Annotated in this window: 47 protein-coding genes (2 of these 47 cut by a window edge); 18 read left to right on the forward strand and 29 right to left on the reverse strand. The window is 45.2% G+C overall.

Going from position 1 to position 57,671, the window contains the following annotated elements; genetic code table 11:
- Together glpX and ACYFDN_RS11140 are read right to left on the reverse strand one after the other, a co-directional pair.
- Positions 1-961 carry the 5' portion of a class II fructose-bisphosphatase gene (gene glpX, locus ACYFDN_RS11135; RefSeq protein WP_483511145.1) on the reverse strand. Its footprint begins 47 nt before the window's first position, so the window shows 961 of its 1,008 coding nt (coding positions 1-961); it begins with the start codon at positions 959-961; the stop codon falls past the left edge of the window.
- 71 nt (positions 962-1,032) lie between these two features.
- A complete protein-coding gene (locus tag ACYFDN_RS11140) occupies positions 1,033-1,638 on the reverse strand; it encodes a DUF4202 domain-containing protein (RefSeq protein WP_483511146.1) in 606 nt (201 codons plus the stop codon).
- A gap of 169 nt (positions 1,639-1,807) precedes the next feature.
- Between ACYFDN_RS11140 and ald the strand changes: the two genes are divergently transcribed.
- Complete coding sequence (gene ald / locus ACYFDN_RS11145) at positions 1,808-2,923, forward strand: alanine dehydrogenase (protein WP_483511147.1); 1,116 nt, start codon at positions 1,808-1,810, stop codon at positions 2,921-2,923.
- A 256-nt stretch (positions 2,924-3,179) separates the two neighbouring features.
- On the opposite strand, the gene ACYFDN_RS11150 is transcribed toward ald, so the two are convergent.
- Together ACYFDN_RS11150 and rpoH are read right to left on the reverse strand one after the other, a co-directional pair.
- Complete coding sequence (locus ACYFDN_RS11150) at positions 3,180-3,662, reverse strand: DUF4357 domain-containing protein (protein ID WP_016402263.1); 483 nt, start codon at positions 3,660-3,662, stop codon at positions 3,180-3,182.
- A gap of 98 nt (positions 3,663-3,760) precedes the next feature.
- Positions 3,761-4,609, reverse strand: coding sequence for an RNA polymerase sigma factor RpoH (rpoH, locus tag ACYFDN_RS11155; protein ID WP_221077420.1), 849 nt, complete (start codon positions 4,607-4,609; stop codon positions 3,761-3,763).
- 345 nt (positions 4,610-4,954) lie between these two features.
- Here rpoH and cobA point away from each other — a divergent pair, with 345 nt between their 5' ends.
- The 6 genes from cobA (at position 4,955) to ACYFDN_RS11185 (ending at position 13,579) form a co-directional block, all read left to right on the forward strand.
- On the forward strand, positions 4,955-5,803 hold the full coding sequence (cobA, locus tag ACYFDN_RS11160; protein ID WP_338622363.1) for a uroporphyrinogen-III C-methyltransferase: 849 nt from the start codon (positions 4,955-4,957) through the stop codon (positions 5,801-5,803).
- Positions 5,804-5,813: 10 nt separating this feature from the next.
- Positions 5,814-8,363 (forward strand): nitrite reductase large subunit NirB, encoded by a 2,550-nt coding sequence (gene nirB, locus ACYFDN_RS11165; RefSeq protein WP_016402266.1) that lies wholly within the window; start codon positions 5,814-5,816, stop codon positions 8,361-8,363.
- 11 nt (positions 8,364-8,374) lie between these two features.
- Positions 8,375-8,719, forward strand: coding sequence for a nitrite reductase small subunit NirD (gene nirD / locus ACYFDN_RS11170; protein WP_016402267.1), 345 nt, complete (start codon positions 8,375-8,377; stop codon positions 8,717-8,719).
- A gap of 85 nt (positions 8,720-8,804) precedes the next feature.
- The gene (locus ACYFDN_RS11175; protein WP_040307297.1) at positions 8,805-10,271 is read left to right on the forward strand and encodes a NarK family nitrate/nitrite MFS transporter; all 1,467 of its coding nucleotides are present in this window, start codon (positions 8,805-8,807) and stop codon (positions 10,269-10,271) included.
- A gap of 65 nt (positions 10,272-10,336) precedes the next feature.
- Positions 10,337-12,139 (forward strand): bifunctional protein-serine/threonine kinase/phosphatase, encoded by a 1,803-nt coding sequence (locus ACYFDN_RS11180; protein ID WP_483511150.1) that lies wholly within the window; start codon positions 10,337-10,339, stop codon positions 12,137-12,139.
- A 90-nt stretch (positions 12,140-12,229) separates the two neighbouring features.
- On the forward strand, positions 12,230-13,579 hold the full coding sequence (locus ACYFDN_RS11185) for an MATE family efflux transporter (RefSeq protein WP_483511152.1): 1,350 nt from the start codon (positions 12,230-12,232) through the stop codon (positions 13,577-13,579).
- 261 nt (positions 13,580-13,840) lie between these two features.
- Here ACYFDN_RS11185 and ACYFDN_RS11190 read toward each other — a convergent pair whose 3' ends face one another.
- From ACYFDN_RS11190 to ftsY, 4 genes are all read right to left on the reverse strand, one after another.
- On the reverse strand, positions 13,841-15,058 hold the full coding sequence (locus ACYFDN_RS11190) for a hypothetical protein (RefSeq protein WP_483511154.1): 1,218 nt from the start codon (positions 15,056-15,058) through the stop codon (positions 13,841-13,843).
- Between the two features lie 786 nt (positions 15,059-15,844).
- Entirely contained in the window at positions 15,845-16,804 is a 960-nt protein-coding gene (ftsX, locus tag ACYFDN_RS11195; RefSeq protein ID WP_472589326.1) for a permease-like cell division protein FtsX, read from the reverse strand.
- Positions 16,804-17,481: a cell division ATP-binding protein FtsE gene (ftsE, locus tag ACYFDN_RS11200; protein WP_016402274.1), complete on the reverse strand. Its 678-nt coding sequence runs from the start codon at positions 17,479-17,481 to the stop codon at positions 16,804-16,806. The genes ftsX and ftsE overlap by 1 nt, the downstream gene beginning before the upstream one ends.
- A gap of 35 nt (positions 17,482-17,516) precedes the next feature.
- A complete protein-coding gene (gene ftsY / locus ACYFDN_RS11205) occupies positions 17,517-18,962 on the reverse strand; it encodes a signal recognition particle-docking protein FtsY (protein WP_483511156.1) in 1,446 nt (481 codons plus the stop codon).
- A gap of 104 nt (positions 18,963-19,066) precedes the next feature.
- On the opposite strand from ftsY, the gene rsmD reads away from it, so the two are divergent.
- Genes rsmD through ACYFDN_RS11220 form a run of 3 tightly spaced genes read left to right on the forward strand, consistent with a single transcriptional unit; the run spans position 19,067 to position 21,248 of the window.
- On the forward strand, positions 19,067-19,681 hold the full coding sequence (gene rsmD, locus ACYFDN_RS11210; protein ID WP_483511157.1) for a 16S rRNA (guanine(966)-N(2))-methyltransferase RsmD: 615 nt from the start codon (positions 19,067-19,069) through the stop codon (positions 19,679-19,681).
- A gap of 11 nt (positions 19,682-19,692) precedes the next feature.
- The gene (locus ACYFDN_RS11215; protein ID WP_483511159.1) at positions 19,693-19,959 is read left to right on the forward strand and encodes a DUF1145 domain-containing protein; all 267 of its coding nucleotides are present in this window, start codon (positions 19,693-19,695) and stop codon (positions 19,957-19,959) included.
- Complete coding sequence (locus tag ACYFDN_RS11220; protein ID WP_483511160.1) at positions 19,956-21,248, forward strand: BamA/TamA family outer membrane protein; 1,293 nt, start codon at positions 19,956-19,958, stop codon at positions 21,246-21,248. The genes ACYFDN_RS11215 and ACYFDN_RS11220 overlap by 4 nt, the downstream gene beginning before the upstream one ends.
- Positions 21,249-21,353: 105 nt before the next feature.
- Here the strand turns inward: ACYFDN_RS11220 and ACYFDN_RS11225 are convergent, their stop codons facing one another.
- The 7 genes from ACYFDN_RS11225 to ACYFDN_RS11255 all read right to left on the reverse strand — a co-directional run bounded on the left by ACYFDN_RS11225 (position 21,354) and on the right by ACYFDN_RS11255 (position 27,063).
- Positions 21,354-21,944, reverse strand: a complete 591-nt coding sequence (locus ACYFDN_RS11225; protein WP_016402279.1) for a YhgN family NAAT transporter — start codon at positions 21,942-21,944, stop codon at positions 21,354-21,356.
- A gap of 90 nt (positions 21,945-22,034) precedes the next feature.
- On the reverse strand, positions 22,035-22,445 hold the full coding sequence (locus tag ACYFDN_RS11230) for a hypothetical protein (protein ID WP_016402280.1): 411 nt from the start codon (positions 22,443-22,445) through the stop codon (positions 22,035-22,037).
- A gap of 8 nt (positions 22,446-22,453) precedes the next feature.
- Positions 22,454-23,662: a hypothetical protein gene (locus ACYFDN_RS11235; protein WP_338622372.1), complete on the reverse strand. Its 1,209-nt coding sequence runs from the start codon at positions 23,660-23,662 to the stop codon at positions 22,454-22,456.
- Positions 23,663-23,694: 32 nt separating this feature from the next.
- Positions 23,695-25,314, reverse strand: a complete 1,620-nt coding sequence (locus ACYFDN_RS11240) for a methyl-accepting chemotaxis protein (protein WP_338622373.1) — start codon at positions 25,312-25,314, stop codon at positions 23,695-23,697.
- Positions 25,315-25,655: 341 nt separating this feature from the next.
- Entirely contained in the window at positions 25,656-25,901 is a 246-nt protein-coding gene (locus ACYFDN_RS11245; RefSeq protein WP_016402283.1) for a YecH family metal-binding protein, read from the reverse strand.
- 70 nt (positions 25,902-25,971) lie between these two features.
- Positions 25,972-26,652, reverse strand: coding sequence for a flagellin (locus ACYFDN_RS11250; RefSeq protein ID WP_483511162.1), 681 nt, complete (start codon positions 26,650-26,652; stop codon positions 25,972-25,974).
- A 96-nt stretch (positions 26,653-26,748) separates the two neighbouring features.
- Positions 26,749-27,063, reverse strand: coding sequence for a putative signal transducing protein (locus ACYFDN_RS11255; protein WP_406609680.1), 315 nt, complete (start codon positions 27,061-27,063; stop codon positions 26,749-26,751).
- Positions 27,064-27,496: 433 nt separating this feature from the next.
- Between ACYFDN_RS11255 and ACYFDN_RS11260 the strand changes: the two genes are divergently transcribed.
- Positions 27,497-28,699, forward strand: coding sequence for an ammonium transporter (locus ACYFDN_RS11260; protein WP_016402286.1), 1,203 nt, complete (start codon positions 27,497-27,499; stop codon positions 28,697-28,699).
- A gap of 81 nt (positions 28,700-28,780) precedes the next feature.
- Here ACYFDN_RS11260 and ACYFDN_RS11265 read toward each other — a convergent pair whose 3' ends face one another.
- Together ACYFDN_RS11265 and ACYFDN_RS11270 are read right to left on the reverse strand one after the other, a co-directional pair.
- The gene (locus ACYFDN_RS11265) at positions 28,781-30,286 is read right to left on the reverse strand and encodes a Ppx/GppA phosphatase family protein (protein ID WP_152783335.1); all 1,506 of its coding nucleotides are present in this window, start codon (positions 30,284-30,286) and stop codon (positions 28,781-28,783) included.
- Positions 30,287-30,339: 53 nt separating this feature from the next.
- Entirely contained in the window at positions 30,340-32,367 is a 2,028-nt protein-coding gene (locus tag ACYFDN_RS11270; protein ID WP_016402288.1) for a methyl-accepting chemotaxis protein, read from the reverse strand.
- 233 nt (positions 32,368-32,600) lie between these two features.
- On the opposite strand from ACYFDN_RS11270, the gene ACYFDN_RS11275 reads away from it, so the two are divergent.
- The 3 genes from ACYFDN_RS11275 to ACYFDN_RS11285 all read left to right on the forward strand — a co-directional run bounded on the left by ACYFDN_RS11275 (position 32,601) and on the right by ACYFDN_RS11285 (position 36,519).
- Positions 32,601-33,866, forward strand: coding sequence for an esterase-like activity of phytase family protein (locus ACYFDN_RS11275; protein ID WP_483511164.1), 1,266 nt, complete (start codon positions 32,601-32,603; stop codon positions 33,864-33,866).
- Positions 33,867-34,019: 153 nt separating this feature from the next.
- Positions 34,020-35,183, forward strand: coding sequence for a GGDEF domain-containing protein (locus tag ACYFDN_RS11280; protein ID WP_194164153.1), 1,164 nt, complete (start codon positions 34,020-34,022; stop codon positions 35,181-35,183).
- Between the two features lie 121 nt (positions 35,184-35,304).
- The gene (locus ACYFDN_RS11285; protein WP_483511165.1) at positions 35,305-36,519 is read left to right on the forward strand and encodes a M24 family metallopeptidase; all 1,215 of its coding nucleotides are present in this window, start codon (positions 35,305-35,307) and stop codon (positions 36,517-36,519) included.
- Positions 36,520-36,550: 31 nt separating this feature from the next.
- Here ACYFDN_RS11285 and ACYFDN_RS11290 read toward each other — a convergent pair whose 3' ends face one another.
- On the reverse strand, positions 36,551-38,170 hold the full coding sequence (locus tag ACYFDN_RS11290) for an HD domain-containing phosphohydrolase (protein WP_483511166.1): 1,620 nt from the start codon (positions 38,168-38,170) through the stop codon (positions 36,551-36,553).
- 153 nt (positions 38,171-38,323) lie between these two features.
- Here ACYFDN_RS11290 and ACYFDN_RS11295 point away from each other — a divergent pair, with 153 nt between their 5' ends.
- On the forward strand, positions 38,324-38,854 hold the full coding sequence (locus tag ACYFDN_RS11295; RefSeq protein ID WP_483511168.1) for an NUDIX hydrolase: 531 nt from the start codon (positions 38,324-38,326) through the stop codon (positions 38,852-38,854).
- On the opposite strand, the gene ACYFDN_RS11300 is transcribed toward ACYFDN_RS11295, so the two are convergent.
- Entirely contained in the window at positions 38,851-39,288 is a 438-nt protein-coding gene (locus ACYFDN_RS11300) for a PACE efflux transporter (protein ID WP_483511169.1), read from the reverse strand. The two genes, ACYFDN_RS11295 and ACYFDN_RS11300, sit on opposite strands and share 4 nt — an antisense overlap.
- A gap of 98 nt (positions 39,289-39,386) precedes the next feature.
- On the opposite strand from ACYFDN_RS11300, the gene ACYFDN_RS11305 reads away from it, so the two are divergent.
- Positions 39,387-39,815, forward strand: coding sequence for an XRE family transcriptional regulator (locus ACYFDN_RS11305; protein ID WP_483511171.1), 429 nt, complete (start codon positions 39,387-39,389; stop codon positions 39,813-39,815).
- A gap of 43 nt (positions 39,816-39,858) precedes the next feature.
- Here the strand turns inward: ACYFDN_RS11305 and recD are convergent, their stop codons facing one another.
- From recD to ACYFDN_RS11340, 7 genes are all read right to left on the reverse strand, one after another.
- Complete coding sequence (recD, locus tag ACYFDN_RS11310) at positions 39,859-41,916, reverse strand: exodeoxyribonuclease V subunit alpha (RefSeq protein ID WP_483511172.1); 2,058 nt, start codon at positions 41,914-41,916, stop codon at positions 39,859-39,861.
- Positions 41,909-45,625 carry an exodeoxyribonuclease V subunit beta gene (gene recB, locus ACYFDN_RS11315; RefSeq protein WP_483511174.1) on the reverse strand — a complete coding sequence of 1,239 codons (3,717 nt, stop codon included), beginning with the start codon at positions 45,623-45,625 and terminating at the stop codon, positions 41,909-41,911. Before recB ends, recD begins: the two co-directional genes overlap by 8 nt.
- Positions 45,618-48,980 (reverse strand): exodeoxyribonuclease V subunit gamma, encoded by a 3,363-nt coding sequence (gene recC, locus ACYFDN_RS11320; RefSeq protein ID WP_483511175.1) that lies wholly within the window; start codon positions 48,978-48,980, stop codon positions 45,618-45,620. Before recC ends, recB begins: the two co-directional genes overlap by 8 nt.
- Positions 48,981-49,090: 110 nt before the next feature.
- Positions 49,091-49,486, reverse strand: coding sequence for a hypothetical protein (locus ACYFDN_RS11325; protein ID WP_016402299.1), 396 nt, complete (start codon positions 49,484-49,486; stop codon positions 49,091-49,093).
- A gap of 462 nt (positions 49,487-49,948) precedes the next feature.
- Positions 49,949-51,463, reverse strand: coding sequence for a YifB family Mg chelatase-like AAA ATPase (locus ACYFDN_RS11330; protein WP_483511176.1), 1,515 nt, complete (start codon positions 51,461-51,463; stop codon positions 49,949-49,951).
- An 81-nt stretch (positions 51,464-51,544) separates the two neighbouring features.
- Positions 51,545-51,958, reverse strand: coding sequence for a CBS domain-containing protein (locus ACYFDN_RS11335; RefSeq protein ID WP_152783284.1), 414 nt, complete (start codon positions 51,956-51,958; stop codon positions 51,545-51,547).
- Positions 51,959-52,112: 154 nt separating this feature from the next.
- Positions 52,113-53,483 carry an aminotransferase family protein gene (locus ACYFDN_RS11340; RefSeq protein WP_483511177.1) on the reverse strand — a complete coding sequence of 457 codons (1,371 nt, stop codon included), beginning with the start codon at positions 53,481-53,483 and terminating at the stop codon, positions 52,113-52,115.
- A gap of 223 nt (positions 53,484-53,706) precedes the next feature.
- Here ACYFDN_RS11340 and ACYFDN_RS11345 point away from each other — a divergent pair, with 223 nt between their 5' ends.
- Positions 53,707-54,444 carry a sulfite exporter TauE/SafE family protein gene (locus tag ACYFDN_RS11345; RefSeq protein WP_483511178.1) on the forward strand — a complete coding sequence of 246 codons (738 nt, stop codon included), beginning with the start codon at positions 53,707-53,709 and terminating at the stop codon, positions 54,442-54,444.
- A gap of 145 nt (positions 54,445-54,589) precedes the next feature.
- Positions 54,590-55,153: a hypothetical protein gene (locus tag ACYFDN_RS11350; protein ID WP_483511179.1), complete on the forward strand. Its 564-nt coding sequence runs from the start codon at positions 54,590-54,592 to the stop codon at positions 55,151-55,153.
- 83 nt (positions 55,154-55,236) lie between these two features.
- Here the strand turns inward: ACYFDN_RS11350 and ACYFDN_RS11355 are convergent, their stop codons facing one another.
- The 3 genes in view from ACYFDN_RS11355 to tauA are tightly spaced (at most 32 nt apart) and all read right to left on the reverse strand, a layout consistent with a single transcriptional unit that may run on beyond the window.
- Entirely contained in the window at positions 55,237-56,184 is a 948-nt protein-coding gene (locus tag ACYFDN_RS11355; protein WP_483511180.1) for an ABC transporter permease subunit, read from the reverse strand.
- A gap of 9 nt (positions 56,185-56,193) precedes the next feature.
- A complete protein-coding gene (locus ACYFDN_RS11360; protein ID WP_152783274.1) occupies positions 56,194-57,033 on the reverse strand; it encodes a taurine ABC transporter ATP-binding protein in 840 nt (279 codons plus the stop codon).
- Positions 57,034-57,065: 32 nt separating this feature from the next.
- On the reverse strand, positions 57,066-57,671 hold the 3' portion of the coding sequence (tauA, locus tag ACYFDN_RS11365) for a taurine ABC transporter substrate-binding protein (RefSeq protein WP_194164149.1). Its footprint extends 402 nt past the window's final position; the window shows 606 of its 1,008 coding nt (coding positions 403-1,008); the start codon falls outside the window, past its right edge; its stop codon occupies positions 57,066-57,068.

Raw genomic sequence — 57,671 nt, forward strand, 5'->3', positions numbered from 1 at the left:
GGGTTGATTGTATTTTACGAATAGTACGCGTTTTACCACGAACCAATAGCGTTTCGGTGGTGGCAATATTACCTTGGCGATTAATGCCTTCCAGTAAATCACCCTTGGTAATGCCCGTCGCCGAAAATATAACATTGTCGTTTTTGGCTAAGTCATTCAACTGCAATACGCTATTTACTTGAATATCTTCAGCTTCACAGCGACGAATCTCTTCTTCACCAATTGCGCGATTCTCCGGGGTATCTTCTTTTACCTGATGGCGTGGAATTAAACGGCCTTGCATATCACCGCCTAAAGCGCGAATTACCGCCGCCGAAATCACCCCTTCTGGCGCTCCGCCTACACAGTACATCATGTCAACTTCGCTAAGCGGCATACACGATAAAATCGATGCAGCTACATCCCCATCAGGAATCGCAAATACTCGAACACCTAGCTTTTGCATCTCAGCAATCACTTGGTCATGACGAGGCTTAGCCAAGGTAATCACTGTCATATCGCTCAGCTCTTTGCCCAAGACCGACGCAACCGTTTTAATGTTGTGCTCAAGTGGTTGGTTTAAATCGATGCAGCCTTTGGCTTCCGGTCCAACTACCAACTTTTCCATGTACATATCTGGTGCACGTAAGAATGCGCCTTTTTCGCCTACAGCAAGCACGGCAACAGCATTGTTTTGACCCATTGCGGTCATGCGGGTGCCTTCAATAGGATCTACCGCAATATCTACACCTTCGCCACCGGTACCAACATGCTCGCCAATGTAAAGCATCGGTGCATCATCAATCTCGCCTTCGCCAATAACCACTTCGCCATCAATGTCGATGTCATTGAGCATGATACGCATAGCTTCAACAGCTGCGTTATCAGCAATATTTTTATCCCCACGCCCCAACCACTTGTAACCAGCTAAAGCTGCGGCTTCGGTCACGCGGGAAAAACGAAATGCCAGATCTCTTCTCATCAGATACGCCTAATCAACTAAAAATCGTGACGAATACTAGCACAAGATTATGTTTTATTCAGCTTGAAAAGCTAAGCTAAGGCCTGCTTTACCAAGCTTAGAGCTTCGTCAGACAAATCTAGTGCAAGTGCTGCTTGCTGGCCTTGTTCAGACATTTTTGCCCAGGTTTTTTGCACAATGCTAATCACTTTCTCTTGAGCATGTTTATTAGCAAATTCAACAAAGTAGTACTTTAAGAATACTAAACAAATAACATCTTCAAGGGCTTGAGTAAGCGGATTTCGTTTTAGCTTTTCTTTACGTAATAAACTGGCAGTAGCATCAATGAGGGTTTCATCTAAATTGTGCTTACGCATTATTTCTGCACACAACTCAGCATGCTTTTTACCTAAATCGCTGCGCCATTTTAAATAGCCAGCTCGACCTTCTGGGTAATCACTTCGTAGTGATAGCCAACGGCCAATGTGCTGAGCTCGGGCAGCAATTTGTAATTCAGCTGGAGGCGCTAACATAAAATCATGTAAGCTATTAGACATGCGCTTACCGTACAAAAATTCTTTGGCATGCTCGGTTCCTAACTCATCTATCTCCTTATTTGGGTCATTTAAGTTAAATTGATCGATATCGTTTAAAACCTGATTCAGAATATTTTGCTGCATGATTTGCGGTTTTCCCATAACTTTGTTTTATCCTTTAACAAGGGCACAACATATCCTACCGAAAAGCCAAAAACAACACAGACAGTTACACCAAAAAACAATTGCATTATCAGCGCATTTAACTATATGTTAATAACTAGAGCGGCATATATGACCAACATATATATCTAAAAAGGAGTTAATCGCTATGCTGATTGGTGTACCTAAGGAAATAAAAAATCACGAATATCGTGTGGGAATGACACCCGCCAGTGTGAATGAGTTAATTCAACATGGCCATCAAGTCATTGTTGAGACTCAGGCCGGCGCAGGTATTGGCTTCAGTGATGCTGATTACCAAGCGGTCGGCGCGAACATTTCAAACACTGCCGCGGAAGTATTTGCCGCAGCCGAAATGATTGTGAAAGTAAAAGAACCACAAGCGGTTGAACGTGCAATGTTGCGTGAAGACCAGCTATTGTTCACTTACTTGCATCTTGCTCCCGACCCAGAACAAACTTATGATTTAATAAAATCTGGCGCAGTTTGTGTGGCTTATGAAACAGTAACTAGCCCACGTGGTGGCCTTCCTTTGCTGGCACCAATGTCAGAGGTTGCGGGCAGAATGGCGATCCAAGCAGGCGCACTTGCCTTAGAAAAATCTAAAGGTGGTCGCGGGGTCTTGCTAGGTGGCGTGCCAGGGGTAGAACCTGCCAAAGTTACCGTAATTGGCGGCGGCATGGTTGGTCGTAATGCTGCACAAATGGCTGTAGGAATGGGTGCGGATGTCACCATACTCGATCGCAGCATTGATGTACTTCGCAGTGTTGATGCTGAATACCATGGCCAACTTAAAACGGTTTACTCAACGACCAGCAGTATTGAGCAGCATGTATTAGAGGCTGATTTGGTGATTGGTGGTGTATTGTTACCAGGTGCCGCTGCGCCCAAGCTTATCACTAAGGATTTGGTTAAACGCATGAAGGCTGGCAGCGCTATTGTTGATGTTGCCATCGATCAAGGTGGTTGTGCCGAGACCTCAAAGGCTACCACCCATCAAGATCCTATTTATATCGTGGATGATGTGGTGCACTACTGCGTTGCAAATATGCCAGGCGGCGTGGCTCGTACCTCTACCATGGCACTTAATAATGCAACTTTGCCTTACATCATCACCCTCGCGAACAAGGGATATAAGCAAGCGCTGCTAGATGATGAACACCTACGCAATGGCTTAAACGTAATGCATGGCAAGTTAACTTGCGCCGAGGTAGGCGAAGCCCTAGGCATTGAAACGGTCGAGCCTTTAGAGCTACTCGCCTAAGTCACAAAAAAAGAGCGCTTAGGCGCTCTTTTTTATATCTGTCTAGTTAACCTGAACTCGAGATAAGGAACTGGCGATAACTCCGCAAACCAGTACTTAATCTAATTTCATGTTTCTGGCGAGATAGTTTTGCTTAGTTCAAGGAGAAGCTGCGCGTCAATAGCTAGCCTATTGCAAGTGGCTTCAACACCGAAATAAGTAAAAATAGTCGTTGGAAACCGGTTTATTGTCCCGAGCTCAGATTAATTATTAAGCCTTAGCGCTTTTTGCCATACCCGCGGTCTTTAAGGCTACGTCCCCATTTATCTAGCCAAGCATCTAAACCACTGCGAGCATTACCGGCAATTAAGCAAGCGGCTGAGCTGGGGCTAGAAAATTGATAGTCACGCATAAACTCGTAACCATCGCCTTGACGGCAAAGAACGGTATCTTCAAGTAACTGCTCACGTAGTGCCAACACTGCCGGGCGTAACGACTCCGCCCCACCACCATTGGCAGTTGAACCTTTCACTACAGTAAAGCCGGGTTTGTTTTTAGCGCCAGTAGGGTAACCATGCGCAACCGCTTGCTTAACGCTGAACGAATACTCAGCAGATATGGTGTGCTGGCTGCTCTCAACCACCAGCTCACGTAAAGACAATAGCTGCTGATACAGTTCAATAGGTAAAATTGCAGCGGTTTTGCGGCCATCACCGTCAATAACAAAATTAACTTTAGAAAGTTCGAATGGACCGTCCATGTCAGACCATGTATTAGAAAGTTTGTGCAAATTTAACACAGGCAAGCGGCAGATTTGAATATAAAAAAACCTCGCTAGGCGAGGTTTTTAATAAGTTTTTATTCCATGGCTGCTTTGAGCTTCTTCATGGCATTTTTTTCTAGCTGCCTAATCCGCTCTGCAGAAACTTGGTAATGATCTGCTAATTCTTGCAAAGTGGCTTTGTCTTCATCTAACCAACGGCGCTGCACAATATGCGCATTTCGCTCGTCTAGGGTATTTAAAGCGGCTCGTAAGCGATTAGCTGCAGCAACTTCCCAGTTTTCTTTCTCTACAAACTGGGCTACATCAGAAGACTTATCTTCCAAGTACTGAATCGGCGCAAAGCTGCCTTCACGCTCATCATCATCGGCGGCTAAATCAAAGGCTTGGTCTTGGGCACTCATTCGAGATTCCATTTCCAAAACGTCTTTGGTGCTTACACCAAGATTCTCAGCCACCATGTTTACTTCGTCATTACTAAACCAGCCTAAACGCTTTTTAGATTTACGAAGATTAAAGAACAACTTACGTTGTGCTTTAGTGGTAGCAATTTTAACCATACGCCAATTACGTAATACGTATTCATGAATCTCCGCTTTAATCCAATGCACAGCAAAAGATACCAAACGAACACCCACTTTAGGGTCAAAACGTTTTACGGCTTTCATTAAGCCTACGTTGCCCTCTTGAATTAAATCGGCTTGCGGCAAGCCATAACCTGCGTAATTTTTAGCTACATGCACTACAAAACGTAGGTGCGACATAACTAATTCGCGAGCTGCTGTTAAATCACCCTCGTCGTATAAACGAGTAGCAAGCTCTTTCTCACGCTCAGGCGTGAGCATATCAGCGCGATTAACTGATTGAATGTAGGCTTCAATGCTCCCTTGCGGGACTAGCGCCATAGATGCATTTACTTGATCCATTTCAACCTCTAAATATTACTCGGTCAACGAGTCTACCATAGCCAATTAGCAAGATCTAACCCCCTATATAGCAGGCTGCGCGGCTTTGCGCAGTCTCACTTGTTTCCAGATATATGACGCACTAAATCAGAGATAGTTCACATTTTTAAGCACTTTCTAGGTGCGCGATTTTACCAAATAGGTGCAAGTTATCCCTTAAGGAGTATAGACAGTTGTAGCTCAATAAAAATTTCAAAAACCTCTAACTCGTTGATAAAAAATGATTTTAATCAAGTTTTAGTGTTTTTTTTGCTACTGGCACCATGATTGCGTCATAGCTGGCATAAGTAATTGCGAGACAGTGATATGAGCATACAAAGAATTAGCCAACATCCTAAAACAAGTCAAAAGCAGCCTATTGAAACAGGCATGGTTGACTTAGTGGGTGCTGGCCCTGGCGATCCAGAGCTGCTCACCTTAAAGGCCCTACGCAGCATAGAACAAGCAGACCTAGTGTTATATGACCGCCTAGTAAGCGAAGAAATCTTAGCGCTTATTCCTAGCAACACTAAAGCTATTTACGTAGGTAAAGCCAAAGCCAATCACTGCATCCCGCAAGAACAACTTAACCTCTATATGGTAGACAAAGCTAAACAAGGTTTACGCATTTGTCGCCTTAAAGGTGGAGACCCATTTGTATTTGGTCGCGGCAGTGAAGAACTCAGTGTTTTACATGAACATGACGTTCCAGCTCGGGTTATTCCTGGTATTACTGCTGCATCTGGCTGTACTAGCTACGCGGGTATTCCGCTTACTCACCGGGGCCTAGCCACTGGTTGTAGCTTTATTACTGGCCACAAGCAAGATGGCAAATTAGATATCGATTGGGCCCAATTGGCGCAACTCGACCACACCTTAGTGTTTTACATGGGGCTGAGCAGCTTGCCTGAAATCAGCCAACAGCTACAACGTTTTGGAAAGAGTGCAAAGACACCTGCCGCATTAATAGAAAAAGGCTGCCAAAGCGATCAACGCGTTGTTACCGGCCAATTAGACCAGTTACCTACGCTCGCCAGTGAACACCAATTGCAATCCCCTACATTAATTGTAATCGGTGAAGTGGTATCACTGCGCGAGCAACTCAACTGGCTAAGTAAGTTAGACGCGAACCAGAACCAATTTGAATTAGAAAATAGCGCCGCTCTAAGCGCATAGGAGAGAGTACATGGAACGTATCATCGTTGTTGGTAACGGCATGGTTGGTCACCACTTCATTGACCAATTGATACAGCAAGACAAGTTAGGCCAAGTTCAAGTAACCACTTTTAGTGAAGAGTCGCGCTTAGCATACGACCGCGTGCAATTATCAAGTTACTTCTCGGGTAAATCCGCAGACGACTTGATGATGACCTCTCCTGAATACTATGACGAACATGGCGTTCAATACTTTGTAAACGACAAAGTTGTTGAAGTATTGCCTGAAGAAAAAATTGTGGTTACCGCTAGTGGTCGTCGCGAAAGCTACGACAAACTGGTGCTAGCGACCGGTTCTTACCCATTTGTCCCGCCAATTCCTCGTCCAGACGATCAAGCGGCACAAGAAAATATCTTGGTATACCGCACCATTGAAGATTTAGAAGCCATGACTAAGTCAGGCGAAAACTCAAAAGTAGGTGTAGTTGTAGGTGGTGGTTTACTTGGCTTAGAAGCCGCTAAAGCACTTAAAGACCTTGGTATGGAAACTCACGTAGTAGAATTTGCACCTCGCCTAATGGCAGTGCAAGTGTGTGACGGTGGCGGTGCAATTCTTCGCACCAAAATTGAAGAGCTTGGCGTACAAGTTCATACCGAGAAAAATACCAAAGAAATTGTGGCAGGTGAAAACACTCGCTACCGCATGAACTTTGCAGACGGTAGCAGTTTAGATACCGACATGATTTTGTTTTCTGCAGGTATTCGCCCACAAGATCAGTTAGCACGCGAAACCGGCCTAGAGCTTGGTCCTCGTGGCGGCATAGTGATTAACAATCAATGTCAAACGTCTAACCCAGACATTTACGCGATTGGTGAATGTGCCTTATGGGAAGGCAAAATTTTTGGCCTAGTAGCCCCTGGTTACAGCATGGCTAAAGTAGCCGTCGACCATATCGCCGGAGAGCAAGCTAAAGAATTTGCCGGTGCCGACATGAGCACCAAGCTTAAGTTGATGGGTGTAGACGTAGCCAGTATTGGTGACGCACACGCTAACACCGAAGGCGCTTTAAGTTACAGCTTGAGCGACGAAGCCCGTCAAGTGTACAAAAAAGTTGTTACCAACGCCGCTGGCGACCGTTTGTTAGGCGCAGTATTAGTCGGTGATGCCGACGATTACGGCAACTGGTTACAGTTGTTCTTAAACGACATGCCATTACCAGTAGCACCAGAATACTTACTGGTACCTTCCTCTGAAGAAGGTGCAGCTTCGGCGATGGGTGTGGATTCACTGCCAGACAGCGCCCAAATTTGTTCATGTTTCGATGTAACCAAAGGGCAAATTTGCCAAGCAGTACGCGACGGCGCAACCAGCATGGCTGATATTAAAGCCACTACGGGTGCAGCAACCGGTTGTGGCGGCTGTAGCGCATTAGCCGTTCAAGTGATGAACGCAGAACTAGAAAACCTAGGCGTTGAAGTTAGCAACGACATTTGTGAGCACTTTGCTTACTCACGTGCCGAGCTTGCCGACATTGTACGCGTTAAGAAAATCAAAACCTTTGAGCAGTTGCTTAAAGAACACGGAACCGGACACGGCTGTGAAATTTGTAAACCAGCAGTGGGTTCTATTTTAGCCACCTTCTGGAACGACTACGTTCTTACCGATGACCATATTGCCCTACAAGATACCAACGACATCTTCTTAGGCAACATGCAAAAAGACGGCACCTACTCAGTAGTACCTCGAGTAGCTGGCGGTGAAATCACTCCAGACAAGCTAATTGCCATTGGTGAAGTGGCCAAAGAGTTCGACCTATACACCAAAATTACGGGTGGCCAGCGGGTTGATTTATTTGGCGCACAACTGCACGAACTGCCGAAGATTTGGGGCAAGTTAATTGATGCTGGATTTGAAACGGGCCACGCCTACGGTAAAGCATTACGTACCGTTAAGTCTTGTGTTGGTTCAACCTGGTGTCGTTACGGCGTGCAAGACAGTGTTGGCATGGCGATTCTGCTAGAAAACCGTTACAAGGGCCTACGCGCCCCGCACAAAATTAAGTTTGGTGTGTCAGGGTGTACTCGTGAGTGCGCTGAGGCACAGAGCAAGGATATTGGTGTTATTGCAACTGAGGGCGGTTGGGGTCTGTATGTTTGTGGTAATGGTGGTATGCGCCCTCGACACGCCGACTTATTCGCTACCGATTTAGACGACGTAACCCTAATGCGCTACATCGACCGCGTATTGATGTTCTACGTACGTACTGCCGACCGCTTACAGCGTACTTCGGTATGGTTAGAAAACCTTGAAGGCGGCCTAGACTACCTAAAAGAAGTGGTTATCGACGACAAACTCAACATTTGTGAAGAACTCGAAGCAAACATGAATCACGTAGTAGAAAGCTACCAGTGTGAGTGGAAGTCTACGATTAATGACGAGAAGAAACTGCAGCGCTTCAGCCAGTTTATTAACGCCGACGAGCCAGACAACAACCTGCAATATGTTCGTGAGCGTGGTCAACGTCGCCCAGCTACCGAAGAAGAACGTATTCAAACCATCGAAATTGTAGAAGCACCATAACAAGGAGAGTGATGATGAGTGAATTAGCTACAGAAACTTGGACCGAAGTTTGTCGCAAATCGCAGCTTAGCCCAGGAACCGGTGTTTGTGCCTTAGTCAAAGGCAAACAAGTCGCCATTTTCTGGGAAGGAATTAGTGACCAAATATTCGCCATAAGTAACTACTGCCCGTTTGGCAAAGTAAACATGTTGTCTCGAGGCATTATTGGAGACTTCAAAGGCGAATTAATGGTGGCATCTCCACTTTATAAGCAACGTTTTAGTTTAAAAACCGGCCAATGCCTAGACGACGACAGCGTCACTATTCCTACCTTCCAAGTGAAGGTAGAGGGTGACAGCATCAAAGTCGCCGCTTAATAAAAAATACTTAAAAAAATAATACTAAACCGCGCCGCTACGGCGGCGTGGTAGGAAACGCTTTAACTTTTTTAGAGACATTATGATGAGTGCAGAAAAATTTAACCTGTTTTCCTTTACCGGAAAAATGAAAATACTACACATGAGCTGGATGGCTTTTTTTATTACCTTTTTGGTGTGGTTTAACCACGCACCATTAATGGCCAGCATTGCTGCCAGCCTAGGTTTAACATCCAGCCAAATTAAAACCCTACTTATTCTAAACGTAGCCTTAACCATTCCTGCGCGTATTGTTATTGGCATGTTTACCGACCGCTTTGGTCCACGCCTTACCTACTCCACCCTGTTGGCAGTATGTTCTATTCCTTGTTTCATGTTTGCCTTTGCCAATAGCTTTGAGCAAGCCGCTATCGCTCGTTTCTTATTGGGCTTTATTGGCGCCGGCTTTGTAGTGGGTATTCGTATGGTATCGGAGTGGTTCCCTGCTAAAGAGTTAGGCACCGCAGAAGGTATTTACGGCGGTTGGGGTAACTTTGGTAGCGCAGCTGCAGCTATGTCACTTCCAACGCTAGCGATTATTTTTGGCGGTGAAGACGGCTGGCGTTATGCGGTAGGCCTTACCGGTTTAATCAGCCTTGTGTTCAGTGTTATTTACTACAAAAACGTAAGCGATACGCCTAAAGGCTCTACCTACTTTAAGCCAAAAAATGTTGGCGCAATGGAAGTAACCACCAAAGGTGACTTTGTATTGCTGCTAATTATGAAGGTTCCAATGTATGCCACCCTTGCTTTGTTAGCATGGAAACTGTCTCCAGCTGGCGTAAAAATGCTAAGCCAAGAAGTGGTATACGCGTGTTACGCAGGCCTAGTAGCCTTATACGTTCTGGATTTTTGGAAAACTTACCAAGTAAACAAAAACATCTTTGTTAAGCCAGTTCCAGAAATTGAACAATACAAATTTAAGCAAGTAGCAGTATTAAACGTATTGTACTTCGCAACCTTTGGTTCAGAGCTAGCGGTAGTATCTATGTTGCCATTGTTCTTTAGCGAAGTATTCGAACTAGATATGGTTTACGCGGGCTTACTCGCCTCTGCTTATGCCTTTATGAACTTAGCCTCTCGCCCTGGCGGCGGTTGGATTTCGGATCGATTTGGCCGTAAGAAAACCCTATTAGTATTAACCGCTGGTTTAGCCTTAGGTTACTTTGGCATGGGCCAAATTGACGGAACTTGGCCACTATTCCTAGCAGTAGCAATGGCCATGGCATGTTCATTCTTTGTACAAGCTGGTGAAGGCGCAGTATTTGCCGCTGTACCGCTTATCAAGCGTCGCTTAACTGGTCAAATTGCCGGTATGACAGGTGCATACGGTAACGTAGGCGCAGTATTCTACTTAACCGTGTTAAGCCTAGTAAGCTACCAAGCGTTCTTCTACGTAATTGGTGCCACTGCGGTGTTAGGTTTTATCGCCTTATTGCTTCTAGAAGAGCCGAAGGGCACTATTGCTGAAGTAGGCCCAGATGGCGAAGTAACGCTAATCAACGTTAGCTAAGCCAGACCCGTATAGCGGCGTGCGCCTTAATTGGCCACGCTGCTTACCTCAAGGAAGCGATCTTAGTGTTAGAAGAACAACAAACTGCAGCGGCCACCCCAGCCAGCAGTAACCGAGTTAGTAACAGCGAAAAAGCATCCTCTGAAGCTAGCAACAAGTTGGAGGCGTCTTTTGGAGGCGCCTCCATTCCTGGTCCTAAACCAGAAAACCAAGATGCATGTGTCGCTAAAATCCCCGAGCCATGGACCCGATACTACAAAGGTGTTGTAGCAGTACTGGCCGACGGTTTAAGCAGTGCAGAACATGCCAAAATGGCCGCTCAAATCTCGGTTACCCAATTTGTTGAAGACTACTACGCAACCCCAGAAAGCTGGTCGGTAAACAAATCTACCGCTCAAGTCGCCAAATCGCTGAACAATTGGTTATTCCAACAGGGTAAACAAACTGGCTCTTACGCCTGTACCCTATCAACACTAATTATTAAATCGCGAGTCGCCCACCTTTTTCATGTGGGTGACAGCCGCATCTATCGCTTTCGCGCGGGCAAACTACGCCAACTAACCCGTGACCATGTGCAAATTCGCGGTAAACAAAAAAACCACCTCACTCGTGCTATGGGTGTGGATTCTAGCCTCGAGTTAGATTATTCCACTCGTACTGTAGAGAGTGGCGATATCTTCATGTTAACCAGTGATGGGGTACACGATGCACTAAGTGAACAGCAACTGGTTAAGCTATTACAAGCCAAGTTTTCAAGCTTAGAAGAACAAGCCAGTGCCATTGTTAATGCTGCGGAATTAGCAGGTAGCGACGATAATATTAGCGCCATGCTAGTTAACGTTGATAACGTGCCCGAAGCAGAGCTGGATGAAAGCCGCGCACAGCTACTGCATTTGCCTATTCCACCGGTAATGTCGGTTGGCAATAAAATCGACCAATACCGCGTTAGTGAGATCCTGCATACCAGCCCACGTAGCCATGTGTATTTAGTCGAAGAGCTAGATGAACAAGGCAATAGCAATGGTCGTGTACGTATTCTTAAAGCGCCCGATGCCAGTATGGCCGACGACCAAGAATACTTTGCCGGCTTTGCCCGCGAAGAGTGGGTTGGCCGCGTAGTAAGTAACCCTTATATCATGCGCACCTTCGAGCCTGTTGGCACTCGCCGCTTTCGTTACTTAATCGCCGAATACGTTCCAGGTATTACCCTTCGCCAATGGATGGATAAGCACCCTCACCCACCCATTCAGCAAGTTGTGCGCATGCTGCAAAAACTGGCTAAAGCCTTGCGGGCCTTACGTCGTTACGAAATGGTGCACCGCGATCTTAAACCCGAGAACATTATTATCACCGCCGACGACCAACTTAAATTGGTCGACTTTGGCACAGTGCAATCGGCCGAACAACTTGAGCAAGATGAAAAAAACACCACACCGGTTGGCTCTGTGCAATACATCGCACCAGAGTATTTAGTGGGTGAAACTGGTCGCCATCGTAGCGACATTTTCTCGTTTGCGGTGATTGCCTACGAAATGCTGTCAGGCAAGTTGCCCTACAAACAAGCCAGCCGTGAGCAAATTGCTCAGCGAAATTACAGCGACTGGCACTATCAAAACATTCAGCATTTCCGCAATGACATGCCTGACTGGTTAGACGCCGCCTTAGAGCAAGGCTGCCACCCTAAACCGCAGCAGCGTTATCAGAGCTTGTCGGAACTGATTCATGACTTACAACATGCCAATCCCAAACTTAAGGCCAGCTATCAAGCCAAACCCTTGATCGAGCGTAATCCGGTGCGTTTTTGGCAATCAACCACCTTATTTTTGCTGCTAGTGGTGATATGGCAGTGGGCCAGCCAGTTAAATTAACTTTCATAAATATAAAGTTGATTTACATAAAGGCCTAGTTACTAGGAAGTGCCTAGTATAAGCGCAATTTCTTGCTAGTTTGTGGTCAGCATGTCGTCTACTACCCAGAGTAAAACCCTACAAAAAGGCCTGTTTGGAATGGCCTTGCCTATTTTTGGCGAGTTCATGCTGAATATGTCGGTACCGGTATTTGACGCGCTATTCCTTAGCCAAGTCTCTGATCAAGCCGCTGCTTCGGTAGGTGCAGTGATGCCTTGGTTCTCAATGGCCATTGTGTTTTTCTCGGCCACAGGCATCGCTGGCGCAAGTTTGGCGTCGCAGTACATGGGCAAACAAAACTATCAACGGGCTAATTTGATTCTAGCCGGCTTGATAATACTCGGTGTACTAGCAGGGCTACTCTGCGGGCTATTCTTTGTAAGCCAAGCCAGCAACATTGGCCAATGGATGAGCCTTCCCCCAGATATGAGCTTATTAGCCGCCGAATACTTGGTGCTCGCTGGAGCAAGTGTGGGCTTTATGGGTTTACGTATGACCCTAGCCAACATCTGTAATAGCTATGGTCAATCTCATTGGAACACCATTTCGGCGGCGCTCATGCTGGTCACCAATATTATTGGCAATGGCGTGTTGGTATTGGGCTGGTTTGGCGCAACACCAATGGGCGTGACCGGGGTAGCCTTAGCCAGCCTAATTGCTTGGTTGCTAAGCCTTAGCTTTAGCTTGTTAGTGGTATTGCTGCTAATAAAAGTGAAGCTGCCCTTAGCCGAGGCGATTAAACAGCCAGCTCTTAGCCTTAAACCTATTCTAAAAATTGCCGTCCCTTCAGCGCTCGAGCCTTTCTCTTACCAAAGCTTTGTGATGGTCATGAACTTAATGATTGTCCAGTTTGGCGAAACCTCGCTCACCGTGCGTATCTACGCACTAAACATCTACGTTTATTGCACCATGATGCTAGTCGCCATAGGCATTGCTAATACCATGTTAGTGACCCAACTTGCAGGAGCTGGCCACTTTGATCGTTGTCACCAACAAATGCGCCAAGGCATGCGCTGGGGATTAATAGCGGTGGCTATTGTTGCCAGCATTATCTTTATCTTTCACCAAAACTTACTGGGTTTATTTACCAGTAACCCAGAAGTACTCGCCCTAGGCGTGGTGGTATGTTTAATTCACAGCCTTAACGAACCACTAAGGGCAATTAATATAATCAGCGGCAATGTATTGCGCGGTTGTGGTGACGCGGTATTTGTTACCGGCAACGCCATTGCGGTTACTTGGCTATTCTCAGTACCACTGGCCTACTTTACCGGGGTTTACCTAGGTTATGGTTTATATGCGGTGTTACTAGCAGGCATGGTAGACGAGTTCCTACGTAGCCAAATAAACTGGCGCCGCTGGAAGAGCGACAAATGGAAGCGTAAGTTAGCACCGGACTAGTAAGAGTCGTAACTAACTTTTGGACACAAATGGCTTAGTGAATCGCCACTTCTTCACTAGCCGACTTTTAGCCTCATTAAAGTCCAGACTAATTCCAGTTTAGACTTCACTCGTTGCAGAGTGGAAGCGACGCTCCTAGATGTTCAGCTGTTTTACGTATAGATAAACCGAAATCCTCAGCTCAATTATTTCTTCGTACATTCCTGCCTTTTTGCCTTTATTTGGGCGCCTATCTTTGAAGACCATTTTAATACTTAGAAATCAAGGATTTTGAAACGCATCATAACTTAAGCCAGCTTCCTCCATTTCTCTAAAATTGCACAATTTACTAAATTCGTCATTTGTTACCATGCTTTTTAAATCCGCCAGATGTTCGCTATAAGTACTCATTTCTGGATGGTCTCGTCGATTGTATGTCCAGTTATCAACTAAGACATTATGTGACGGTTCATCAGACAGTGGCTCGTCAGAGCGGAGATCAGTATCAATAAGGATGACTTCATCAGCCAGCAGTGAAGGTGAATGGATTGGCTTGTTATAAATTACAGTTAATGCGGAACTGGCAGAGATTAAAAAATAGCCGTCTGTGAGTTTGTCATTCTCAAGTTTGACTGCCTGAGTTATGTAACTGGTATTGTGTTTCTTGTTGTGTGTAACAATGAAGACATAAGATTGATATGAACTTGCGTATGATGTATTCATGTTATAGGCGCCAAAAGAGATGTCGCCATAATCGCAAAATACTAATTTTTTTGCTTCTTCGAACGGAACAGGTGAGGCGATGTTGTTGTAGCTGTTCGCATTCACATGAAGAAAGGAAGCAATGGAATCTAACTTTGTTGCTGACAAGTACCCTTCGTTCTTCATCCACTCTCTAGCCCAAGAGACTAAATAAACATTAGTCGATTCTTTGCCATAAAAATCAACTTTGCTTCTTGGCTGTGTGTTACTAGTGGAACCGGAAACTTCAAGAATGATATTGCACTCTTCATCAAACACCGTCATATCCCCATAAAGTTCGGTCTGAGAGCTATGCTCGTACAAGTGGTAAAATAACTTTCTTGATTTCAGTGTTTCTTCGTCACTTTCTACAATGCCGATAGAAATATTCTTGTTAAAGTGATTTGGTTCTAAGTTGCCCAAGCAAGTAAAGTTGGGATCTTCCATTAGTTCATTATTATAATAGCTATACTTTGTTGCAACATCTCCGTGGGAGTTGTAAAGATCGTATACGAGGACGACGGTATCATCTATCCCATAAGTCTTAAACGCCACACTAACATAAAGTTTACCATGCACTTTAGACACAGCGTCTAGAACATCCTCTTCGGATGGTGCGTGGTATTTAGCTATTAAAAAGTCATAATAGTGTCCAGAATACAGAGCTACCGAGCCAACAAAAGCTGCTACCGTAATCTCTACCCCCTTTTCCTTAATCGCAGTCATAACCCTATAGCAAGTTTCAGCAAGTTTACTCATGGTGCGGCTCTATCGCGGTTCGGTGGGAAGATGTATTGAGACTCGATTCGTCAAAGTAGCCATCAGTGATTCTCCATTGAGTAGTAGCAAACTATTACGGTGTTTGTAGTAAGGCTCCTTATCAAGAAGCTCTATGAAGACTGACAATCATAGCTTTTAGGTTAGTCCAGTAACAAATAGTTAACAAACTGTGCAGTGTTAAGTAGCACTAGTTAAATCCACTGAGTGACAAACTACCTGTTCGACTGTTTTGCAGGCTAAAGATAAGCGTTGATAGTCAATGAGAGTTTTGAACATTTAGCGGCATTAGACTTAGCATTAGACTTAGCATTAGACTTAGCATTACCCTCGTCACCCAAAATGGTTTTGACAGATAACTTTTGAATTTTCGTATATTGTTTCGGGTTGAAAATAAAAAACTATAATAAGAACCACAACTCATTTAGGGGCAAAAGTGAGTCAGCTACAATTTGCAGACTCATTGTGGACAGATATATATTAGCTTTCCTTACCCTCCCCTTCATTATCGCCTAAGCGATTAAGCCGAGCATTGTTTGAGCGTAGCGAGTTGCACAGGCGCGCTTAGCGCTGAGTAACGAGGAAAAAAGATAATGCGGGGCAGCCTTTCTTTTGCTTCGTTTTCTTTGGCTGTTCAAAGAAAATGACGTCGCCGAGAGGCGAAACGTTATACAGCAGCCACAGGTAACAGCATTATGTTAGCTGTCTTTTAGTCATTAAAACCGCTTGAAAAGAACAGACAAGTTTATTGCTTGCCTGCACACAGCACTAACTCGGCTCTATTTGCTTAATATGGCGATTTACCGAGAACCACGAAGCACCTAAACCCAGCAAAGTTGCGAATAAGATTAACCAGCCAAACTCTTGAATACTTAGACCCGAGAGGTAAATGTCTTGTTGGTACAACAGGCCTATCTGCTGCAAGGCGTATTCAGTCCAGATAAGCAAAATATTACACAATACCCAAGCCATTAGGCCGCCTACAATGCCAAACCAAAATCCGGTATATAAAAACGGCCGTTGAATAAAGGCGTCGGTAGCGCCGACCAATTTCATAACTTCGATTTCGTTACGACGATTGAGAATGTTTAATCGCAGAGTATTACTTACAATTAAGGCCACCGCGGTGAGCAACAGTATAATCAGCAGCCAAGCGGCTTGCTGCAGCATGCTTACAATGGTGTCTAAACGTTGAAGCCATTCAACATCTAAACGGCCTTCTTCAACCAAGCTATGCTCTTGCAAACTGTCGAGTAAGGTTTTTGCAGCGCTAGCTGAACTGTAATCGGCACTTGGCAGCACCAGTAATACATCGGGCAAGGGGTTTTCTGGTAGTAAAGCGAGTACGTCTTCAAAGCCGCTGTTGGCTTGAAACTCGGCCAAGCCCTGTTGCTTGGTAACCAGCTCTACCGCAGCCACTTGCTGCATGCTGGATATATTTTTTTGCAATAAATCACGCTGTTGCTCGGTAACATTTTGTTTTAGAAATAAACTGATTTGAGCGTCACTTTTCCAGTAGGCAGTAAGCTGTTGAACATTTTTGGTGGCCAAATAAAAGCTTGCTGGCAAAGCCAAACAAACGCCGATTACCGCTAAAGTAAGCATTGAGCTAGCAGGAGTGCGCCAAAGCTCGCCTAAGCTGGCAATGCATTGCTGTAGATGGCGTACCCAAAACATCATAAAGCGTACCGGAAACGCGACTTTCACCTGCGGTTTAGCACCAGCCATTACTGTACCTCCTCTGCTTGAGAGGCATTAAGCAACTGACCATTTTGGAGAATAAGTCGCTGGTAGTGCATTTTAGCGATTAGGCTTAAATCGTGACTTGCGATAAGCACCGCAACACCCACGCGGTTGAACTCTTCGAATAAGCGGAAAATCTCTAAGGACAATGCTGGGTCTAAGTTACCAGTGGGCTCATCGGCGATCAAAATAGCAGGTTTGTTGACTACTGCGCGCGCAATGCCTACTCGCTGCTGCTCACCACCAGAGAGAATAACCGGGGTGCAATTGGCTTTATCTAGCAGCCCCACTTTATCGAGGGCAGCGGCCACGCGGCGTTTAATATTGCCCATGCTATAGCCTTCAATCACTAAAGGCAGAGCAACATTGTCGAATACTGTGCGGTCCATTAGCAGCTTGTGATCTTGAAAAATCACCCCCATTTGACGGCGAAGATAAGGGATCTTTCGATGAGTAATGCGACTAATATCGTCGCCATTTACCCACACTTTTCCGTCGCTGGGGCGCTCCATGGCGGTGATAAGCTTGAGCAAGGTACTTTTTCCTGCGCCAGAGTGGCCGGTTAAAAAGGCCATTTTTCCCTGTTCTAGTTGAAACGAGACTTTTTGTAAGGCTCGCTGACTACCTGGATAAATTTTACTTACTTGCTCAAACCGGATCATTCCTAGACCTTTTTTACTGTTTAGGCAGCGTTTAACTACGCCTCTTCACTCTCTTCGCTGCTAAATAGCGCATCAACAAAGGGTTGTGACTCAAACTCGCGTAAATCATCAATGCCTTCACCCACACCAATATAACGAATAGGCAAAGCAAACTTGTCGGCTAAGGCAAAAATTACCCCACCTTTAGCGGTGCCATCTAACTTGGTAAGTGTTAAACCCGTTAAGCCCACCGCTTGGTTAAATAAGTTAGCTTGGCTAATGGCATTTTGGCCAGTGCTGGCATCAATAGTTAACATAATTTCATGAGGAGCGGCATCGTCGAGCTTTTTCATTACTCGTACAATTTTCTTCAACTCTTCCATTAGATGCGCTTTATTTTGCAAGCGACCTGCTGTATCGGCAATCAATACATCTACATTTCGTGATTTAGCTGCTTGAAAAGCATCGAAAATTACCGAAGCACTGTCGGCGCCAGTGTGTTGTGCAATTACCGGGATCTCGTTACGCTCCCCCCACACTTGCAGCTGCTCAACCGCAGCGGCGCGGAAGGTATCACCCGCAGCCAACATCACCGATTTCCCCTGACTTTGATATTGCTTGGCAAGCTTACCAATGGTGGTGGTTTTACCCACACCATTAACCCCAACCATTAAAATAACAAACGGCCCGTCGCTACTATCTAAATCTAAAGGCGCTTCAACTTGATTAAGCATGCTTGCCATATCGAGTTTTAGTTGCTGGTATAAGGCTTCACCATCTTGTAGGTCACTGCGCTTAACGTGACTGGTGAGGTTTTCGATAATCTTTAAAGTGGTATCAACACCAACATCCGCCACCAATAACTGTTCTTCTAATTCTTCAAACAGCTCATCATCAATCTTTCGCCCTTTAAAGAGAGAAAAGAAACCCCAACCAAAATTCTTACGGGTGCGCCTTAAGCCAGCACGCAAACGGGCAAACAAGCCCATTTTTTTCACTGGCTCAGCAGCTTGCGACGCTGCGGCTAGCTCGGCTTCTTGTTCAGCCTGCGCAGCTAGTTCGGCCTCTTGTGCTGCTTGGGCCTCACGTTCTGCTTGGGCTTCACGTTCTGCTTGGGCTTCGCGTTCGGCTTGAGCTTCGCGTTCTGCTTGGGCTTCTCGTTCTGCTTGCGCTTCGCGTTCTGCTTGAGCTTCGCGCTCTGCTTGGGCTTCGCGTTCTGCTTGCGCTTCGCGTTCTGCTTGAGCTTCGCGCTCTGCTTGCGCTTCGCGTTCGGCTTGGGCTTCACGTTCTGCTTGAGCTTCGCGTTCTGCTTGGGCTTCACGTTCTGCTTGAGCTTCGCGTTCTGCTTGAGCTTCGCGCTCTGCTTGGGCTTCTCGTTCTGCTTGCGCGTCTAACTCAGCTTGCTGAGTATCTTGTTGTTCTGCGGCGGGATCGCTTGATTGTTGTTGCTCGTCTTCTTTTTTTCGGCCAAACCAAGAAAATAGGCCCTTCTTTTTTGCCATTACTGCAAAACCTTTTTTACCAGTAAACGACGTTGGCTGTTACAATGCCAACGTCCAATCAATATTGCTCGGATATTATCACAGTTTCTCAATGGTCTAAGTAAATGGCACGGCTTTCCTCAAGAAAACATTCAAATCAAAGTAACAAATCTAATAATGGCAGTGGCCAGGTACGCATAATTGCCGGTCAATGGCGCGGGCGCAAGCTCAAGGTGCTGAATAGCCAAGGCTTACGCCCTACTACCGACCGAGTTAAAGAAACCGTATTTAACTGGTTAAGCCCCTATTTGCACAACAGCCATTGCTTAGATCTTTTTGCTGGAAGTGGCAGCTTAGGTTTTGAGGCCTTGTCGCGTTTTGCTAGTTTTACCACCTTTGTAGAGAAAGATGCGCAAGCTGCTAAGCAGCTTAAGGCCAATTTACAAGTATTAGATCTTAGCAGCGAGCAAGCAAAGTTAATTAATCAAGATGCCCTGCAATGGCTAAAGCAAACACCAAGCGAAGCCTACGACATTGTATTTATTGACCCGCCGTTTCGTTGCGAGCTACTAGCACCTAGCTGCGCAATGTTAAATGACAATGGCTGGTTAAAACCCGACGCACTGGTTTATCTTGAATTTGAGAACGAAGCCAACGAGCCCCAATTACCCGCAAACTGGCACTGCATAAAAGAAAAACAAGCAGGCCAAGTAAGCTACCGTTTATACCAACTAACTTAAGAGCCCTATTTATGTTTATTAAAATTGGCAAACTGTTTATGGCTGCCATGTGGTTAGCGATGCTACTCAGCCCAATTATTTTTGTTCCGCCTTACAATTGGATTTTGCCGCTAGTGGGTGGTATTTTGTTATTGCTGCACGGCGTTCAACTGTTATCCATTCGCGGCACTTTGCTTGAAGCCGGCGTGTTGAAGAAGGGTGATAATCTACAAATTTTGTTCTTTGGCTTTTTTGCTATGTGGCAAATTCATAAACGTATGACTGGGAAAGACTCTTGATTACACGCCAGTTACTATTGGCGAGCATTTGCTTTGTAAGTCTGCCTAGTTGGGCGATGAGCGTTACGGTCATTGATGATGCTAAACATCGACGCAGCGGAGCTTGGACCCAAGTATTACCCTATGCCTATTACACCGAAAACCTCCAGTGGGGCGTGGGTATTGGCGTTGGCGCGGCAGGGCATATTCAGCCCAGCTCTAGCATGGTGGCAACGGCGACTGTAACCAGTAACGATAGCTGGATGGGCTTTTTGTATAGCGGTGACTATCAAATGCCTTTTGCTGATCGCATATTTTTTGATACCACTTTGTATCAAACTAATTTTACTCGCGATCCGCAATATATTGACGGTAATTCGGATTACCCAGGAGAGCGAGCAGGTAGCAATGATTCAAGCCAAGAGAACCGTGTTTATACCCACAGTAAAGGCCAAGAGTATCGCTTTAGATTTCGCTATTTACTGCCTCTAGGTCACGGTAAAAACTCAGCAGTTCACACTTTTAGAGTAAACCGCGGTGAGGTAATGGACGGTTACGAAGCGGGCGCGAAAGAATGGAACCCACTCACCAGCGGTCGCACTATTATTCAACTTGAACCTTTTTATTGGAAACAAGACGTTGGCGAATATAACCAACTGCAAGATTCTAATACCTCAGCGGGCCTTACCTTAGAACTCGAATACGATAATCGTAACTACCATCAAAACCCAACTGCAGGTAGCCGACAGCGTTTAAATGTAAGCCGTGATTGGGGCGATAGCGAGCGACCTTCGTGGACTATGTGGGAGCTTTCGGCCTCTAAATACATCAGCTTGCCAAAAACTTCTTGGGCACAAAGCCAAGTATTGGCGTTTGGCTTTGCCACCTCTGATACACCCACTTGGAACCACAGCTCTTACAACAATGGTGAACAGCAATATCATCGCCCTGCCTGGTTTGCTGGTTCTCGTTTAGGGGGAATGGACAGGCTTAAAGGCTATGAAACTGCCCGTTATCACGATCGTTCGATGATCTATTATTCGGCAGAATACCGCTTCACACCCAACTGGAACCCACTTCCCAAAGTGCCAGTTGTAAATTGGTTTAACGTACCTGCTTGGTACTGGGTCGCCTTTGTTGAAATTGGCCGAGTGGCTGATGAATACAACTTGGCAACCTTACATCAAGATATGAAATACAGCGTAGGCGGCAGTCTTAGAGTAATGATGGAAGGTGTTGTACTACGCGGTGATTTTGCTACCAGCGGCGATGACAGCATTTTTCGTTTAGGTATAAATCACCCTTACTAGGATCTGTTAATCTGTCGCGGTTAATTTTGCTCTAGAGATCAACGGGCTTAATACACTTGCGGATTACCAGTTTAAAGCTGGAATCCGCAAGGCTAGCCATTCTGCTTATAGTGATTGCCAATAATCGGCTATTCCATCAAGGAACATTTGCACCGCAAGCATAATAAGCAACATGCCCATTAAACGCTCCATGGCTTTTAAACCTTTCTCACCCAGCAGTTTTAAAAGCACCCCACTAAATAAGAAGATCACCACGCTAATGCCCCACGCAATAAGTAGCGCCAAAGACCAATCTAGCATCCGGCTGCCATCTTGATTTGCCAGCAACATTAATGATGCAAGTACCGAGGGACCGGCAATCATTGGGATTGCCATCGGCACTAAAAAGGGCTCTTCACCTGCAGCAAGACCAGCAACACCACCGGGCTGAGGGAAAATCATCTTCAAGGCAATAAGGAATAAAATTATCCCGCCAGCAAGGCTTACCGCTTCTTGTCGAAGATTTAAGAAACCTAGAATTTGCTCACCAGCAAACAAAAAGGCAAACATAACAGTAAGGGCAAACACCAGTTCTCGAAGTAAAACGATTCGCCGACGTTTTGGGTCAAGATGTTTGACCATGCTAAGGAAAACTGGAAGGTTTCCTAGCGGATCCATAATCAAAAACAACATCACTGCTGCTGATAACATATCCATTGGCTAACTCACTAAATAACGACTATTTTGTCTAAGAAATAAAAAAGAGCCAGAGCATAACACCCTGACTCTTTTATAGCTTAGCTTTATTTACGGTTTATAAACGACTTTTACTGCATCAGTTACATCCGCCTCGTCAACATAAGCTACAGCAGCGGCATTGCCAGCAACTTCTGATACAGCAACTGACGGAGAAGCAGCCGTTTTAGGCGGCTTAGCTTTACCAGTGAAGATTAACTTTGACCAATAAGCTTGAAGCTGGGCTTCACTTTTACCGGTTGCAGCATCGTGAAAGCTAGCACGTAATGCGTCGCCTTCTTTATATTCAATCACCACTGGTGGTGTGCCATTAGGTAGCTTTTTAAGCTTACCTAAAAACAGCTTTTTCACTTCTGCTTTTGATAAAGCATCAGGGCCTGCAGGGTTTGCTATCACTACCGGAGCAGCCAAGCTACTAAGACTAAATACGCTCAAAGACAGAGCCAATAATAGTTTTTTCATGACTCCTCCTAAAATACGCCGTCAAATACGATACTATAAACTGTAGTGCTATCTTCGGTTGCACCAGCCACTTTGCTTTCAAGCAAGCCGTTAGTATCACCAAAGCCATTCACTAAAGTAGCGTCAAACTTCACTGCTAGATTAGACAGTAAGTCGTAGCGTAAACCTAAAGAGTACGAAGTACGTTTACCGCTGTAGATGAATGAAGAATCAGTAGAAACAACAGGCGGGTTAGTCGGCCCGTCTGGTAGGGTCGGGTCATAACCTGGGTTAGGCACAAAAATATTTACACGCTCGTCGTCATCCTGAGTTTTCATCCCAGCAATAGTGCCGTAAGGCATCGCCTTGCCAAAGCGGTAACCTAGAGTAAAGTAACCTGAATCAACATCTGAATAACCGCCTTCAACCGTTGCACGAGTCACCTCTGACACAACAAGCAAGGAGCCGTTATCGTAGCTAAAACCTGCACCTAAGAAGTCAGATTTGTTTTTATCGGCCAATACCTGGGCATCGGGTTGATTGCTTGGGTCAACGGTAATTTTAGTTACACCGTAAACAGCCCGAACGGTGAAATCGTCGATAGCCCAAGTAAGGTTAGCTCCTAAGATGTCATCGTAGTTTGTGCCATCTTCTTCCGACTGTCCCCAAAAGCCCTGTACCGTTAGGGTTGAGTTATCAAACTCAAAGTCGTAGCTACCATCAACACCTACAAAAGAGTTAAATGGCACAAAACCATATACTTCTTCTGGCGGGCGAGCCCACGGTTGTGCGTAACCCACTTCTAGATAATCAGAATACATATACATAGGTAAGCGAAGTTTACCGCCACGCACTGTAATGTAGTTATCAAAGGTATGCTTTAAGTAAGCCCATTCAACATCTGGGCTAAAGTCATCTTCACCACGTGCCACTAACTGCACCGTTACACTGGTACTGTCGGCTAAAGCAAAGTCACCCTGTAGGCCCACCAAAGTAAGATTATTAAAATCGTACTCGTCGGTAGAACCGGCATAACCTAGGTTATTGTTAGCTTGATTAATGCCCACGCTGTAGAAACCGTTAAAGCTGATTCTATCAAAGGCATTATCCTGATTTTGTTCTCGTAGAACCTGCACCTCTTGCTCGAGATCATTTACTCGTTGCTCGAGAGCTTCGTCTGCCATTACTGCGCCACTCAATAAGCATATTGGTAACGCCTGCCACGCCCTTAAATCCATGGGGCATCTCCTTTCTTTTATAGTTATTTTATTTACACTTTAAATTGGCTAATAACGTCACTTAATCGCTGAGTTACTTGCCTTACATCCTCGCTAACGTTGTCTATTTCGCTAGAACTTTTTGCCACCGCGAGAGATATTTGTTGAATGTCATTCACGCTGTTGTGAATAACATCTGAAGTTTTAGTTTGTTCTTCTGTTGCTGCTGCAATTTGCTCGTTCACAGCATGAATGGATTCCACCTTACCGGTGATATCCATTAGTGATTTACCCGCTTGAGCAGATTGCTCAACACTTAAACCGGCTTGTTCAATACCGCGGTTCATAGCTTCAACAGCCGATCCAGAGCCTTTTTGTAGCTCTTCTAATACTTGTTGAATTTCTTGAGTAGAGTCTTGGGTGCGTGAGGCAAGCGTGCGAACTTCATCGGCTACTACCGCAAAACCACGCCCTTGCTCACCGGCGCGTGCTGCTTCAATAGCAGCATTCAAGGCTAGCAAATTGGTTTGCTCTGCAATGCCTCGAATCGCATCTAAAATCACACCTACATTGCTGGTATAAGATTCAAGCTGGTTAATCGCTTGTGCAGTACCGTTCACTTCTTCAGCTAAATCGTTAATTACTGAGATGGTATTTTCTACAACTTGGTTGCCTTCTTGCGCGGAACTGTTTGCAGAAGACGCTTCTTGAGAAGCTTGCGAGGCAAAATCAGCAATATGGTGCACACTAGCGGTCATTTCTTGAATTGCCGCACTTACCGCATCTACTGAGTGATTTTGAGACTCAATACTACTCGCAGTATGTTTACTGGTTTCCATTAAGCGAGTAGACACATCTTGAAGGGCTTGCACGGTTTCGGTGGTTGTAGCAATGCTGATTTGCATCTTGCTAATAAACTGATTAAACCAATGAACCAGCGTGGCTATTTCATCTTTGCCGTCGTAGTCAACACGAACCGTAAGGTCCCCTTCACCTTCGGCGATTTCACGCAATGATGAAGTCACTTGGGCAATCGAATTAACAATACTGCGAGTGGTCATAATGCCGACGAAGATAACCACTACAATGGTGGCCACGCCCAAAATAATACCAGTGGTAACCGCAGACTGAGAGCTAGCAATGGTGCCATCTATGGTTTCGTTAAAGGCTTTTTCGGTGTTTACCCGCAAACTTGCCAAACCTTGAGTCAGCTCTTGCAGTACCGCGGCAGAACGCTCAGCTTTGGCAGGTAAAGTGGCAAAGTCGGCACTGCCGTCCACCAAGCTCATGGCAATGCCTCTAGCTTGGCCGTAATATTTATTTTGCAGGCTTTGCAATTGCTCTACGTCTTGCCTAGCGCTAGGCAGAATTGTAATTAGCTCATTTAGCTTATCGTTTAACAGCTGATTTTGCTCATCAGCTGCATCTAATGATTCTTCTTCACCAGTGGTTACTGCAGTTTGTAGTAGTTGATCTACGTTATATAGGGTGTTTTGCGCAACCGTTGCGGTGTCTAAGGCTGGGAAGTACTGGTCTCTAATTTGTTCAATATTGAACTGGCTTTGTTGCTGAACTTGCATGTTGTTTACCAAGTAGATTGCAAACCCAACAACAGCAATTGCCGCCAAGATCCCAACCTTATGGCTTATTTTTAGACGTCTAGCCAAATCCATTTATACCACTCCATGTAAATACAAGTATCGATAACTTATGTATCGGCACCATCAACTGAATGTTTAAATAACTTCTCTGTTGTTAAGTAAATCCAAAACAATTAAAACATATGTTTAAATATTGTTAGAAATCTTATTAGATTAAACTACTTATTCCGTTCCGACTAAAAGCCTAGGTGCATAAGAAATTATAGATGTTTATTCCAGATAAGATGGGAAAACAGCAAAGAAAGATGAATTAAACACTATAAGAGTGATAAATAGCAAGTAATATCAGTTATAACTAAATTAATAGTCGTTTATATATAAAAAGGGCCTGAAATGGCCCATATAAGGCAGGTTTATTTGTGAGAACAGATCTTTGATTCAGCAGTAGTAAAGCCTTGTTTTGCTTCGATGAACTTGCCACGTTCTGCTAAGAACACGATCAATTGCTGGGCGTTCATGCCTTTTTGACGACAAGTATGGTACTCACTGTCTTCACCAAATGTTTCTTTCATTAACGCCTCTAGAGACGCAGAAGTGAAACTACCACCTTGCTCTAACATCAACTGCATCACTTGATGCCCGTGAATCGACTGACTCATTATTACCTCCATTAAAAAACGGCGTTCACTTTACCAGTGTCACGCCGTTTGTTTGTTGCGTTAGAACAAGCTAGATAAGCTTCTCAATGTTCTTGGAGGCCAATTGTTGTTGGTAAGACTGAATAGAGCTTTGCAACAAGGCATCGTTTTGTGCTTGTTGCGACGTTGATTGCGCATAGTTGGTATCTAATATGCGCGAACGCGCTGCGCTTTGTGCCTCGATGGCAGCTTGGGTAGAGCGATAAGCAGACTCAGCCGCATTACTAGAAGCACCTAGTTCCGCTTGATTGGCATCGGTAGTTTGCTGGGCCCCCTGCAACGCTGCTTGAGCTGTGGCAGGATCGTTAAGGTCAACATTATCTACGCCAAGATCGGTAGCGTTGGGAATAGCCGCAGTATTGGCATCAACTTGAGCTTGCAAAGCGGCAATATCGTTAGAGTTATAAATACCATTACTACTTTGTACAACCAACGCTTGGTTCTGCTGCAATAGCTCGGTAGTGCCCTGTAGTTGAGCAGATTCAATATTGTTGAGGCTAACTTGGTTTTGATAGATATTGGCGTAAGCTTCTTGCTCGCTAATACCAGTGGTTAAGCGATTAGAAATCTGTAAGCCTGCAGGATCATCTGCCGCTGTGTTAATACGCTTACCAGAAGCAAGTTTTTCATCTTGTTCTTCTTGGCGTTTCTTCGCTTGGTCCATATAAAAATCGGACGGAGAAACGGAGCTTGAAACCTGATTGATAGCCATTGGATATCCTCAACAAAACATTCACTAGAGCAGCCATCCTAGCTGTATACTTTTTAAGCATACCACTAAGTGCCCAAAATCGCATCTTTTTGCACGCTAATTTGTGCTTTTTTCTTGCTCGCAAGACCAGCAATAATCGAAGCTTCCGGGATTAATTTCTTGGCACTTATTGCAGGTCCACTCTGCAACACTATTTACTTCGTAGTCCTTAACCGCTTGCTTGGCTTTGTCCCATTGGGCTAACTCTACCATTAATGTGACTTGTACAACGTCCATAGGGAGCTCACCAGCTGCCGCCATGGCATACTCACCATCTACTCGGCTCTCAATGCCCATTTTACTTAGCATCCCTTGCAGCAATCGCGCTTCTACAAAATTGGCGGCTCGATAAAACTCATGCCATTGGCTCATTTATTCTCCTTAATAGCTGCTACTAATGCTCAGTATAGGTGAGTTGCTTGTAGTATTGCTTGCTAACACAAAAACTTAGGCATTAACCCTTTTTAAATAGACCTAGTGAGCGGGCATATTAGCTCAGCGCCCTAACGTTTTTATTGACTAAACCTCTGCTTAAAAAGGCTCGCTTAATTCTATGATGAGCCGCAACCGCCGAGCACCAAAATATAGCGATATCGCACCAATTTAGAACATAACCCATATAGATCACATAAAATTTCGCACCATTTTAGAGCCAAAACATGTAACTCCATTGTTATCATCAAGTTAAAACCCTTTCATTGCATCAACTTAGTGCTTAGTTAAGAAATTTATTCAACAAAAGGCCTGAAAATTGCTTCTTTTTGGCGCAAACCATATTAAAAGAAACAATTAGGGAGATTTTTTAATGGATAATATTAGTGACGCTATCGACGTATTGTCGCAAAGCGCAAACACTTTATTCATTCTGCTAGGTGCCATTATGGTTCTAGCCATGCACGCTGGCTTTGCCTTTTTAGAAGTAGGTACAGTTCGCCATAAAAACCAAGTAAACGCCTTAGTTAAAATTATCACCGATTTCGCATTTTCTGGTGTGGCTTACTTCGTTATTGGTTACTACTTAGCTTACGGTAGCCACTTTTTTAATAGTGCAGAAGTACTTGCTGAAGGAAACGGCTACGAGCTGGTGAAGTTTTTCTTCTTACTTACCTTTGCTGCAGCTATTCCAGCCATTGTTTCAGGCGGTATCGCAGAGCGTGGTAAGTTCTATCCATTCTTAATTGCTTCTTCATTGATTGTTGGTTTGGTATACCCGATTTTCGAAGGCATTATTTGGAACGGTAACTTCGGCTTCCAAGATTGGTTAGAAGCGCAATTTGGCGCAGCCTTCCATGATTTTGCAGGCTCGGTAGTTGTACACGCAATGGGCGGTTGGTTAGCACTGGTTGCGATTAAAGTTCTTGGCGCACGTAAAGGCAGAAAGCCAGGCGTGGCATTTGCACCTTCTAACATCCCATTCTTAGCTTTAGGTGCTTGGGTACTTACCGTTGGCTGGTTCGGCTTTAACGTTATGTCGGCCCAAACCATGGACGGCATCAGCGGTTTAGTAGCGGTTAATACCTTAATGGCAATGGTTGGCGGAACGATTGTTGCGCTAGTTGTAGGCCGTAATGACCCTGGTTTTGTTCACAATGGTCCCTTAGCTGGCTTAGTTGCTGTTTGTGCAGGTTCAGACTTAATGCATCCTATTGGCGCCTTAGTAACAGGCGGCGTAGCTGGTGCCTTATTTGTTTGGGTATTCACTTGGTTACAGCAACGCTCTGACTTAGACGACGTATTAGGTGTTTGGCCACTTCACGGTTTGTGTGGTGTTTGGGGTGGTGTTGCCGCAGGTATCTTCGGTAGCCAAGCTTTAGGCGGTTTAGGTGGCGTATCTCTAATCAGCCAAATCATCGGTAGCCTTGCAGGTGTGGCTGTAGCTCTAATCGGTGGTGTGATTGTTTACGGCATTGTAGATAAAGTTGCAGGCTTGCGTCTTTCTGAAGAAGACGAATTCCACGGCGCTGACTTAGCGATTCACAAAATTAGCGCAACCAACAAAGACCGCTAATAAAAAAGCCCGCACAATGCGGGCTTTCAATACGTGAAATGCAGTTCTGGTGAAGCTCACCATTGAACTGCATTTTTCTTTTTAGAGCTCAATAATATCTAGCTTATAATCTATCTGGCTCAAGTATTGCTGCTCATTTTCTAAATCTGCGCGAGTTAAAGGATTATTCTGCAGCCAGGTTTGATCCAACAGTAAACTCATTTGCTGCCCAGCAGCTCTAAACTGCAGTTCCGGCAGTGTTTGACGACGTTTGCCACGGTTAAAAATGACTGATAAACGAATGATCAAACAGGCCTTAAGCAAGTCTACGTTTTCCATAGGAAACTGCTTAACTGGGATGCGCTTACGATGCGCTAAAACTAAGGCAGCCAACTGTTGTTGCTCGATGCGAGAGAAGCCCGCAAGATCCACATGCTCCACAATATAAGCGCCGTGTTTATGATAATCACTGTGTGCTACATCTAGGCCCACTAAAAATAGTTGCGAAGCCCAATTTAACAGCTTGGTGGTTTCTACTTCATCCAAAGACCAAGTTTCTGCCACTTGGTTTAACAATAACTGACATGTGCTATCGACTCGGCCACTAAACTGGCTGTCTACGTGGTAACGCTCAGCTAGCTTTTGCACGCTAGCTGGACGAATATCACTGTGTTCTAAACGGCCTTTTAGCTCATACAATAAACCTTCACGTAAGGCCGATTCAGCGGCATGCATAGTATCAATGTTCAGTGCTTGGAATAAGGCTTGTAAGACGACAACACCTCCTAAAAACACCGGCTGACGTTCTAGTGAAAGACCTTTTAGCGGCAAGTTACATTCGCCTGCTTCAAGGTAGCGCTCAATAATAGCGTCTAGGCCTTTGAGCTGAATTTCACCATCACAAAATTGGTTTTCTAAGCAAACTTTCGCCACAGCTTTAATGGTGCCAGAAGCACCTAAACACTCATTCCAAGCATGTTCCAAGAAATCATCGGCCACAGGCAACAATTGCTGTGAACAATAGACACTGGCTTTTAATAAGCGATTTTTGGTCACTCGGCCATTTTTAAAGAAACGTTTAGTGATAGATACACAGCCCATATCTAAGCTTTCTTTAAGCTTTAGATCCATGCCTTCACCAAGAGTGACTTCGGTGCTACCACCGCCAATGTCGATGACCATACGCGGGCCATTGGTTGGCGCCATATAGTGAGCAACACCTAGGTAGATTAAACGGGCTTCTTCTTCACCGGAGATAACTTCAACAGGATGGCCAAGGCGTTGCTCGGCAGCTTGCAGGAACACATTGGAGTCAATAATGCTACGTAGGGTTTTGGTGCCAACAACTCTAACACTGCCAGGTTTAAACTCGCGAAGGCGTTCACCAAAGCGCTCTAAACATGCTTGAGCGCGATTCCAAGCCGCTGCGTCGAGGCTACCATCATCTTGCAAGCCCCAACCCAAACGCACCATTTCTTTCACTTTATCGCGAACTTTAAGTTCGCCGTCTTCCCAGTCAGCAATAATTAAATGAAAACTATTGCTGCCTAAATCCAGAGCAGCCAACTGTTGAGTTTTGGGACTCAACAAACGCGATAAATTGAACATAAACTAACCTCAGCGAATCACTCGCAAAAGACCGAGCCAAAAGGCTCTCTAATTTACTTCAATATAAAACGTTTTAACATAGTTTCTATATCATTTACCTGTTGTTGCAGCGCTTGGCTAGATTGAGCAACTCGCTCTATTTGCTCAAAATTATCTTCTGCTACCTCGGCAATCACATTCACATTACGCGTAACTTCGCTTGCAACATGATGTTGCTCTTGAGCGGCCACACTAATTTGATCGGTCATCTCGCGCATTTGGCTCATGTCGGTGCGAATTGTCATGATAGCTTCACGAGATTTCTCGGCCAGATCTTTTGACTGGCTCATTTGTTCGCGACTAGCGGCCATTGCATCAAATACTTGAGTTGATTCGCGTTGCAAGGTAGTAATCATTGCCCGCACTGACTCGGTGCTTTTGGTGGTTTGGCTAGCTAAGCTGCGCACTTCATCGGCAACCACCGCAAAACCTCTACCTTGCTCACCGGCACGTGCCGCTTCAATAGCCGCATTTAAGGCTAGCAGGTTAGTTTTCTCGGCAATACCATCGATCACTTCGATAATAGAACCAATTTGTTTACTGGCGTCTGCTAGCTTATCCACTTGGCCAGAAGTGCTCTGCAAGGCATCATCTAAACTATCGATCATCTCGATATTTTGATTCATTACCTGCTGGCCTTGATCAATGTTGTTCTCAACAGACATCGACAACTCGCGGCTACTTTCGGTGTTTGAAGCCACTTCTTTAATTGCAGATTCCATTTCAGTAACAGCAGTTGCTACGCTACTCAATTCCGCGGTTTGCTTATCAAGCTTGGTTTTTACCACGCTTGAAGCTTCGTTATTTTTAACCGATACATCGCTAAGTTGGTGAGCTGCACTTTGAATTTGGCTAAACACCTCACGAGCTTGTTCAATCATTCGGTTAATGGCTGCCACCAGCACCGCAAACTCGCCAGAGTATTTACCATTCATGCTTTGGCTATAGTCACCCTCAGCCAATCGTAGAATGTGGGATTGGGTATGCTCTAGCGGTTTACGAATCAAACTGGCTAACCAGTAAGCAACGGCAATAGCAAAAATAATCACCAAAGGCACAACAATCGCGGTAATAGAGCGCGCATTAAGAATTAAGCTTCGGCCCTGCTCGCTGGCCACCTCACTTTGCTGGTTAGCCAAATCAACAATCTTAGTAACGGTAGAATCTAAACCAGAAAGCTGACGGTTAATTTCCACAGTTTGGATAGCAATATTAGCAATAGTTTCTTGGCTATCTACATAGCGCTCTACAATGCCGCTTGGGTCATTCACTTGACGGTTAAACTCAGCAACCAAGTCCGCGACTTGAGGATCAGCCAAGCCTTCTACTTCATCAATTAATGAAGAAAAGTCATCGTTAAATACTCGGTTATTATATTGAATCTTCTTAACCAAATCGGCGATTTTTTGCGGGTCGCGAGTATTCACCATGTTTGATAGTAAGAACTCCATCAAACCAAAACGGTCCATGACCATGGTGAGAATGTCTTCAATATATGAATCTTCAGCAGCTGCAGGGCTAGCCACTTTGGTCACAATTCTTTTCAAATCAGACAAGCGAAATAGAAACTGACTTAAATCATCACGTACTTTTTCGTCTTGCTGCAGGTAAGTATTTTGTAATTGCGCTAATCGCCCACCCTGCGAGGCCAAGGTGTTTTCTACATTGCTAACGTCATTTAAGTACTGCGAAAGCCCATTAATATTAAATTTTTGGGCATGAGCTTCCAACTCTGCCACATGACTTTCTAGGTCATTTAGTGATTCATCGGCTTGGCTATTAATGCTTTGCAGCTCATCTAAGTTGCTGGCATTTTCCAAACTTAACAGCAAGATACCCGCTCGAAGCGCTTGGCTGCCTACTTGGTTTGCCAGCAACTGGGTTCTTGCACTGTTGTCAGTAAGTGTATTGAAACTTGAATTGATTTGCTGAGCCAGCAAGAAAGCTGCACCACCGCCCATCGCTATCACCAAAGTGAGAACGGCAAACCCTATATATAAACGATGAACAACCGAGATTTGATTGATACTTTTTCCCAACATGCCTTGCTACCTTTTCCCAAAAGCTCGCTAATTCCCGTACTAGTAAGACTAGTCAGGATTTTGTTGATTATCTTTTTTAGTCGTTATTGTGCGATGTTCCGCACACCAAAAAACTGTAAGCCATTATTAATTTTGGCTTTTTAGCTCATTGTTCATGCAAAAAAATGCGTAATAAAAGATTAACCTGATGTTTGTATTATTTTTTTATAAAACATCATAGCAAGGAAGCAAACATGAGCCCACGGCTGATTCTCCCCCTCTCTCTACTCTTGTTAACTAGCCCGCAAATATTAGCTAAAGATGAAGCATCTTCAGCAGCTTTGCCCTATCAAGTGTTAACAAGCATGGAAAATGGCACCGAAATCCGCAATGGTGGATACGGTTCTGCCATGACCGCCCATCCGCATTTGGCCGATCACTTTTACGCCCTTACCGATCGTGGCCCCAATGCCAAATATCAAGGGCCAGAAGGCAAAGGCAAGATCTTTCCTACACCTAACTACACACCACGCATTGGTTTATTTAGTTTTACCAATGGTGAGGTAAACCAAGTAAAAGAAATTTTGTTGAAGGACCCAAATGGCAAACTAATTTCTGGCTTACCAAACCCCAAAGGCATGGGCGATACCGGTGAAGTAGCCTACGCTAACGACAAGTCGGTACTAAAAGCTGATCCTTTTGGTTTAGATAGCGAAGGCTTAGTTGCCTTAAAAGATGGCAGCTTTTGGGTGAGTGATGAATACGGTCCGCATATTGTTCATTACAGTGCCACTGGTGTAGAACTGGAGCGTATTAATCCCTTTGGCACCGGAACTGGCGGCAGAAAGCTACCTGCGGTATTGGCGAATCGTCGTGCTAATCGCGGAATGGAAGGCTTGGCAATTAGCCCAGATGAGAAAGTATTGTTTGGCATTATGCAGTCGACACTATACAACCCAAGTAAAAAAGCTATCAGCAACAAAAACCTCACTCGCATCGTAAGCTTTGATATCGCTAGTGGTAAAACGAAGCAATACCTTTACCAGCAAGAAGCAAATAACCTTTCTAACTCAGAAATTGTCGCCTTAAACCAGCAACAGTTTTTGGTCATAGAACGTGACGGTGGATTTGCCGGTGCTAGTGGCAAAAAACAGGCGAAATACAAACGTATTTATCAAATAGATTTAAGCCAAGCCACCGATGTAAGTGGCGACGTAGACGCCGAGCTAGGATTAACCTTTGCAGGGAAAACCCTCGAGCAAATGAGCTGGCAAGAACTCGCACAACACGGGATTAAACCAGTAACAAAAACCTTGGTGAATGATCTATTGGTAGATTTGCCCAGCCCCTACCCTCACGACAAACTGGAAGGTTTGTGGCTGCGCGCCGACAATCAGCTGGCGGTGCTTAATGATGATGATTTTGCCGTAGCAGCTAAAGGTGAGCATGTTATCCAAAAGATACTGCCGGCTAATCAAACTATCGATCGCAATACCTTATATCTATTAAAAGGCCGATAAGCCAAAGCGCCCAGAGTACTTTTATAAGTGCTCTGGGCGCTTTATGTTTAATGCTGTTTTTTTAGCCGAACAGCAGCTTCTTCAGAACATTCAATTTGTATAAATAAAACAGCCATCTACACTATGGGTGTAGCAGAAAGGAATCGCTCGTTAATGGTTGTTGATGGACTCACCTATTTTATTTTAACCACTTTAGTCACCGTGGTGTCGGCAGTGGTGCTCACCCTTATTCGGGTATTTCATGGGCAAAAAACCGCGCTAGATTGTTGGATTATGGCCTCCTACACTCAAGTGTGTGCCTTGCTGGTTGTGCTACTTTCCAGACAACCCTCGGCCACGGAGTTGTTGTTACAAAATACCTTATTTGCTGGGTCATTCCTGCTTATCGTTGCGGGTCATCACCATTACTTAAAGCAGCGCTTTAACCGCAACTTTCTGTCGATAGGGCTGTTATTGTATTGCGCACTGATGTTTTATTTCATCTCGATCGAGCCTTCTAGCCAATCTCGTATAACCTTATTCTCCAGCACCCTTGCACTTTGTTGTTTCTACTGCGCCTATCTGTATTTTCGCTATTGGCGTCAGCAACACAATCATGCCTTGTGGTTGGTCATTGGCTTGTACTTATTCTTTGGTACTTGTTTACTGCTCAGGGTTTACATCACCATGCAACATACGCCGCAAAACCAGGGTTTATTGCTTGGCGTGCCTACCTTGCTTTCGTTAGCCATATTTGCCGGAAACGCACTGCAAACTTACGTGTTCTACTTTTTACTGCATTGGCGGCAGATAATTCAATTAGAACAGCTCGCCAATTACGATATTACTGGAGCAATGCGCCGTAGCTACTTTTTAAAACAACTAGAAAAAATGACCAAACGCGCACAATTTTCTGGTGGTGAAATTAGCGTTGTGTTTATCGATTTAGACCGTTTTAAAAGCATTAACGATGACTACGGCCACGACAACGGTGACTTAGCCTTAATGCACTTTTCAGAGATAGCCCTAGATAACTTGCGTGTCGGCGATTTATTTGGCCGTTTTGGTGGCGAGGAGTTTGTAATAGCGCTGAACGGAGCCAACGCGCAGCAAGCTAATGCACTAGCAAACCGGATCCGCATTCAACTCAATCAGCAAGCGCTAAAAACCAGCAAGGGCAAGCTCTACATGAGTGCCAGCTTTGGCGTAGCGTCAAACTTAAAAACTCAAGATTTATCCAAACTTATTAAACAAGCCGATGAAGCAATGTACCAAGCCAAACGCCAAGGCGGAAACAAGGTCAAGGTGTACGCTCTAAATGAAAGCACCAGCAGTTAGTTGAAATAATTCACTACTTTGGCTTACCAATTCCACTTTACCCGCTAAGCATTTCACCATACTCTTTAGTAAAACCTAGATAGCGCGACTATCTTAGCTAATCATGCAACAAGGAAAAATAATGACCATAGGGGTAGGTGGCAGCTCAGCCAGCGAACAGTTGGCTACATTAAGCAATATGTGTAGCGACATAAGTGGAATTAGTAAGGCCGAGTACCAACAGCGCCAGCAACGAGCATGTGAGTTAATGCAACAACAAGGCATAAGCGCTATTTACTTAAACGCCGGCACTAACTTGTATTATTTCACTGGATTAAAGTGGAGTGCCAGCGAGCGCATGGTAGGAGCGTTGTTAAGTGCCGATGGTCAATTACACTATATTGCTCCGTATTTTGAGCAAGACTCTTTAAACGACTTCATGCTTGTTGATGCCCCCTTCCATGGCTGGCATGAACACCAAAGCCCTTATCAGTTGTTTTCAACGCTATGTTCAGATTTAAAACTAAAAGGCACCATTGCAGTCGACCCTAGTGCCGCGTTCTTTTTAGTAGACGGTCTGATTAAAGCGAACCCTAATTTAAACTTTGTAAATGGTGATGTAGTCACTCAAGCTTGCCGCGCCATAAAATCAGCCGCCGAGATTGCCTTATTGCAACGAGCCAAAGACATGACCTTGGCGGTACAAAAAGCTGCGGCTAAAATTTTGCGCCCTGGCATTAGCACTAGCGAAGTGACCGAGTTCATCCACCAAGCCCACCAAAAGGTAGGCGCTAGCGGATCGTCTTTTTGTATTGTGTTGTTTGGCCTAGCCAGCTCATTTCCACATGGCGTAAAAGAGCCGCAAATCTTGCAAGAAAACGATTGGGTACTCATTGATACCGGCTGCCTATTGCACGGTTATAACTCTGACATAACCCGCAGCTACGCTTACGGTGAAGCCACTGAACAACAACGTAAAGCTTGGCAAAGCGAACATAAAGCGCAACAGGCCGCTTTTAATGCGGCGCAACTAGGTGCTAGCTGCGCCAGTGTAGATGCTGCAGCTCGCCAATCGCTAGAAGCAGATGGCTATGGGCCAGAATATGCTTTACCTGGCTTACCGCATCGCACAGGGCACGGTTGTGGCCTAGATATTCACGAAGGGCCTTATTTAGTAGCAGGCGATGAAACCCTGTTAGCCCCTGGCATGGTGTTTAGTAACGAACCGATGTTGGTGATCCCCGAACACTTTGGCGTTCGCTTAGAAGATCATTTTTATATCGGCGAGTCGGGGCCGGTTTGGTTCACCCAACCAAGCCCAAGCATTGATGACCCTTTTGGCTACCAAACAGCTTAAATAGCGCTACCAATAAACCAAGCAGCTTACCTTAGCCACTTTTAGTTTTTGGGCTAGGGTGGCTGTTACGAAAATCAGCTTCCAGAAAATTAAACATTTTGACTAGGTAGGGGTCAAAAGCTTTCCCGCTCAAGTCATTAATAATCTCCTTCGACTTTTCAAAAGAAAACGCTGGTTTATAAGGCCGCTCCGACATTAAGGCATCAAAACAATCCACTAAACTAACGATTCTTGCCTCAATCGGAATCTCTTCACCGGCAATTTTTTGCGGGTAGCCTTGCCCATCCCAGCGCTCGTGGTGACCACGTACAATGTTTTCGGCTACTGGGCTTAACTCAAACTCTCTTAATAGTTGATAGCCATTATCCACGTGTTGCTTCATCACTTCCCACTCTTGCGCATCAAGCTTACCTGGTTTGCCAAGAATCGCGTCGGGAGTAGAGATTTTGCCAATGTCATGCAAAGAGGCAAATTGATGAATATCCTCAACCAGCTGCTTATCTAAACCAACATGCTCCGCCATAAGCCGAGAATAATCGGCCACCCGTTGCACATGGCTACCGGTTACCGCGTCGTCATTCTCATGCAAGCGCTCTAACATTTCGGTTACCCCTTCTAGCACCTTATGCATTTTGGCTTTTTGCAGGCGCTCTTCTATCCGGTTTTGCAGATGTTGGTAGGAATAGCATCCAACCAAGCACACCAAGCTCGCCACAAGCAAAGCAGCCCACCATTGATAGCTCCTTGTTAACACGCCAAAATTAGAGATAGGCTGGGTTAAATGTGGTAAATAATTATGTTGGTAAGCCACAATAAGTTGTGCGCCCATCATTACCGGCTGAACGGGGCTATCTAGGTTTATTTCTGCGGCTAAACTATCGTCGAAATAAACCCGCTGGTGGGCCAAGCGCTGAACTTGAGATTCAATGAAAAGATCGTCACAACTCAACTCTGCACAATATAAACTCGCCGAATTTGGGTGGGCCAAAAACTGCTGGCGCTCATCTACAATGTAAAACCTTAGCTGCTCGGGTAACAAGCTAGCTAACTGTCTAAGCTCTTGTTTCACATCGTAATTAAACATCAAACTACCTAGATATTGGCCGCTATCTAAATGCCTTATCTTTTGCGCAATGCGCATCACCGGTCGATAAGGCCGCTCAATCACCCCATAATCAACGTTTAAATCCACCGGAGACAAGTAGCTATTGCCAATAGCAGTGCTACTTAATTGCTTAAAATAGTAGCGCTGAGACTTATCCTGAAGCTCTATATTGCTTAAACGCACTGGCACACCTGCGCGATTCACCAGCTTGAATACCTCTTGCCCTTCGGGGTTAAACAAACGCGTTTGCACCACGGTTGATTTACTTTGCATTAGCTTGCTAAGCAACTCCGCGACAACCTCATAGTTGCCACTATCTAACGCTTTGGGCACCATCGAAAGTTCGGCAAAGTATTCTAGCTCTTGGCGGTGTTGCGTTTCGGTATGCTTAATTAAGGCAGCAACGGCGGCAGCGCGCTTAGCGACACTGCTGGAAAGCTGATTCACTGCTGCGTTATGTTGGCTCAGCAAGCTCATGCTGGTTAAGCCCATAACGACCCCAATAAATAAGGCACTGGCAATAAGATAAAGACTTAAGCGAGACATAATATTCCCTCCTACAACTCTTTAAACTATGGTTAATCTTTATACAAACCACCAGCAATTGATAAATTTATATTTAATTTTTCAGTTTTTTTACAAATACAATTAATTGCCGCTGCAGTAAGCTAAGTTTTTTGGCGCTAAAAGGATCCCGCTATGCAACAGCAAAGCCTACTAAAATGGCATTGTTTTGAGGTAACTCGCGAGCAACAACGTCTGCCTAATCAGCAGCAAAAAACCATCACCACACTTCGCCACCCTGGTGCAGTGGTAGTGCTAGCGATTAATGATGCGGGCAATATTATTATGGAGCGCCAGTATCGCACTGCCATTCAAGACTGGTTGGTGGAACTAGCTGCTGGCACCATAGAGGCCGATGAACAAAACGAGGATGGAATACTAGCCTGTGCTAAACGCGAGCTACAGGAAGAAGTTAATCTCGTCGCCGAGCAATGGCACAGCCTAGGTAAACTATATCCGGCGCCGGGCTTTTGTGACGAGATACAGTATTTGTTTTTGGCCAAGCAGCTTTCGCATCAAGCAGGTCAATGCGACGAAGATGAGTTTATTGAAGTATTTGAAATGAGCTGCGCAGAGTTTGAAAAAGGCATCGTTAATGGAACCATCAACGATGCCAAAACCATTGCTTGTTATAGCCGCGCTAAGCTTGCGGGTTTACTCGACTAAACGCTGGTAAGCAGTTTACTGGCTTTGTTAATTGGAAATAACTTGTCATACGCCAGGTTATAAAAGTATGCAAAAAACAAGTAATAGATGATCATGGCTGCGTCCATAATCAGCGCATCTAGCAAACTAACATTTAGCCACCAAGCCATTACTGGAATAGTGATAACTAACAAACCTAACTCAAAACCAAAGGCATGAAATATACGCTGCTTTTGGCTTTTAACGCTATGCCCTTGGCGTTTAAATAAGAAAATATCAAACCAGCGATTGTAGAAATAGTTCCACGCTGTAGCGATAACCGAAAAAAACAAACCCATCGCGCCAGAATGCATTGGGTCTACCCCAAATAGCACAGCCAGCAAAGGCATCGCTCCTAATAGGCCAACTAACTCAAAACCTACGGCATGACGAATTCTATCGGATGTTTGTCTCATGCTTATCTCTCGTTCGATTCAATAAGGCTATTTTATCGGTATACGATTCCCTATACTGGAACAGAATGCATCGTATTTTCCGCAAACAAGGAAAAGTTATGGACAACTCTGATTTAGACAGCATTGCCACGGGCAGTTTTGAATTTAAAGATATAAATGAGCGCGAATATCGCTTTATGCAAATCGACCGCATCGAGTCATTGCTAGCCTATTGCAAACTTAACTGTAATCAACTGGCCAAGCTAAGCGGCATTTCAAAAAGTGCCCTTTACAACAAGCTAGATAAAGACGGCAACGCTAACTTTAGCCAGATTGAATTGTTTAAAATTGCCAAAGCGTTAGATCTGAGTGTGGTGTACTTATTGCCGCTATCTCAACATGAGCGTGATTTAGTTAAAGGGCCACCAATTCCAGCCAGCAGCCTGCGCTTTGTTGACGATATGCTGGGTGCGCGGCGCGACGATATAGAGTTTTTACACGGCGTGCATAAGCTGTTTAAGGAATACATTCAACAACGTAAAAACTAGCCAATTGTGAAATATTTAAAAATTGGAGAGCTAAGTATCAGATTTACTCACCAACAGCCAAGCGCTCTACCAAGCCCGAGCGCCGCTGGGTTTTATTCCTACATGCTGCACTTATGCTCTCGGCATCGGCATATAAGCTAAAGGTACTTTTTGCGCGGGTGATTGCGGTATACAACAACTCTCGATTTACCAACGCTTGGGTAGCTGGCGGCAGCAACATACACACCTGTTTAAACTCACTGCCTTGGCTCTTGTGTACAGTCATGGCGTAAACACTTTGGTGAGCAGGCAAGCGACTAGGTAATAACCAGCGTAAACCAATGGCGGATTCAAAAGCCACCATTAGCTGGCCATTTTCATCTTGCGCACAAATACCAATATCACCGTTGTACAGCTGCTGCTCGTGATCGTTTTGCTCAATCATCACTGGTCTACCGGCATACCACACGCTATCGGCATGTTTTGGCAAGGAAATAAAACCTTGCTGGTTTAGCCGTTTCTCGATGCGTTGATTAAGCCCAGTCACACCCAAATCACCATTACGAAGTGCAACTAAAAGCTGAAACTGATGAAACTTGGCAAACACCTGCTCCATCGGTAAACCTTGGCGCAACGCCTCTAAATAGGGCTGGTAAGCCTTAGCGCTTTGCCCAAGCAAGTGCTGGTAGCTGTCTTGATTTAGCGTTTGATAGGGTAAGTCTTCGCGACGTGATTCCAGCAAAGCCATGGTTTGTTTAACTTGGCCTTGGTTTACCGCAGCTGCCAACAAACCGATACCTGAATGAGCATCAAAGCGATAGCTTTTACGCAATAAACACAGCTTATCAGCTATGGGTAAAGGCTGCTTAGCTTGCCAAGCACTTAAGTTAAAACCACTGCTGGCTTGCAAATTATCCAGCAAGGTTTGGCTGTAACCCTGCTCTATAAAGGCGCATAAATCCCCCAATACTGCCCCCGCCTCTACCGAAGCCAGTTGGTCCTTATCACCCAACAAAATAATTCGCGCCTGTTTTGGCATGGCCGCCAGTAGCTTCACCATTAGTGGCATATCAATCATCGACGCTTCATCCACCACCAATAAGTCTAAAGCTAAAGGATTGTCGGCATGATGACGAAATTCCGCCCGCCCAGGTATAACACCCAAAAGACGGTGAATCGTAGAAGCTTGCTCAGGGATAGTTGCGATAGTTTGCTCGCTCGCATTAAGCTGCTGTTTTGCGCCGACAATAGATTCACTTAAGCGCGCGGCAGCTTTACCGGTTGGTGCAACCAGCTGAATGTTTAAAGCCGCTTTTCCTGCACTCAGTTGTAAATCTTGTAATAAGGCGAGCAAGCGCGTCACGGTGGTGGTTTTGCCGGTACCTGGCCCGCCACTAATCACTAGCCGAGGCTGGTAACAAGCTTGTAAGGCGGCCAGCTTCTGCCAGTTTATCTTGCTAGTATTCGCAATTTTAGCGACTAGGCTTTGCAGTTCTGATACTTGTTCAATGCCAGCAAGTTTGCTTAAGAACTCGGCATTATTAAGCAAGTTCGCGTCACTTACATCCAAATATTGCTGGGCATATAAAGCCATCTGTTGCGCAGTATAAGCGGCTTTAGCCTGTAATAACATTTGCCAGTTAGGGCTAAACAATTGCTCCACTTGCTGTTGTATTTGGGCTAAGGGGTAATCACTGGTAAGTGAGTGTTCACCGAAGTAATCGGCAATTTGCTGCTCATAGCTCCAATATCGATACAAATATAAGCGCCCATACTGCAATACCAATGGTTTAGCATCTCTGGATAATTCAGCTTGCATTACTGCCGCTGAAGACCCAAGTTGCACTTGCCAAAACTCAGGCTCTAGCGCACCTGCAAGTGGGCAAGCGCCCAATTGTTCAGAACGCTTGGCTAGGCTAGGTATATCGATACAAACATGGCCGGCTTGTAATTCATTACTTACCAGCGCGGCTGCAACCATCAAAACATCTGCCTGTTCGCTGCTTGCAAACGACTTAGCAAAGTGAAAATCTAAGGCGCTGATTTGTCCCTGCTGTTTTAACTGTTGGAGCCAATCAGTAACATTTAGAAGGCTAGTATCATTGGCGAGTAAACTAGTCATTATTCGCCTCCACATGATTTAACTGCACTAATGTTTGATTAAGATCTTGCCCGGCAAATAGCTGATCAAGATACTCAATAAACCGCGGATCTGGTCGGCTAAAATACACACCATTACGCTGCTCGTTTTGAGCGGTTTGACTAGCCATATCACCGGCCATTCCACGCAAAAATAAATAGTAAACCCCGCCAAAGTGCTGCTCATAGTCGTAGTCAGGTATTCGTTGCCCCAACCAACGGTGTAAAGCCAAACTGTACAGCTGATATTGGAAATCGTAGCGATGCTCAACCATAGCATCCATCATTGCCTGTTGTTGGTACTCACTTACTTCTGCACCTAGGTAATTCGACTTGTAGTCCAATACGTAATAACGACCATCATGTTGATACACTAAATCGATAAAGCCCTTTAACATGCCTTGCACACTAGCAAAATCCAAAGGTTTAGCTTGGCGACTTAATGGGTCGAAATATTGAATTAGCTGATTAACTTGATTGGCTTGCAAGTCTGCAATTGGCAAGAAAAACTCCATTTCGACCAAGCGTTGCGCTGGGCTTAGTTGGCTTAAACTGTAAGCAACGGTGCTCCCAGCATCATCCAAAGGCGTCGCACACACTTGTTGGAACATATCAGCCAGTGGCGCTAACCATAACAACTCGCCTTGGGCGTCCAACTGATTATAACTAGAGGCCTGCAGTAAGGGCGCAATAGCCAGTTGAATACTCGCTAAATCGGCTTGAAAATCCACTTCTTCAAACAATAAGTGCAAAAAAGTACCAGCCTCTGCGCCACGAGGAAAATCAAAAATAGTCAGCGATTGCGGCTGTTCAACTTGGCTTGGCTCAGCACTTAAACCTTCTGCTTCATCTAGCCATGCCATGTCGCTACTGGCATCAAAGCCTGCGCCATGACCTTGCTGGCGACTAAGCGCAGAGTAACTGGTTAGCCACCAATTTCGATTAAGCTGGCTAGTAAATTGCTTAGCAGCAAAACTTTGCTGCTCTTGGTTTAGCGGGCTATATGGCGCAAGTGTTTGCTCACTCACCGATTGCCAACTCATGCAGGGAAGCTGAGCCAAATTGTCCAAAATAGCGCTAAGCGCGCCAGCAGGTTGTGGCTGATTTTGTTGCAACAAGTAGCCTAGGGCGCTTTGATGCGCGTCGGTATCACCTTTTTTGGCGTTACCTTTTTTCAGATCTGCCACGCCTAAATAACAGCAATACACCGCTCGAGTCACCGCCACATAAAGCAAACGCAAGTCTTCGGCCAAACGCTCTTGGCTGGCAGCCTCCATAGCTTGCTCACTGCCATTTAAATCGAGAATAAAGCGCTCGCCTTCGTGATAAAGCGCTTCGCTCGCTTCGCGATAACCCAAAATAAACGGCAACATCACAATCGGATATTCCAAGCCCTTACTTTTGTGAATAGTGACAATTTGCACCAAGTTCGCATCACTTTCTAAGCGCAGTTGTTGGTCGTCGGCATTGCCATCGGGCTCGAGTAGTTGTTCGGCAAACCAGCGCATTAACGCAGCTTCACCATCTAACTCGGCGCTCTGATTTTGCAGTAACTCAGCTAAATGCATCAAGTTGGTAAGTAAGCGCTCACCATAGTTATCGTTTTGGCTGATCCAGCGTTCGCTAATGCCACGTTGGCTCATCCAAGAATAAAACATTGCTAGCACGCCTTGCTTATACCAAAGCTGTTGGTACTCGCTGTACTCTTGGGAATAACGTTGCCAGCTACGCTCATCGGTATTTAGTTGGTCCAACTCGCTTAAACCTAAACCTAGAATTTTACAGGCTAAAGCTGCGCGCAGTTTTCGGTCGTTATGCGGTTCTTGGCAGGCTAACAACTGCAAATAAAATTGATAGGCCTCGAGGCTTTCAAACACACTATCGCGGTTAGATAAGCTGACACTGGCAATGTTTTGTTTAGCCAATGCCGCGGCCACTTTTTCACCTTCACGGCGAGTGCGCACTAACACCGCGATATCGCCCGCTTGCACTGTTTTTCCACTATCACCCAGAGTTGCACGCCCTTGTTGCCCGGCTTCTAACAAAGCCTGTATTTGCTGGGCACACTGTAGCGCTTGGCCAACAAGATAATCTTCGCCGCGCACAAATTCTGCGTTTTGCTGATACAAAAACTGCATGGCTGCCTGTGGCTCTCCGTTTATAACTAAACCACTCAGCTCTGCTTTGGCCGCATTCACTGGGATGAACTCAATGGCATCGTCAAAAATAAATGGCCGCGAATGGCACTCAAACAACTTATTGCATGCGGTCACCATCGCGCCAGTAGAACGCCAATTGGTTGGCAGATTGTAACGTGCGGTAACCTTGTTGCGCGCTTGCATATAAGTGAAGATATCCGCGCCACGAAAACCATAAATTGCCTGCTTGGGGTCGCCAATTAGCATTAACGCAGTATCGGGCCTATCAATATACAGCTGAGAAAAAATCTGATATTGCTGAGGGTCGGTATCTTGGAATTCATCAATCATCGCCACCGGGTAAAGCTCGGCGATTTGCTTGGCTAGAGCCTCTCCCTGAGGGGCATTTAGCGCCTTGGCCAAACCCGCCAATAAATCATCAAAACTTAACAACTGCTGTTGTTGCTTGAGTTCACTAAAACGCTGACGGATTTGCGGCAACAACTGGGCTAACAGCAAATTTTTGATGTTTTGCTCTTCTGCAAACAAGGTTTCTATCGCGTTAAACGCCGGGTGCTGTGGAGGCGTACCTTTAGCTTTTACGCCATTGGCTAAATTCTCTGGTGTGAACTTAGCCAAAGCCTCGCGCAATAGTTTGCTTAAAAAGTCACTGTCGGTCGCGGCGTCTGCAAACTGGTTAATTAAACACAACCATTTTTCGACCGAAGCTTTACGAAACTTATTGCCATTTAAAGGCGCAGTTGCAATAAGTTCGGCAATCTCTGCCGCTGCCGGTTTCCAAAGCTGTTTAAAGGCATCAATGCGACTAATTTGTTGCGCAAAAAAGCGTTCTAAATCTTGCTCTTGCGGCACTCCTTGTAGCTCAAAATGGCTTTGATTTAACAAGCCGCCCAGCTCTTGATGTAAGTCGTAAGGGCTGGCCCAGCATTGCACTATTCGCCCAACTAAGGGCACCGATAAGGGATAAAAGCGCTGACGCCAACAGTCTTGCACCGCTTGCAAACGAAGATGAATTTCGTTGGTAAGAAACTCCATCTCAAAGGGCAAGCCCGATTCGAAAGCATGTTGCTTCAACATGCGTTGGCAAAAACCATGAATGGTAAACACCGCCGCCTGGTCCATGTTCTGCTCTGCCAACAACAAACGCTGCGCCGCCTGCGGGTGGTCGTTAACCTCATCTAGCAGCTGGCCAATAATGAAGTCATCGCTTTGGCCTCGTAAAAAAGCAATCCGCGCTTGATGAATTTTCTCGCGAATTCGCCCTCGCAGTTCCTGCGTAGCCGCTTCGGTAAAAGTAACCACCAATATCTGTTCAATAGTGAGCGGTATGCGCTCTCCAGCTTGGCTAAAAGCTTGCTCTGGTTGACGATAATGCCCTAGCAACAAACGCAGTACCAAAGCACCAATGGTGTAGGTTTTACCGGTACCGGCACTGGCTTCAATGAGTCTAGAGCCATTTAAGGGAAAGGTGAAAACATCTAAGTTATTATTGGTCGTGCTACTCTGCTGAGCAGCTTGGTTTAGATTAGACACCAGCAAACTCCTCTAGATGAGCTAACAAAGGGCCAAGCAAGGCTTGAGCGCTGGCTTCGAACTGCGGCCAGATAGCTTCTAAATCATTTAGCTGAGCTTGAATATACGGATCTGCTCCTTCTGCCTGAGCAAACGGCCCTCCGTTAAACTGATTGCGTGCCGCGCGCCTTGCTTTGTCTAGATTGGCCTCGCTGTACTCAATACTGCCGGTTTTCTTGTCTTTACATTGGCTTATCCACTGCCAAGCACTTTCGATAGGTAGCAATATCGGCTGGTGTAAACCTTGTTGTAAGTGGCTTAGCCAAAGCGCTAAATACTCTTTTGCTTGTTCGGCATTTAATGGCGAAAGCTGCCAAGCCCCTTTACGACCAAGCACGTAAGAGCTAAGCGCTTGTTCTGGTAAACTAGCGTGAAACACTAAGTGCCACAGCCAAGCAGCAAGCAAATCTTTACCTCGAACACTGCCCGGTCGATAACTCACTAAACCTTGTGCGTATTGGTGCTTCAACCAAGCCGACAAACGACACTGCTGCAAACCATCCTCAAGTGAATATTCTAGATCTAGGGCTAGCTGCTGGCGCTTAACTAGCCCTCCCGCGAGCAAGGGAAATAGGGCATCAGCCAAAGGTTCAAGATCTTGCCATTGCTGCTCAAACGATACCTCTCCAAAACCACCATGCGGCAAGCTACCGGCAGCATGTAACAGCGCAAATTGCTGCTTTTTATCTGCGTTGCTTAGTTGCTGTTCGAGTAAATATTGCTTCATAGAGAAACCCGCTAGCCCTTCCACTAAAAAGGGTTCAGTTTCTTCTAATTGCTCACTTAAGCGTGGGAAGCTCACTTTTAAGCGCCGCTGATAAAAATAAGCGATGGGCGAGCGACTAAAGGCAAGCAACTCGTCCATTTCAATATCCGCTATGTAACCTTCATTGATCAGCGTTTCCTCTATAGGCTCGGGCGCTTTGCTTTGTTGCTGGGCTGCTACAGCCGGAACCCAACGCTGCGCATAACTAAACTTATCGCTTTGGCTTTGATAATACTCACTAGAGAAGGGTTGCAAGGGATGCTCACAACTAAGGTGAGTTAATAAACGCTTGGCTGATTGATCCACATTTAGTTGTTCATCACCTTGTAGCACGCAGCTTTGACCAATGTAATCACATAGCTCAGCCACCAACACCGACGGCGTTTGTTCACTGTTATCTTTGGCACTATGAGCAATATAAGAGACATATAAAGTATCTTGGGCGGCCAGCAATGCTTCTAAGAACAAATAACGGTCGTCATCTCGGCGGCTACGGTCGCCACGTTTAGCAGGATTTTGCGCCATTAAATCAAAGCCCATGCTAGGTACGGAGCGCGGATACTCACTGTCATTCATGCCCAATAAACACACTACTTTAAAGGGTATGGCGCGCATTGGCAGTAAGGTACAAAAGTTAATTTGCCCCGCCAAAAAGCGTTGACTACCACGCTGGGCATTTAGCTGATTGCGACAATAATCCAAAATAAGTTCAGGGCTGATAAGCTCCATAAAACCGCTACTGCTGCATTGCTCTACGAGGGTTTCAAATAGCTTATGCAGGCGCAGTTGCTCGGTTTCGTCATCACTATCAAAGCTGTAAATATTGCTGAGCAGATCTTGCAAACGTAGTCGCCATTGCTCGGCGTTAACCGCACTCAACAACTGTTGTTCTAGCAACATTAGTTGGTCTATGAAGTCTGCTAACTTGCCCACTGCTAAGGCAATTTTCCCTTGCACCTCATCATAGGCTAGCACCCCTTGATGCAAACCCGCATCACTAGGCATCGCATAACCTAACAACATCCTCTTAAGGCCAAATAGCCAAGAGTGAGTTTCATCTTCTGGGGCCTGCCAGCGACTGCGATCACTGCCATCTAGTCCCCAACGCACCCCTGCTTCTCTCACCCATTGGCGCAGCGATTTAAGTTCGTCTTCAGCCAATTCAAAACGACGCATAATTGCCGGTACTTCCAATAACGCTAAAAGCTCTGCCGCAGACTTGCGTTTTTGTGGTAGCGCCAATAGCTCCAAAAAGCTTAACAACACTGGATTTTCTTGAGTGGCGCTGCGATCTGAAATAGCAAAAGGCAAGCGCGTTTCAGCACTGGTGCTGCCAAACACCGCCTGAATCATTGGCCCATAACGATTAACATCGGGCACCATTACAATAATATCGCGGGGGTTTAGTTCTGGGTCTTGCTCAAACATCGCCAGGAGTTGATCGTGCAATACTTCTAGCTCTCGGCGAGGACTATGGCAAAGATGCAGCTGAATACTAGTATCATTTAAAGCTACTGGACGTTTCTTTTCACTACTATCAAAATATGTATAGTTAATGGGGTCACGTAAATACAAGATGTCGTCTTGTATTAACTTCAATATCGGAGGAATCGCGTGTGCATTATTCTCTGGAAAATTGTCGTCAAATGAAGTGAAGTCATTTTTTTCAAGCAGATGCAGCATATCAATATAGTCACGGCCTAATTTCCCCATAGAAGATAACAAAGGGTTACCGACACTAAGTAACTCGGACTGCTCTTTAAGTACTGTACGAACATCTTTTATATCCCCCCAATACTCTTTTGAAGGGTTAGTTAAAAACAAGTGGATGTCAGTATGTAAAGCTAAGGCATCTAAAGCTTCAACATAAGCAGGCGGTAAAGCCGAAATACCAAAAATAAACACCTGCTCGGGCAAACCTTCAGGCGCGGCACTGGCCACTCGCAACTGTTCAACAAAATCGATATATAAGTTGCCCCGGTGATAAGGGGAGTCCATAGCGCTAACCGTGTCGTCGACCAAGTCACGCCACAAAATAGGCTGCCAAGGCTGGCTTTCGCTCACCTCGTTTAAGTCATCACCCGCTTCCCATGCACTGGTCCATTCGCTTCGATACACCAAGTATTGATCGTAAATGTCAGCAATTTTTTGTGCCAGTTGCCAAAGCTTACGACTGTCAACTTCCTCACTTTCTTGCTCACCCAACAGATAGTGCTTTAAGGCGTTAAATGCTGGCTCTTGCAAACGTTGCGGCAACAAGCGCATTAATCGCCAACTCATGGCTTCTTTATTAAAGGGACTTTGCTCGGGAACATCTTGCAGAACTAAATGAAACATTTGCCAAATAAAGCTAGCAGGCAGGGGAAACGCCACATTTGCCACAATGCCTTGTTGTTCGGCTAGCTGCAGTTTTAACCACTGCGCCATGCCAGGGCTTTGTACCAAAATCTGTTGCTGAGTAAACGGACTATCAGGAGTCTGTAAACTCATTACTGAGCTCAACATTTCCCTTAATGAACTGAGGTGATTACTTTGATAAAGATATAACAAGAAGGCTGTTCCCTTGAACGAAGCAGCCTTTATTGTGCCAGAAAAAAACGCTTAAAAAAGTGTTGCTTAAACGATTTTCACTGGATGGCAGCAGTTAGCTAAACAGCCAGCTACTTAGAGAAGATAATGCGACGCAGCGCAGAATAGTCGAAACTGGTGTAACCGCCGTAACCGTTGCGTGCAACAAACATATTGTCGGCTTCGTCACCACTAGGAAGTTTAAATTTAGCACCGCTATGAGTAACCGCTACGTACTCATTTGAAACATAATAATATTTGTTATCGGCTTGAATAAATGCCAACTCACTCAGTGGCATAAACAGCGGTTTTCCTTTGCTATCTAAGGCAACAATGCGTTGTTGTAAACTGCCATCGGAGTTTTGGATCTGTAAATCTTGCATTTGCATCCATTGCGATTCGCTACCCGACTGTAGCCAAATTCTAACATCCTGCGCATTTGCAGTACCAAACAATAGAGAAATGCCAATCACCATCCATTTCATCATAGTATTTCCTTCCTTCTTTTGAAGCGCGATAAGCTCTTTGCATACGGCTTATTCACGTGCACTTTAAGTAGCAGCTTCACCCTTGTAAACGCCTGTTTGACATTTTTTCGGTGAAAGTCATGTTTCTGACCTCACTGCCTTTATTTTTATGTTTTTTTTATTACTCTAATCAAGCGCTAAGCGGCGCCCTTCCTAGTGAGCGCTATCTATAACTCTGTGTTTATATCCTATATTGTACTTGAAAAACATAAGCTTATGAAAACGTTATCTTCAAGTTATTCTAATAAAGTGTCAATAATTTGAACACTAACAGCTATACAATTATTGAGCCATTTTGTTGTAGCTAATTGTTTACGCTAAGACAAAATACCAGTGAAGCCCCGCGAACACTGAGATAATTCGTAATCTGGTGAGTGATTTATTAATCAATAGAGAAAGGAGAAAATCGACAAAATATAAACACTAGGCAGACAAACGCTTAAGTAAGCGATCCATTGCCCGATAGCTTAGTGCTTCCACAATGTCATTGCGTTGAATATCTTTTTGTTGCTTAAGATCGGCAATGGTTCTGGCTAAGCGCCAAACGCGATGAAATGCGCGAGCAGATAAACCTAATTGGCTAATACTGCTTTCTAAAAATTCACTATTTTCGAGGCTTAAACTGGCATGCTGGTGAAGCTCTTTTCCAGAGAGTTGGCTATTTAACTTACCGCTACGCTCCAACTGCAGCTTGCGCGCGTTAATCACCCGCTGTTTTATCTGGGCACTAGACTCTCCCTGCGCATGCTGAGTTAAACTGCCTTTGGGTAACTCAGCCACCTCAACACTTAAGTCAAAGCGGTCTAAAAATGGCCCCGATAGCTTACCAAGATATTTCAAGATTTGATCGGGGTTACTGCGTAACTGCTGACCTTGATAGTAACCACAAGGCGAAGGGTTCATGGCCGCCACTAACTGGAAACGTGAAGGAAAGCGCACCTGCAAAGCAGCACGAGAAATATGCACCTCACCCGACTCAAGCGGCTGGCGCAATGCATCTAAGGTACTGCGAGCAAACTCAGGAAGTTCGTCTAAAAAAAGCACACCATGATGGGCTAAGGTTATTTCGCCGGGCTTGGGGTTTGAACCACCGCCCACCAGCGCGACCATTGAGGCGCTATGATGCGGGCTACGAAAAGGCGGAATGTACCATTGCTCTAGCTCTCGTTGCTGAGCGCTTACCGAGTTTATTGCCGCCACCTCTATGGCTTGTTGCTCGGTTAAGCTGGGTAATATCCCCGGTAAACGACTCGCCAACATAGTTTTTCCGGTACCTGGAGGGCCCATCATTAACAGGTTATGTGCACCAGCCGCTGCCAACTCTAGCGCGCGTTTAGCCAAATGCTGACCTTGCACTTCGCTCATATCTAAGAGGCTTTCGTTAAGCTGCGGCTCAATAACTTGAGAATCCTTCAAGTTAAAAGCGCCTTGGCCATTAAGACCTGCACTTAACTGCTGCAAGCTGGCGCTGCCATGTACTTTTGCCTCTGGCACTCTTACCGCTGCGTCGGCATCTTGCTCGCTAGTCACCAAGGTTAAACCCTGCTGGCTTATTGATAAGGCGGTGGCAATTGCTCCGCTTACTGGACGAATTGCTCCTGATAAAGCCAGCTCACCGCAAAACGCCATGTCATTCAAACACGCTAGAGGAACATCACCAGCAGCAGCTAAAATACCAATAGCAATTGGCAGATCAAAGCGACCTCCACTTTTAGGAACATCTGCAGGCGCTAGATTTACGGTAATGCGTTTTGCAGGAAAGGAAAAGCCACTATTGAGAATGGCGCTACGAACTCTATCTTTAGCTTCTTTAACCGAGGTTTCTGGTAAACCTACAATAGAAAAGGCGGGCAAACCATTGGCTAAATGCACTTCTACAGTCACATTTAAGGCTTCCATGCCCACTAAGGTACACGTTTTAACTATCGCTAAACCCATTTGCTCTCCAGCGCTTAATAACAACTTACATACTAGTAGGCTTTTGCCAAAGTTGTTATTAAGTGACTGAAAATAGGTTTATTACTGTACGCTAAAGCACTGCTGCTGTTGCTGATGAAGCGCCGCTAATACCGCTTTGCGCTCGATTAAACCAATCAGTTTGCCGTTTTCTAATACTGGGTAACTTTTTGGTTTGTTATCCGTCATGGTTTTTGCCAAGTCGAGTACATTCTCATTTGGGCCAACACTAAGTACTTCACTGCGCATAATGTCTTTAACCAAAGCACTTTGATCACAGTAGTATCCGGCTTGCAGCATTTGAGTTACGCAGTCTAGCTCCGATAACCAACCAATTAATGCGCCTTTAGCGTCAACCACTGGGGCACCAAGCTGGTGTGAATTAGTCAGCAATTCGCTGGCCTCGTTAATGCTTTGCTCTTCGGTAAAACTCAAGAATTGAGCACGCATGTAGTGTCTAACATTAAGCTGTTGCATAAGACCTCCTTCAAGGGCCTTTAAGATTACAGCTCAAATGTAATACAAGCCAAGACAGATAAGAAATGGCTTATAACTATTAAATTGATAGGTAGGGATTTTGGCGCAAAAAAAGCAGCGAATAACGCTGCTTTTAAACCCACTATATTTGCGCTTAACTGGCTTCAAGCTGGGCCAATACTTCATCGATGGTAGTAACAATAAAGTCTGCTTCTTGTTTGCTCAAAGTTAGCACCGGACACAAGCACAAGGTATTGTTTAAGCTAGCAAATGAGCGGTTAGTTCTACCAATAATTAGGCCCTTAGCCATACACATTCCCGCCACCTTAACCGCCACACTTTCATCTACTGGCGTTTTGGCGTCTTGGTCACTAACCAGCTCAATGCCTAACAACAAACCTTTGCCTCGTACATCACCAATGATAGGGTGCTTGGCTTGCAAGCCTATTAGCCCTTCTAGCAAATAATCGCCCATCATCTTGCTGTTATGCACCAGTTCTTCTTGCTCAAGAATGCGTAAGTTCTCTAATGCCGCAGCTGGCCCCGCAGTACAGCCGGCAAAGGTGCTAATGTCTCTAAAATAGGCTTCACGGTCACTGCTATCAGCCATAAATTCATTAAATACTTCTTCGGTTGTTACTGTGCAAGAAATGGCGGCGTAACTAGAGGCAACACCTTTGGCTAGCGTGACAATGTCAGGCTTAATGCCATAGTGTTGGTAACCAAACCATTCGCCGGTTCTACCTAGGCCACAAACCACTTCGTCGATGTGCAGCAGTACGTCATATTTCTTACAAATCTCCATGATGGTAGGCCAGTAACCTTCGGGTGGTGTAATCACCCCGCCCCCTGCGGTAATGGGCTCTAAGATCACCGCTCCTACTGTATCTGGCCCTTCTTGCAGAATGACCTTCTCTAACTCTTTAGCCGCTCTCACCCCATAATCACTAACATCGTCAAATTGGCTACGATATTCACAACAATGTGGAAACTCTACAAAGCCAGGCGCAAAGGGGCCATATTGCTTACGGCGCTCCTCTTGGCCCGTTGCACTTAAAGCAGCGATGGTAGAACCATGATAGTCCCGCTCGCGGTACAAAATTTTGTGTTTCTTTCCGCCATATTTTAGATGAGCGATTTGGCGAACAATTTTAAAGGCTTTTTCATTTGCTTCAGAACCAGAGCTTGCATAATAAACGCGGCTCATACCGGGCATTTTGGCGAGTAGCTTTTCGGCAAATTCAGCTGCTGGAACAGTACCCGCAGTACTAGCAAAAAAGTTAAGCTCTGTAAGTTGTTTACTCACCGCTTCTGCAATTGAGCTGCGCCCGTAACCAACGTTAACACACCATACTCCGCCCGATGAGGCATCTAAGTAACTGTTGCCCTTGGCGTCCCACACTCGTGAGCCTTCGCCTTTTACCATAACCATTGGGTCTTGGCTTTTTAACACACTATGTTGGTTAAGATGATGCCAAACATGCTTACGATCTTGCTCAATTACCGCCGTATTTTCTATCGACATGCCTCTACTCCCTTAAGCTAATTCAATATTGCAAAGCATGCTTACGACATTAACTCAGGGTAAAACGGGTGCTTAGGACCAGCAATTCAAATCCATGGAGCCAGATAAACCCGAGAACAAAACTCAGTGCAAAGTGGCGCTATATATACTGCTAATTGGCCCTATAGCCTTAATGTAACAGCCTGCCATATTAGCCATTTACTCGGGTTTAAGAGATAACTAAATGCTTGATAACATGGCCGTAATGGTACCCATAGTGATCTTGGCGGCCTTGGTAAGAGGCTTTAGTGGTTTTGGTTTTGCTGCCATTGCGGTGATTGGCATGAACCTGTTTTTTACGCCGCAGCAAAGTGTGCCAGTTATCTTAAGCTTGGATTTACTGTGTAGCGTAAACCTATGGCAACAAGCCCGCCAACAAGCCAACTACCCAATACTCAAAAAGTTAATTGCGGGCTCCTTAATAGGTATTCCCTTAGGTCTAGGACTACTCCTTTTGTTGCCAGCAGAATTGCTCAAGCTAGCGATATGCTTGTTCATATTGCTGTTTTCTTTATTCCTCGCCTGCAATATGCGCCTACCTCACATGGATAAACCTTTAGCCCCAGGGCTATTTGGCTTTCTCTCAGGAGCTGGCACAGCGAGTGCTTCGGTAGGTGGCCCAATGGTAGTCGCTTACATGCTTTCTAGCCCGCTCAACCCGCAGCAACAACGTGCCACCATGATCTTATTTTTTATCGTGAGTGAGTTGCTATCGGTGGGCGGATTGCTAGCAACTGGAATTTTTAGCTGGCAGTCTTTGAGCCATATTGCTGTTCTACTTATTCCCACTATGTTAGCGGTGCGCTTAGGCCAATACTTGTTTAATCGTTGGCCGCCACGTTCATTTAAGCACATAGCCTTACCAGTGATGGTTACTGTGTCACTATTAGGGGTAAATGCCTTCCTAAGCACGATTAGCTAAAGCTCTGCTAGGAGATCCAAAAACACCCTCCTCAAAATTCAAAATAATCTCCATTTAATACTAGTGGCTAGCAAGACTCTCTAATGACCTTTAACTCATTTACATATAAGCTTGCGAGGACTGAAAACCCTAATAGCTCCTTCCTATGAAACTAAGAAAAATCAGCAAACTAAAACACATCAAAGTAATTAAAATCAATCACGTACCGATAATGATGCACTGGAGCTTATGCCTTACACTGCTTCTCGCGATCATAATTGGGTTTACTAATCCGTCTATAATTGTTGCGGCAGCTTCCTTTTGGGCAATAATATTACTTCATGAAGTTGGTCATATGTATCTAGCCCAAAAGTTAGGACTTGAAGTTATTTCTATCCACTTACATTTAGTTCACGGTTCATGTCACTACCAACGATCAGAGTATGACTACAACAATTACCTAGTAGCATGGGGTGGGTTCCTCGCCCAAGCAGCGGTTTTCATTCCAGCGATAACAATTTTCACATTATGGGGAGATCAGCTTCACTGGGTTGCCACTATACCTTTAGTTTTTTTAGGTCATATTAGCGCGATGATTGCTCTAATGAGTTTAGCTCCATCAAAAGGCTACGATGGTGACACGTGCTGGAAAGCAATTCCTCTTTACTTCAAACATAGAAAACCATTAAAACCAAAAAAACCAAAAAAAAGCTTAACACGTATAAAGTGAGCACTTAGGTGGATGTCCCTGCCCAACAAAAAAAGCCCGACATTAGCCGGGCAAACAACATGCAAAGGTAGAACTTGTTGCGCTTAGTTGCATCCTTTCCAAGGTACCAACTTGCTTTCTAAGAACCGCATAAACAAATCAAAGCAATAAGCGATTATGCCTATCACCACGATGCCGGCAATAACCACATCGGTAACCAAAAATTCAGACGCATTTAGCACCATAAATCCTATGCCTCGCTCTGCGGCCACCATTTCTGCAGCTACTAGGGTTGTCCAGCCAAAGCCAATAGCAATGCGCATACCGGTTAATACGTCGGGCAACGCACCTTTGGTAATTACTTGAGAGACCACCTGCCAGCGACTTGCTCCCATTGAATAAGCTACTTGAATTTGCTCAATCCGCACCGAGCTCACTCCCGCACGGGCACTCAATACAATTGGCGCCAGCATGGCTAGAAAGATTAAAGTCACTTTGCTTTCTTCATCAATACCCAGCCAAATAATCACTAATGGCAGGTAGGCTAAAGGAGGCAGCGGGCGATAAAATTCGATTATAGGGTCAAATATGCCACGCATCACTCTGCTACAGCCAATAGCGATACCAAGCGGGATACCAATTACACAGGCCAAAACAAACGCACCAAAAATGCGGCCTAAACTTGCACCAAGGTGTTCAAACAAGGTTGCGCCAGCAAAGCCATCAATAAAAATGTCCCAAAGGCGAGCTAGCACATCAAAAGGCGATGGTAAGAACATCGGTTTAATCATGCCAGCTTCGGTTACCAGTGCCCATAAACCCAAGAAAAATATGGTAGAGCACAGTGCAATTAGTTTGCTATCTCCAGCACCAGGCGTACCAAAATATTCACCACTTTGAACGGCTTTTTGCGCGGTTAGTTGTTTGGTGGTACTAACAACTTTTTTGGCAAAAGGAGTCAGCTCTTTTTTATGTGCTGCCGCGCTAACAGCCTTCTCATCGGGGCTAATGGGCGGAGTTAGAGATGAGGCACTCATGGTATTGGTCGTCATAATTTGTCCTTAGGCTGCCGCCGCTTCGTCGCCATGAATAATTGCTAACACTTGCTCGCGCATGGCAATAAAGGCTTCACTCGATTTCACTTTTCTAGCGTCTCGGCAGTCTAAAAACTGCTGGTTAAAATCAATCTTAAATTCATGCGTTATCCGCCCTGGTCGCGGCGACATCACAATGAGGCGAGTAGCTAACAACAAGGCTTCATCCACACTGTGGGTGATAAAAAACATCATTTTGTTGGTTTCGCGCCATACATCCAGCAAGAGCTCTTGCAGGGATTCACGAGTAAGCGCATCCAAGGCACCTAAGGGTTCATCAAGTAACAGCATTTCAGGGTTGTTAGTAAGCGCTCGGGCAATCCCAACCCGCTGCTGCATACCACCAGATAACTGGTACACCTTGTGTTGGTGAAAATCTTCAAGGCCCACCAGTTTTAAGTAACTGGCCGCGCGCTCTCGGCGCTCTTGTTTGTCTACACCTTGCAGCTTTAAGCCAAACTCGGTGTTTTCGATTACGTTTAACCACGGCAGTAGCGCATGTTTTTGGAACACCACGCCGCGATCGGCACCAGGGCCAACAATTTCATCGCCAATATCTAAACCACAAGCCACTCTGGGATAACCTTCAATAGGGCTAGAGCCTAAAGTGAGATACCCTTTGGTGGGCGCGATAAACCCGGCAATCAAGTTTAATAATGTGGTTTTTCCGCATCCTGAGGCACCTAAGGCAACCACAAAATCGCCCTGTTCAATGCTCAAGTTCACCTCAGATAAGGCGGTGACTGGGTCACCACCTTGAGCTGCAGGATAGACTACCGATACGTCATGAATTTCGAGAGTATTCATTGTTAAGTCTCCTGGTTTAGGCTGTTAGCCAGTTACATTTCTGCGGCTGCCGCTGCATAAGCAGGGTTAACAAACTTGCTGTAATCTGGCATTAAGTCGTTGATCTTCTTCTGCTCTTTCAAGAACTCTGAAGTGGATTTAAGTGATTGGCTGGCTCCGCCTTCTGCGCCACAACCCAACCAGCTGCAAGATAGTTGCGTAGTTACATCGGGGAACTCATAAAGGTCGAGCACTTCAGCTACCGTGTTTACGTCACCGCCACTCACTTTAGCAATAGACTGGGCAATTGGGTTGCTAGCATCAAAGCTCGCTTTGTTGCTGCGGTAGTCTTCGTCTAAATCAATCACTACTTTAAGCATTTTGCTCACAAAATCAGGGTTAGCAGCAGCAAACTCTTTATTCGCAACTAAGCCGTCAAAAGTAGGTTTACCCCAAGCACTTAAGGTGGCCGAAGTGATCAGCACCTTGCCACTTTGCTTGATTTTGCCCAGTGCAGGATCCCAAATAAACGCGCCGTCGATGTCTCCGCGCTGCCATGCTGCGGCTATAGAGTTAGGCTGCATGTTGATTAAGCGAACGTCTTTCTCGGTTAAGCCAAATTGCTCAAGTGCAAATAAGGCATGGAAGTGCGTAGTGGA

This window comes from Agarivorans sp. D1326 (assembly GCF_056958115.1).

Coding starts and splice junctions, on each gene's coding strand:
- ACYFDN_RS11140 (WP_483511146.1), bottom strand. CDS start 1,638: ATGGGAAAACCGCAAATCATGCAGCAAAATATTCTGAATCAGGTTTTA.
- ald (WP_483511147.1), top strand. CDS start 1,808: ATGCTGATTGGTGTACCTAAGGAAATAAAAAATCACGAATATCGTGTG.
- ACYFDN_RS11150 (WP_016402263.1), bottom strand. CDS start 3,662: ATGGACGGTCCATTCGAACTTTCTAAAGTTAATTTTGTTATTGACGGT.
- rpoH (WP_221077420.1), bottom strand. CDS start 4,609: ATGGATCAAGTAAATGCATCTATGGCGCTAGTCCCGCAAGGGAGCATT.
- cobA (WP_338622363.1), top strand. CDS start 4,955: ATGAGCATACAAAGAATTAGCCAACATCCTAAAACAAGTCAAAAGCAG.
- nirB (WP_016402266.1), top strand. CDS start 5,814: ATGGAACGTATCATCGTTGTTGGTAACGGCATGGTTGGTCACCACTTC.
- nirD (WP_016402267.1), top strand. CDS start 8,375: ATGATGAGTGAATTAGCTACAGAAACTTGGACCGAAGTTTGTCGCAAA.
- ACYFDN_RS11175 (WP_040307297.1), top strand. CDS start 8,805: ATGAGTGCAGAAAAATTTAACCTGTTTTCCTTTACCGGAAAAATGAAA.
- ACYFDN_RS11185 (WP_483511152.1), top strand. CDS start 12,230: ATGTCGTCTACTACCCAGAGTAAAACCCTACAAAAAGGCCTGTTTGGA.
- ACYFDN_RS11190 (WP_483511154.1), bottom strand. CDS start 15,058: ATGAGTAAACTTGCTGAAACTTGCTATAGGGTTATGACTGCGATTAAG.
- ftsX (WP_472589326.1), bottom strand. CDS start 16,804: ATGGCTGGTGCTAAACCGCAGGTGAAAGTCGCGTTTCCGGTACGCTTT.
- ftsE (WP_016402274.1), bottom strand. CDS start 17,481: ATGATCCGGTTTGAGCAAGTAAGTAAAATTTATCCAGGTAGTCAGCGA.
- ftsY (WP_483511156.1), bottom strand. CDS start 18,962: ATGGCAAAAAAGAAGGGCCTATTTTCTTGGTTTGGCCGAAAAAAAGAA.
- rsmD (WP_483511157.1), top strand. CDS start 19,067: ATGGCACGGCTTTCCTCAAGAAAACATTCAAATCAAAGTAACAAATCT.
- ACYFDN_RS11215 (WP_483511159.1), top strand. CDS start 19,693: ATGTTTATTAAAATTGGCAAACTGTTTATGGCTGCCATGTGGTTAGCG.
- ACYFDN_RS11225 (WP_016402279.1), bottom strand. CDS start 21,944: ATGGATATGTTATCAGCAGCAGTGATGTTGTTTTTGATTATGGATCCG.
- ACYFDN_RS11230 (WP_016402280.1), bottom strand. CDS start 22,445: ATGAAAAAACTATTATTGGCTCTGTCTTTGAGCGTATTTAGTCTTAGT.
- ACYFDN_RS11235 (WP_338622372.1), bottom strand. CDS start 23,662: ATGGATTTAAGGGCGTGGCAGGCGTTACCAATATGCTTATTGAGTGGC.
- ACYFDN_RS11240 (WP_338622373.1), bottom strand. CDS start 25,314: ATGGATTTGGCTAGACGTCTAAAAATAAGCCATAAGGTTGGGATCTTG.
- ACYFDN_RS11245 (WP_016402283.1), bottom strand. CDS start 25,901: ATGAGTCAGTCGATTCACGGGCATCAAGTGATGCAGTTGATGTTAGAG.
- ACYFDN_RS11250 (WP_483511162.1), bottom strand. CDS start 26,652: ATGGCTATCAATCAGGTTTCAAGCTCCGTTTCTCCGTCCGATTTTTAT.
- ACYFDN_RS11255 (WP_406609680.1), bottom strand. CDS start 27,063: ATGAGCCAATGGCATGAGTTTTATCGAGCCGCCAATTTTGTAGAAGCG.
- ACYFDN_RS11260 (WP_016402286.1), top strand. CDS start 27,497: ATGGATAATATTAGTGACGCTATCGACGTATTGTCGCAAAGCGCAAAC.
- ACYFDN_RS11265 (WP_152783335.1), bottom strand. CDS start 30,286: ATGTTCAATTTATCGCGTTTGTTGAGTCCCAAAACTCAACAGTTGGCT.
- ACYFDN_RS11270 (WP_016402288.1), bottom strand. CDS start 32,367: ATGTTGGGAAAAAGTATCAATCAAATCTCGGTTGTTCATCGTTTATAT.
- ACYFDN_RS11275 (WP_483511164.1), top strand. CDS start 32,601: ATGAGCCCACGGCTGATTCTCCCCCTCTCTCTACTCTTGTTAACTAGC.
- ACYFDN_RS11280 (WP_194164153.1), top strand. CDS start 34,020: ATGGTTGTTGATGGACTCACCTATTTTATTTTAACCACTTTAGTCACC.
- ACYFDN_RS11285 (WP_483511165.1), top strand. CDS start 35,305: ATGACCATAGGGGTAGGTGGCAGCTCAGCCAGCGAACAGTTGGCTACA.
- ACYFDN_RS11290 (WP_483511166.1), bottom strand. CDS start 38,170: ATGTCTCGCTTAAGTCTTTATCTTATTGCCAGTGCCTTATTTATTGGG.
- ACYFDN_RS11295 (WP_483511168.1), top strand. CDS start 38,324: ATGCAACAGCAAAGCCTACTAAAATGGCATTGTTTTGAGGTAACTCGC.
- ACYFDN_RS11300 (WP_483511169.1), bottom strand. CDS start 39,288: ATGAGACAAACATCCGATAGAATTCGTCATGCCGTAGGTTTTGAGTTA.
- ACYFDN_RS11305 (WP_483511171.1), top strand. CDS start 39,387: ATGGACAACTCTGATTTAGACAGCATTGCCACGGGCAGTTTTGAATTT.
- recD (WP_483511172.1), bottom strand. CDS start 41,916: ATGACTAGTTTACTCGCCAATGATACTAGCCTTCTAAATGTTACTGAT.
- ACYFDN_RS11325 (WP_016402299.1), bottom strand. CDS start 49,486: ATGATGAAATGGATGGTGATTGGCATTTCTCTATTGTTTGGTACTGCA.
- ACYFDN_RS11330 (WP_483511176.1), bottom strand. CDS start 51,463: ATGGGTTTAGCGATAGTTAAAACGTGTACCTTAGTGGGCATGGAAGCC.
- ACYFDN_RS11335 (WP_152783284.1), bottom strand. CDS start 51,958: ATGCAACAGCTTAATGTTAGACACTACATGCGTGCTCAATTCTTGAGT.
- ACYFDN_RS11340 (WP_483511177.1), bottom strand. CDS start 53,483: ATGTCGATAGAAAATACGGCGGTAATTGAGCAAGATCGTAAGCATGTT.
- ACYFDN_RS11345 (WP_483511178.1), top strand. CDS start 53,707: ATGCTTGATAACATGGCCGTAATGGTACCCATAGTGATCTTGGCGGCC.
- ACYFDN_RS11350 (WP_483511179.1), top strand. CDS start 54,590: ATGAAACTAAGAAAAATCAGCAAACTAAAACACATCAAAGTAATTAAA.
- ACYFDN_RS11355 (WP_483511180.1), bottom strand. CDS start 56,184: ATGACGACCAATACCATGAGTGCCTCATCTCTAACTCCGCCCATTAGC.
- ACYFDN_RS11360 (WP_152783274.1), bottom strand. CDS start 57,033: ATGAATACTCTCGAAATTCATGACGTATCGGTAGTCTATCCTGCAGCT.